Below are 57671 nucleotides of genomic sequence, written 5' to 3'. Positions count from 1 at the left end.
CGTGCCGCCGGCCGATACGCTGCGGCTGGATGGTGACGATCCCTATTTCGTCGTTGCCGCCGACAAGGGCACGGCGACCTTCTCCGACACCGCCAACGGCCTGGCGCAGGAAGCTGGCTTCTGGCTAGACGACGCCTTTGCCTCCGGCGGTTCGGCCGGCTACGACCACAAGAAGATGGGCATCACGGCGCGCGGCGCCTGGGAAACCGTCAAGCGGCATTTCCGCGAGATGGACATCGATATCCAGACGACGCCCTTCAGCGTCGCCGGTGTCGGCGACATGTCCGGCGACGTGTTTGGCAACGGCATGCTGCTATCGGAAAAAATCCGGCTGATCGCCGCCTTCGACCATCGCGACATAATCATCGATCCTGATCCGGATATCGAAAAATCCTTTGCCGAGCGCAAACGCATGTTCAACCTGCCGCGCTCCAGCTGGCAGGATTATGACCGCTCGACGCTTTCGGCCGGTGCCATGATCATTCCGCGCACGGAAAAATCGGTGACGCTGACACCGCAGGCGATGGCGGCGATCGGTTGGGAAAAAAGCCAGGCGACGCCATCGGAGATCATGACAGCGATCCTGAAAAGCCCGGTCGATCTGCTCTGGTTCGGCGGTATCGGCACCTATGTGCGCGGCCCGACCGAAACCGACGCTGATGTCGGCGACCGCGCCAACGACCCGATCCGCATCACTGCCGACGATGTCGGCGCCAAGGTGATCGGTGAAGGCGCCAATCTCGGCGTTACCCAGCGCGGCCGCATCGGCTTCGGCCTAAAGGGCGGGCGCTGCAATTCCGACGCCATCGACAACTCGGCCGGCGTCAACTCGTCCGACTTCGAGGTCAACATCAAGATCGCACTCGCTTCGGCGATGCGCGACCAGCGGCTGACGCGCGCCAAGCGCAACACGCTTTTGGCCTCGATGACCGACGAAGTGGCAGAACTGGTGCTGCGCAACAACTACGAACAGTCTCTGTCGATCTCACTGACGGAAATGCTGGGTGCCGGCAACCGGACGGCGCTTGCCCGGCTCATGACCCGGCTGGAAGCGGACGGCCATCTCAACCGCAAGGTCGAGGTGCTCCCGAACGATCTGGCGCTGAGCGAGCGCTACCAGAGTGGCAAGGCGCTCACACGGGCCGAGATCGGCGTGCTTCTGTCCTATGCCAAGATCGTGCTGTTCGACGAGATCGTTGCCAGCAAGCTGCCGGACGACGACTATCTGCTGACGACGCTGCGGGATTACTTCCCGGCGAAGATGCACAAGGCGCATGCGGGCGATATCAACGAACACCGGCTGCGCCGCGAGATCATTGCGACGGTTCTCGCCAACGACGTCATCAACCGTGGCGGGCCGGCCTTCGTCAGCACATTGATTGACCAGACGGGCTTCATGCCGGCTGACGTGGTCAAGGCTGCGGTACTGACACGCGACGGCTACGACCTGAACCGCATCTACGGCGAGATCGACGCACTCGACAACGTCATCAGCGGCGCGGTGCAGAACGAACTCTACCAGGAGGCGGCACGCATCTTTGCCATCGTCACCGAACGGACTCTCAGGACCAAGGCGATGCAAGCGCCGCTTGGCGAGGCCATCGAGCAGCTGCGCGAAGCGCTGCGGAAGCTGAAATCCGCTTTGCAAAGCGCGATTCCTGAGGACGCGACGGCAGACGTGCGGCAAAGGGCCGATTATTTCATCGAGCGTGGCGTGCCGTCAGCACTGGCCGAGGAAATCGCCGCTCTTGCCGTGTTGACCTTCGTGCCAGAAATCATCCAGATCGCCGCCGATACCGGCGTGACGCTGGCACGCACCGCACAGAGCTATTTCGGCGTGACACAGAGCCTGCGGATCGCCCGGCTGCTGGCGGCTGCCGAGCGTGTGTCGGCAACCGAGCAATACGAGGCGATGGCCCTTTCGCGCAGCATCAACGACATCGCGACCGCGCGCAAGGACATCACCATCGCGGCCCTCACCGACAAGAAGGACGAGCGCAATCCGGTCGCAGCCTGGCGCGACAGCGACCATAGCCGGATTTCGCGCGTCACCGACCAACTGACCCTGCTGACGGAGAAGGGCGAGACGACGCTTGCCAAGATCACCGTTGCAGCGGGCTTGTTGAGCGATCTTGCACAGAACAGGATGAGGTGACACTGTCCGCGCCAGATGGGGCGGACAGACGGTGGAGAATCACGTGAGCAGCATCTCGGCGGAGGCTGGCGACGAGCCAAAGGTATCGCGCGCCGGCCTCGGCGGCTGGATGCTGTTCGACTGGGCAGCACAGCCGTTCTTCACGGTGATCATCACCTTCATCTTCGGCCCTTATTTCGTATCCCGGCTCACCGACGACCCGGCTCACGGTCAGGCGATGTGGGGCTATACCCTGACCATCTCCGGCATCGTCATCGCGATTTTGTCGCCGGTGCTCGGCTCGATCGCCGACCAGACCGGCGCGCGAAAACCCTGGATCGCCTTCTTCGCCGTCATCAAGATCGTCTCCCTGGCGCTGCTGTGGTTTGCCGTGCCGGGATCATCGATAATCTATCCCTTCATCTTCATCATCCTGGCGTCTATCGCTGCGGAATTCTCGATCGTTTTCAACGATTCAATGATGCCACGGCTGGTCGGCGAAAAGGAGATCGGGCGGATTTCCAACATGGCCTGGGGGCTCGGCTATCTCGGCGGCATGATCGTGCTGATCGCCGTCGTGACGCTTCTGGCCGGAAATCCGGAATCCGGCAAAACACTTCTGGGAATGGATCCGCTGTTCGGACTTGATCCGGCGACCGGCGCCGACGCCCGTGTGACCGGGCCGATCTCGGCCATCTGGTATCTGGTCTTCATCCTGCCGATGTTCCTGTTTACCCCGGATGCCCACAAGGCAGCGATGCCGGCGGCGGCCGCTGTGCGCAGCGGCATTGCCGAGCTGCGCCACACGATCGGCGAACTGCGGCAGCGCTCCGGCATTCTGCGCTTTCTGATCGCCCGGATGATCTTTCAGGATGGGGTCAACGGCCTCCTGGCACTGGGCGGCACGTTCGCGGCCAGCATGTTTGCCTGGCAGACCGTCGAGCTTGGCGTCTACGGCATCATTCTCAATGTCGTGGCCATCGGCGGATGCCTTTATGCCAGCCGGCTGGATGCAAAACTCGGCTCAAAGGTGATCGTCACCGTCAGCCTGATCTGCCTGACCATCGCCACCCTTGGCATCGTCTCGACCGGCCCCGGCTATACGTTGTTCGGCCTGCTGCCGCTGCCGACCACCGATGCCGGTGGGCTTTTCGGCACGGCTGCGGAGAAAGCCTATATCGTCTTCGGCCTGCTGGTCGGGATCGCGTTCGGCCCCGTCCAGGCCTCTTCTCGCTCCTATATGGCCCGCAGCGTCAGTCCCGATGAGGCAGGTCGCTATTTCGGCATCTATGCCCTCTCCGGGCGCGCCACGACTTTTCTGGCACCCGCTGCCGTTGCCACCGTTACCCTGATGACGGGATCAGCCCGCATCGGCATGATGGCATTGGTGGTCTTCCTGGCGGTCGGACTGCTGATCCTCCTCCGCACTCCTTACCCGGCGAATAGACCCGCATAAAAAAACCCGCCGAAGTGGCGGGTTTCTGATTGCTCGTTGCGGTCTACGCATCAATGCCGGAAATGGCGCATACCGGTAAACACCATGGCAACACCTGCCGCGTCGGCGGCGGCGATGACTTCCGGATCGCGCATCGAGCCGCCCGGTTGGATGACGGCGGTGGCGCCGGCGGCGATCATCGACAGAAGGCCATCAGCGAACGGCAGGAAAGCTTCCGAGGCGACCGCTGAACCGTGGGTAAGCGGCGCAGGCAAACCCAGCGCCTTGGCAGCTTCTTCGGCTTTCAGCGCTGCGATACGCGCGGAATCGACCCGGCTCATCTGGCCCGCACCGATGCCGACGGTCTGACCGTCCTTGGCATAGACGACGGCGTTGGATTTCACATGTTTCGCCACCTTGAAGGCAAATTTCATGTCTTCCAGCTCCTGCGCCGTCGGTGCCCGCTTGGTCACGACCTTCAGCTCAAGATCCTCGACCATGCCATTGTCACGCGTCTGCACCAAAAGGCCGCCGGCAACCGTTTTTGCCGTCAGGCCAGGTATGCGCGGATCGGGCAGGGCGCCGGTGATCAAGAGGCGCAGGTTGGGCTTAGCGGCGATGACCACCTTGGCGATATCGCTGACTGACGGAGCGATGATGACCTCGGTGAAGAGCTTGACGATTTCTTCCGCCGTGGCGCCATCCAGTTCCTGGTTAAGCGCGATGATACCACCGAAAGCCGAGGTGGAATCGCAGGCGAGAGCCCGCTCATAGGCTTGAAGCAGTGTGGCGCCGGTGGCGACGCCGCATGGATTGGCATGCTTGACGATGGCGACGGCCGGGGATTTTGCAGCCGGGAACTCGGCAACGAGCTCAAAAGCCGCGTCGGTGTCGTTGATATTGTTGTACGACAGCTGCTTGCCCTGCAGCAGGGTCGCGGTCGCAACGCCCGGACGGTTCTCGCCGGTGATGTAGAATCCGGCTTTCTGATGCGGATTTTCGCCATAGCGCATCTCTTCCTTCAACACGCCACCGATGGTGCGGTGAAGCGGCATCGGTGTGTCGAGGACTTCTGCAAACCAGCCGGAAATGGCGGTATCGTAGGCAGCGGTGCGGGCATAGGCCTTGGCCGCCATCTTCTGGCGGAAGGCAAACGAGGTTGCGGCTCCCGTTCCCAGTTCGGTCAGCAGTGCGGTATAGTCCGACGCGCCGGTGATGACAGTGACATAGGCATGGTTCTTGGCCGAGGCGCGGATCATCGCCGGGCCGCCAATATCGATATTCTCGACTGTGGTCGGATAATCGCCGCCCTTGGCGCGGACATCCTCGAACGGATAGAGATTGATGACGGCGAGATCGATACCGGTAATGCCGTGCGTAACCATCGCCCGGACATGATCCTCATCGTCACGGATCGCCAGGAGGCCGCCATGCACACCTGGATGCAGCGTCTTCACCCGGCCATCCATCACTTCCGGGAAGCCGGTGAGCTCGGACACGTCGGTCACCGGCAGGCCGGCATCGGCAAGCGCCTTGTGGGTGCCGCCAGTCGAGACTAGGTGGACGCCCTTCTGATGCAGCGCACGCGCCAGATCGACGATACCGGTCTTGTCGGAGACAGAGAGCAGGGCGGTGCGGATAGTGACCTGATCCGGGGCGGGAATCTTCTTGGAGGCGACAGCCATCATCAAGCTCCTTGGTAGACGCCGGATATCGGGAGGGTCTTCCGGCAAATGTCGCCTGCCGTTACCACAGCTTTCAGCTTGAAGAAACCGCAGTCAGGGCGGCGAGCGGCCTAACGGGGCGATTGTCATGCTTCGCGCGAAAAAATCCACTGGATTTCCGGCTGCGAAGCCACTGCGAAAGTGACCGTCAACTGCGACGACTTGCGCACGCCGGATGGATCGGCAAAGAAAATGTCTTCCTCGACCACCACTTCAGCATCGCGACAGGTAAACAGCCAGACTTCGCCATCCGGAGCGCTCAGGTAGATTTCATGGGCGCTGTGCTGGCGGATATTGATCGATGGATGAATATGAAACCGCGCAACGGCGACGGCGCTATTGGTTTCCGCCGGTTCCGCGCCATCCAACTGAAACAGCCTGTCGCGGCCACGAACCGCATTTGCGTGACCGTTGATGCTGATATCGCGCTCGTGCAGCAGGCCAAAGGCCTGGGCGTAACCGTCGTGGCTAGCGATGACGGCATCCGGCTGGCCGGCACGTTCCTCACGGCGCACTGTGACCTTCGAGACGCCGCCAGTGACGATAGGCCCGAGAAAACCTGACTGTGACAAGCGCGACGACGAGCGATCATTAATCGTCACAGTCGAATGCGCCGCAGTCGAACGTGCCAGCTGGCGGAATCGTTCGCCGGCAAACTTTGGTGATCCCGAGTTGACGACGAACCGGTGGCGGCCGGACGACATTTCGAACGACAGGCAGCCGGCATGCGCCGTGCGCGACAATTCCGGCGATAGCGGTTTGCCGGTATCCATGATCACAACGACATTGTTATGCGCCAGCCGTTCATACTGAAGATGCGGCAAGGCCTTGAGGGCCGCCCCGGCGGTCTCATCGTACCGCAGGACGGCCATCAACTCATTGGCAAGCGTCGACGTCGCGCCATTGAACAGAGCCAGCTCACCACCCTCATGACGGAAGAACCGCAGGGCAGGATACATGCGATCGATGCACGGGATCAGCTTTGCCGGCACCTCATGACCGAGGTTGACATAGGTCTGGCGCAGCGGCAGCAGATCGATCAGCAATTCCAGACCCGTGCGCGGGTTGCGCGAGCTGTGGCCGCCATCGGGGAGAATTTGCCGGTCAAGCTCCACATCGAGATTGCGGGCGGCCTTGCGGATCGTCGCTTCGGATGCCGGCATCGCAACGGAAGCCATGGCAAGCGCGATTCGGGCGCGCAAGCGCGCCTCGCCGTCACAGGTCGTGTCGGTGATATGGCGCAGATAGCGCACCTGGAAGGCAAGGCTTTTCAGGAACCGCCGATAGAACGGATGCTCGGCATTGCGCAAAATGATCGGCGAATGCGATAGCCAGGCAATCAGGCGTTGAGAAATGATATCCGCTTCCCAGGCAATACCGCCGATATAACGCCCGTGCGTGACGATCCAATCATTGACGATATGGCGCAGATGCGCAAAAGCATCGTCCTCCTTGACCGTACGCATGTGCCGGACCCAACCGAAGGAATGCAACCTTACAGCGAATTCATGCGATGGAAGATCCATTTCGAATGGGGATTCGCCCTCCACGTCAAGGACGCGCCCGGCCAATGGGAAGCGGCCCTGCAGGATTTCCTGCGCAACGAAGGGATCGATGGCGCGCAAGTCCGTCGGCGCCACGATCAGACGGTCTGGCGTCGTTCCGGTAAAACGGAAGGCGGTGTTGCGGCCCAAGGCAAGGCGGCGCGAGAAGCGGCGCCAGCCCTCGCGCGCATACAGATAAAGAAGCCTTTGCCGGTCTGAAATCTGCATTTTCGACGCCTGCGCGTCTCCCTACTCCCGAACTTAAGTCATACGGCATTGAAAACCGGAATGACGCTGTCCGTACCAGATACTACAGGACGGTGATCGTGCCTGAAAAACCGTTAAACTTTTATGGATGGTACCCGTATTGTTTAGGCAAAGGCACAGGGAGCGTCAATTGACGCCCGCCATGTGCCTGTTGACAGAGATGTGGCTAAATCTTGCGACGCAGGACGACGGCATAGAAGCCGTCCAGGCCCCCGGCAAAACCATCCTGCGGATCGATCATCGCCGGTGTCGTGCGGAACTCCCCATGCGGCGTCACCGCATTTTCCAGACCGGGCCAGTCCGCCGGTTTAATCGGCACCCGTTCGCAATGGCCATCGGCCAGAACACGTTCCGTGACGGCTTCACCTTCCCGCGTATCGAGCGAGCAATTGGAAAAGACGACCAGACCGCCAGGCTTTACCAGCGTCAGCGCGTGGCGCAGCAGCTTTTCCTGAAGGACAGCGAGCTTTTCGATATCCTCTGGACCCTTGGTCCAAAGCACATCCGGGTGGCGGCGGATTGTACCGGTCGAGGAACAGGGGGCATCAAGCAGGGCGGCATCAAACAGCTCATCGGTGCGGAAATCGGCCATGTTGATTTCTTGGGTCACCGCTTCCAGCCCCAGACGGGCAAGATTGCCCTGGAGACGCTTGAGGCGCGTTGCCGATTGATCGAGCGCCGTGACCTCAGCGCCGGCAAGAATGAGCTGTGCCGTCTTGCCGCCAGGTGCAGCACAAAGGTCGACAACGCGTTTGCCAGCGAGGGGACCGAAAAGCTTGGCGGGCAGCGCGGCGGCGGCATCCTGCACCCACCATTCGCCATCATCGAAGCCGGCAAGCGAAGGTACCGCGCCGGAAAACCCGGCAAGACGCACCGAACCGGTCGGCAGAAGGCGGCCATTCAGTTTTTCAGCCCAGCCCTCCGGATCGGATTTGACCGTCAGGTCGATCGCTGCAGGGGTCAACAGCGCGTCAGCGATACGGGCCGCTTCGTCGGCGCCGTAATAGGTGACCAGCCTTTTGTGGAACCAGACAGGAATCGCCGGGATTTTCTCGCCGACATTCTCCAGCAAATCCTGCTTTTCGCGGGACATTCGGCGCAGCACGGCATTGATGAGGCTGGCAAAGCGCCTGTTGCGCGGATCGATCTGCGCCTGCTCGACCGCGAGATCGACGGCGGAATGATCGGGGATATCGAGATAGAGGATCTGGGCAGCGGCCACCGTCAAGACATGATCGAGCGCGCGGGCGCCTTCCGGCAGCGGGTTTTGCAACAGCGACCCAACCATCGCCTCGATGCGCGGCAATTGCCGCAGCGCCGAATTCAGGATTGCCCGAACCAAAGCACGATCGGCCTCGTTCAGTTCGCGATAGACCGGATTGCCATTGCCTGCATCCAGCATGCCGTCTAGCGAGGTCTTGCGATCAACGACGGCAGCGAGCATCTTGGCAGCCGCTTGCCTGGCCCGGATTCCGGGCTTGTCGCTGCGCTCAAAGGCCGCATTCTCGGCCGTTTGACCGCGCGAACGGGCGGGACGGTTATTTCGTTTCGAATGTGAATCGTTTTTATTATCGTCGGACGTCAAGACCAGGGACCTTTCGGTGGTTCGGAACCACCGCGACCCCAGCCTGTCGGCGGCACGGAGCGCGATTTGCGCACGGGATTATCAGCCCTGACCGGCGGCGTCGAGACCGGCTGCATCTCTTGTGCCATCTGCTGCAGCGCCGCGATGCGGTTTTCGGTCGCCGGATGGGTGGAGAACAGGTTGTCCATGCGCTCGCCCGACAGCGGATTGATAATGAACATATGCGCTGTGGCCGGATTGCGCTCGGCCTCTGTATTCGGCACCTGATGGGCGAAATTCGAGATTTTGGCGAGCGCTGAAGCCAGCGCCAGCGGCTTGCCGGAGATTTCCGCACCGCGCCGGTCGGCCGAATACTCACGCGTCCGGCTGATCGCCATCTGCACGATCGCAGCCGCCAAAGGCGCTACCATCATTGCCACCAGCGTCCCGATGAAGCCGAGCGGATTGTTGTTTTCACGATTGCCGCCAAAGAAGAAGGCGAAATTGCCGAGCATCGAAATTGCACCCGCAAGCGTCGCGGTCAGCGTCATCGTCAGCGTATCGCGGTTTTGCACGTGGGCGAGCTCATGCGCCATGACGCCAGCAACCTCATCGTAAGACAGCGCATTCAGGAGACCTGTGGAGGCGGCAACTGCGGCATTTTCAGGATTGCGTCCCGTCGCAAAGGCGTTTGGCTGCGGGTTGTCGATGACATAGACCTTGGGCATCGGCAGACCAGCATTGGCAGCCATGTCGCGAACGATGCCGTAATATTCCGGCGCCGTGCGCTCATCGACCTGCTGTGCGCGGTACATGCGCAACACCATGCTGTCAGAGTTCCAGTAGGAAAAGAAGTTCATGCCGGCGGCGATGACAAGAGCAATCATCATGCCACCCCTGCCGCCAATGAGGAAGCCGACCGCCATGAACAATGCGGTCATGAAGGCCAAAAGCATCGCGGTGCGCATCAGGTTCATCAGTCAGGTCTCCAAAGTTTGCCAATGTTTCACGTGAATCACGGGTTTCGCTTGAACAAAGGTTTCCTATATGATGGGGACATTAGGCGCATTCTTCAACTTTTTCGCGGAAATTCGCATGCAAAACGATAACGACAATTTACTGGTGGAACCCCGCAAACCCCTTTCGCCGGCGGCAAAACGCGCGCTGGCCGAAGCCGAGGAACGCCGCAAGGCGCAAAGGCCACTCCAACTCCCGGAAGAGCTGGGCGGACGCGGCGGAGCGGAGCCTTCGCGTTTTGGCGACTGGGAAATCAACGGTCGGGCAATCGATTTCTGAGGAAATAATTCCTGTTGAATTCGCTTCATGATCGGTATATTTTCCTATCCTTGATGCTTTGCTCGATCCCACTTCCTATCGCCGCTCTTACAGTGCTTGTCGCTGGCTGCTTCTTCGTATGCTTCCGAATCCGGCAAACGAATCGAAATCGCCGGACCGGTGACTGCAGAAATCATCCGCGTCATCGATGGCGACACGATCCTGGTCGCAGCGAAACCCTGGCCACAACAGACAATGGAAGTCTATGTGCGGATGCGCGGCATCGAAGCGCCAGAGTTAAAATCGGCCTGCTCACCACACGCGATGCCGGCCGGCAGGCACGGGCAGCGCTTGCCAGCCTGACCAGCGCTCAGGGTGAAATCCAACTGACGCATATTTCCGGAGACAAGTATTTTGGCAGGGTCGTTGCCGATATCAGCTTTTCCGATGGACGGAATCCGGCTCAGGAAATGCTGTCGGCGGGCTACGTCTCGCCTTATAACGGCGGGCGCAAATCGAAGAGCTGCTCTCCCCGGTAAGTGTGCCCGAGCCATCCGGACATCGAATGGCTCGGAATTTCTTTACTTCTTGTTCTGACGGTTGGCGATCAGGTCATCGACAACGGCGGGATCGGCGAGCGTCGAGGTATCGCCGAGCGAACCGAAATCGTCCTCGGCGATCTTGCGCAGGATGCGGCGCATGATCTTGCCGGAGCGGGTTTTCGGCAGGCCGGGCGCGAACTGGATCTTATCCGGCGACGCGATCGCGCCGATTTCCTTGCGGACATGGGTCACCAGCGCCTTGCGCAGATCGTCCGAACCGGACTGGCCGACCATCAGCGTCACGTAGCAATAGATGCCCTGTCCCTTGATATCGTGGGGATAGCCAACGACGGCGGCTTCCGACACCGAATCATGGCTGACCAGCGCCGATTCGACTTCGGCCGTACCCATGCGATGGCCGGAGACATTCAGGACGTCGTCGACGCGGCCGGTGATCCAGTAATAACCATCGTCATCGCGACGGCAGCCGTCGCCGGTGAAATATTTGCCCTTGTAGGTGGCGAAATACGTCTGGATGAAGCGTTCGTGATCGCCATAGACGGTGCGCATCTGGCCCGGCCAGCTGTCGGTGATGCAGAGATTGCCATCGGCCGCCCCCTCGATCACCTTGCCTTCGCCATCGACCAGCTGGGGCTGCACGCCAAAGAAGGGGCGAGTGGCCGAGCCCGGCTTTAACGCCGTGGCGCCGGGCAGAGGCGTGATCAGGATGCCGCCGGTCTCGGTCTGCCACCAGGTATCGACCACCGGGCAACGGCCGTCACCGACGACGTGATAGTACCATTCCCAGGCTTCCGGATTGATCGGCTCGCCGACGGAGCCGAGCGTGCGCAGCGATGTGCGCTTGGAACGGGTGACGAAAGCGTCGCCCTGACCCATCAGCGCCCGTATGGCGGTTGGCGCGGTGTAGAAGATATTGACCTGGTGCTTGTCGACCACGTCCCACAGACGCCCGGCATCCGGATAGGTCGGCACGCCTTCGAACATCAGCGTCGTGGCGCCATTGGCGAGCGGGCCGTAGACGATATAGGAATGACCCGTGACCCAGCCGACATCGGCGGTGCACCAGTAGATATCGCCCTCGTGATAATCGAAGACATATTGATGCGTCATCGAGGCGTAGACGAGATAGCCACCCGTCGTGTGCAGCACGCCTTTGGGCTTTCCGGTCGAACCGGACGTGTAGAGGATGAACAGCGGGTCTTCCGCATTCATCTGCGCCGGCGGACAATCGGCTTCGACGGCCGCCACAGCCTGATGATACCAGATGTCGCGTTCGGAGAACCAGGCGATCTTGCCGGCCGTGCGGCGAACGACAATCACCGACTTGACGTCGACGCCGCGACGCTTGGCGATCTCGATGGCCTGGTCGGTATTGGCCTTCAGCGGGATCGGCTTGCCGCCGCGCAGGCCTTCGTCGGCGGTGATGACGATGGTGGATTCGCAATCGACGATACGGCCGGCCAGTGCGTCGGGCGAAAAACCGCCGAAAACGATGGAATGCACCGCGCCGATACGGGTACAGGCGAGCATCGCATAGGCGGCTTCCGGGATCATCGGCATGTAGATGGTGACGCGATCGCCCTTTTGGACGCCGTTTGCCTTCAGCACATTGGCGAGGCGGCAGACGTGCTCATGCAATTCGCGATAGGTGATCTTCTTGTCATCATAGGGATTGTCGCCTTCCCAGATGATCGCAACCTGATCACCGCGCTTCTCCAGGTGCCGGTCGATGCAATTGTAGGAGACGTTGGTGACGCCATCCTCGAACCACTTGATCGAAACATCGCCCTCGAAGGAGGTGTTCTTGACCTTGGTATAGGGCGTGAACCAGTCGATACGCTTGCCATGCTCGCCCCAGAAAGCTTCAGGATCCGCCACACTTTGCTTGTACCACGCCTGATAGGTCGCATCGTCGATAAGCGCACGGTTCCGGGCAGATTCCAGGATCGGATAGGTTTTGGCAGACATGATGATTTCCTCCCTGCACAGGCAGTTTCAGGCGGCACATCTCCTCGCGCTCGCCCGCTTCGGGCGCCATACATATCAGGTCAAGGCACGGCGTCCATTAGACAAAAGGTCATTTCTTCAAGAAGAATTGCATTTCTGAGAGGACGAGGGTATAGAGGCGCTAATTTCCCGGAAATTAAGTGGTTACACTCCACGGCCCGCGACACCGGCGCGGACGGACAGAAGGACTATATCCATGGCTCAACAACTGCTTATGCCCAAAGCGACGGCCGTATGGCTTGTTGACAACACTGCCCTGTCGTTCGAACAGATCGCCACGTTCTGCAAGCTGCACCCGCTGGAAGTCAAGGCAATCGCCGACGGCGAATCCGCGCAGGGCATCAAGGGCCTCGACCCGATCGCCACTGGCCAGCTGTCGCGCGACGAGATCGCCCGCGCCGAAGGCAATCCGAACCACAAGCTGAAGATTTCCGAACCGAAGGTTCGCGTGCCGGACAACAAGCGCAAGGGCCCGCGCTATACCCCGGTTTCCAAGCGCCAGGACCGCCCGAACGCCATTCTGTGGCTGGTCCGCAATCATGCCGAACTCAAGGATGCCCAGATCTCGCGTCTCGTTGGCACCACCAAGTCGACGATCGAGCAGATCCGCGAGCGCACCCACTGGAATTCGACCAACCTGACGGCCATGGACCCAGTCACGCTCGGCCTGTGCACGCAGATCGACCTCGACCTTGAAGTCGAACGCGCCAATAAAGGCCGTCCACTGCCAACAGCAGCCGAGCTTGGCGCGACGCTGGAAGCCTCGAAGGAAACGGAAAAGCTGCCTTTCTCCTACGAGCGCGAAGAAGAAAAAGAAATCGACGCCGACGCCGTCTTCTCCAAGCTCAAGGCCCTCAAGTCCGACCGCAAGGACGAAGACGAAGACAACGCCTTCTGATTGGAACACATCGTTTCCGACGACAAAACCCGGATCGGCTGATCCGGGTCTTTTTGCCCGCCCTGCCAACCAGAGATCAGTAGGCCGATCCCTCGCTTCCATCCAGCCGGTGCCGCTCCGTGCCCTTGAGCGGCGGGTTGAAGATGCTGACGAGGATCATATCTTCATCTCGGCCGCCGCGCAGATAGTGTTTGTCGTTTTTATCGAGCACATAGATGTCGCCGGGCGCAATCGGAAAGACATTGCCGGCCATGTCCTCGACCTCTCCCGTGCCGGCGATGCAGTAACAAGCTTCAAGATGATTCCGGTATTCCAGCAGCGAGGTCGTGTTCGCACGCACAACGGTGTGGCAGACCGTGAACCCCATTCCGTCGCGCTCGGTCAGCAGGCGGTGGCTGGTACCACTTCCCCATTCGACGAAATGGCTGGTATCCTCGACTTGCTTCAGATTGCGGACGAACATCGGCAGCGCCCTTCTACAAGGTAAATTTGACCTTAAAATCGAACAACAGCTCGATTTCACTTCTGATCGCTTGTATTGCTTTCTTTTCTCTCCCTGCAAATGATGCTTTCTCACCGTTTTGATGAGGAAAACTTACATATGCTGCCATCACTCAGTGCATTGCGCGTGTTTGAAGCCGCCGCCCGCCTCAACAGCTTTTCACGCGCGGCCGACGAACTGCATGTCACGCATGCGGCGGTCAGCCATCAAATCCGGCTGCTGGAAAACTGGTTTGGGCGGCCGCTGTTTGTGCGGGAAAAGCGCAGCGTGCGCCTGGTGCCCGACGCGTCAGCGCTGGCACAGACGCTTTCAGTGTCGTTAATGCGCATCGAAGCCGAAGCCCGCGCCTTCCGCATGAAGGCGAACGGGGAGCTCACCGTTGCCTGCATCGCCTCGATCGCGACACGGTGGCTGATTCCAGCTCTCCCGGACTTTCTGAGCGCCAATCCGGACCTTAACGTCCGCGTCGTCTATGCCATCACGGAGCAACGTTTTCGTGACGCAGATTGCGACGTGCTGATCACGCTTGGTGAGGAAATGGGGGAGGGGAGGGAATGCACAAGGCTGTTTTCCCGTGCCAATCGCCCCGTTGCCAGCCCCCGCTATCTCGAGCGCAGAGGCAGACCGCAGGCGGCGCAGGAAATTGCCGGCGCCGATCTGCTGCATGACGAGACACCGGAGCGCTGGCTGAACTGGTGCAGGAAAGCAGGTCTGCGGCCAGCCGGTCCATTGCGTGGACCGATTTTCCAGGATTTCAACCTTCTGGCCACCGCGGTGATTGCCGGACATGGGATCGCGCTCTGTCCGACCGAGGTTTTTCGCCGCGAGATTGACAGCGGCGACTTGGTCATACTGTCCGATATCGAAACGCTCGTTGACGAAGGCTACTTCCTCGTCACGGCCAAACCGGCGAGTGCACCTGCACTCACATTCCGCGACTGGTTTTCAGCCATCACGCGTCGCTAGGATGACTCCGGCTAAACACTGGTTCTCGCTGCTATAGACCGATGCCTCTCGCATGCAGCGCCGCAGTAATTTCGTCAAGCACAGCCGGATCATCGATCGTTGCCGGCATCTTCCAGTCTTCACGATCAGCGATCTTCTGCATCGTTCCACGCAAAATCTTGCCTGATCGCGTCTTGGGCAACCGCTTGACGCAGATTGCCGTCTTGAATGCAGCGACCGGGCCGATGCGCTCACGAACCAGACCGACGACTTCTCTTTCGATTTCCGCTGTTTCACGGGAAACATTGGCATTGATGACGAGGAAGCCGGCGGGTATCTGCCCCTTGATTGGATCGGCGATACCTATAACCGCGCATTCCGCTACGTCGGCATGATTTCTTCCATGGCACCGGTCGACAGGCGGTGGCCGGCGACGTTGATTATGTCATCGGTGCGCGACATGATGAAAATGTAGCCGTCGTCATCGATATAACCGGCGTCCGCAGTGCGATAATAACCCGGAAACTCGTCAAGGCAGGTCTCGCGAAACCGCTGATCCGCATTCCAGAATGTGGGCAAGCAACCAGGCGGCATCGGAAGCTTGAGAACGACATTGCCGAGCGTTCCGGATGCGACGGGATGGCCGGCATCATCCAGCACCTGTACGTCATATCCCGGCAAGGGCACCGCCGCGGAGCCATATTTCACCGGCAGCAAGCCGAGGCCAATCGGATTTCCAGCCACCGGCCAACCCGTCTCCGTCTGCCACCAATTGTCGATAACAGGAACACCGAGTTTCGCTTCCGCCCAGGCGACTGTATCCGGATCGGCGCGCTCTCCTGCCAGGAACAAAGCCCTGAATTTCGACAGATCGTAGCGTCGAATCAGTTCGCCCTGCGGATCCTCCTTGCGGATGGCGCGAAAAGCTGTCGGCGCGGTGAACAGCGCGGTCACCCCATGCTGCTCGATCACACGCCAGTAGGCACCGGCATCCGGCGTGCCCACGGGTTTTCCCTCATAGAGGATTGCCGTCGAGCCATTCAGCAGAGGCCCATAGACGATGTAGCAGTGACCAACGACCCAACCGATATCCGACGCTGCCCAGAAGACTTCACCCGGCTTGATGCCGAAGAAATGCTGCATCGACCATTTGAGCGCAACCATATGGCCACCATTGTCGCGCACAACGCCTTTCGGCTGGCCGGTAGTTCCCGACGTATAGAGAATATAAAGCGGATCGGTGGCTAGGACCGGGGTGCAGGCAACCTCGACGCCTTTATGCTTGGCGGATGTAACGGCAAAGTCGAAATCCATGTCCCGATCGGCCTGCAGGTCTGCTTTGAGTGCATCCCGTTGAAAAACGAGGCAATGAGCCGGCTTGTGCTGACTGATCTCGATGGCCGTATCGAGCAACGGTTTGTAGGCAATGATTCGGCCGCCTTCTATACCGCAACTGGCCGAGACGACCAGTTTTGCCTCGCAGTCGGTGATACGTGTTGCCAGTTCGCTCGCCGCGAAACCACCGAAGACGACGGAGTGAACGGCGCCGATGCGGGCGGCGGCCAGCATGGCAAACACCGCATGCGGCATCATCGGCATATAGATGATGATCCGGTCGCCCTTGCCGATGCCCAGATCACGATAGACCGACGCCAGCGCCACGACCTCATCGAGGATGGCGTTGTAGGTCCAATGCTCGACAGTGCCGGTCACCGGGCTGTCGTAAATCAAGGCATTCTGCTCGCCGAGCCCCGCAGCAACCTGCCGATCCAGACAATTGAAACAGGTATTGGTTTCGCCGCCTGGAAACCAGCGCCCGTAAACGCCTTGGGCTGGATCGAAAACCTGATCAAACGGCCGGAACCAGTCAATCTCCCGAGCGGCTTTGGCCCAGAAGGCATCGGGATCCTGTTTCCACGCGCCGTAAACGTCGGAATAGCTGCTCGCCATTGCCGTCTCCTCTGCTGCCATACCGGACGAACCGGCCTCCAGAAGGGACCATAGGAGATTGGTCGAGCGGGGAGAAGCCAGACGAAAGCGTTAGAGCCTGTGGACGGCCCGGCAGTTAGCGCGTTCCGAAGATCGCGGAGCCGACACGCACGCTGGTGGCGCCGAACTGCACGGCAAGATCGAAATCGCCGGACATGCCCATGGAGAGCTTTTTCAGACCGCAGCGTTCGGCAAGCTTGGCAAGCAGCGCAAAATGCGGGCCGGGATTTTCGTCCGCCGGCGGGATGCACATCAGTCCCTCCACCGGAATGCCGATCATCTCACGGCACAGCGTGACGAAGGCCACGGTATCATTTGGGGCAATGCCCGCCTTTTGCGGCTCAAGCCCGGTATTGACCTGGACATAAAGCCGAACGGGCTTGCCCTGCCGGGTGATTTCCGCGGCAATGGCGCGGGCGATCTTTTCCCGATCGACGGTCTCAATGACATCGAACAAGGACACGGCATCCGCCGCCTTGTTGGATTGCAGCGGGCCGATCAGATGAAGCTCGATATCAGCGGTTTCTGCTTTCAGCTCCGGCCACTTGCCCTGCGCTTCCTGTACGCGGTTTTCGCCGAAAATCCGCTGCCCCGTCGCAATCGCAGGACGGATCGCATCGGCATCGAAGGTCTTGGAGACCGCGACAAGTGAGGCAGCGCCAGAGGGGCGATTGGCGGCATCTTCCGCATCGCGAATCCGGCTCAGGACATCGTCCAACTGTTCTTCCACGCTCATCGCCATCGTCTCCATCGCTTTCCGGCCTTAAGTGGCGCAATAGTCAAACCGAACGAGACTGCCAAGCCGTAATCGCCGGATACTGATCAAATGCCTCAAAGTTTCGCCTCAAAGCCTTCCAAAACTTGACGCTACGCTTGTTTCATGGTGAAGGTCACGCCAAATATCCAGGGGACTGATTTCCCCTCGCCCAATTTTCCGGAACATCGATCATATGGCTACCGAACGTTACAATCCGCGCGATTCTGAACCCCGCTGGCAACAGGAATGGGACCAGAAAAACGTCTTCACCACCGATAACGACGACCCGCGCGAAAAATATTACGTGCTGGAGATGTTCCCTTATCCGTCGGGCCGGATCCATATGGGCCATGTACGCAACTACGCCATGGGCGATGTTGTCGCGCGCTACAAGCGCGCACGCGGCTACAACGTGCTGCATCCGATGGGTTGGGATGCTTTCGGCATGCCGGCAGAAAATGCCGCCATGGAGCGCGGCGTGCACCCGGCCGCCTGGACCTACCAGAACATTGCCTCTATGAAGGCGCAGCTGAAAGTCATGGGCCTGTCGCTCGATTGGTCGCGCGAGTTCGCCACCTGCGATGTCGAATATTACCAGCATCAGCAGCACCTGTTCGTGGACTTCCTGGAAAAGGGTCTGGTCTACCGCAAGCAGTCGAAGGTGAACTGGGATCCTGTCGACAACACGGTTCTGGCCAATGAACAGGTGATCGACGGACGCGGCTGGCGGTCGGGCGCGCTGGTCGAACAGCGTGAGCTGACGCAGTGGTTCTTCCGCATCACCGATTTCAACCAGGAACTGCTCGATTCACTCGATACGCTGGATCAGTGGCCGGAAAAGGTCCGGCTGATGCAGAAAAACTGGATCGGCCGATCCGAAGGCCTGACGATCCGCTGGGAAATCGTCCCAGGCGCTGGAGCAACGGACGCGACCGAAGTCGCTGTCTATACGACCCGCCCGGATACGCTGTTTGGGGCCTCCTTCCTGGCGATTGCCGCCGATCACCCGTTGGCACGCCAAGCGGCTGCAGGTAATCCTGAAATTGAAACCTTCTGCGAGGAAACCCGCCGCGCCGGCACGTCGCTGGCCGCGCTGGAAACAGCCGAGAAGAAGGGCATAGACACCGGCATCCGCGTCAAGCACCCGCTTGATCCAAGCTGGGAACTGCCTGTCTACGTCGCCAATTTCGTTTTGATGGACTATGGCACCGGTGCGATCTTCGGCTGCCCTTCGGGCGACCAGCGCGACCTCGATTTCGCCCGCAAGTACGACCTGCCGGTCGTTGCCGTGGTGATGCCGAAAGACGGCGATGCGGAGAGCTTCACCATTGGCAATGAGGCCTATGTCGGCGACGGCGTAATGATCAATTCGCGCGACCTCGATGGCCTGACCATCGAAGAAGCCTTTGAAAAGGTGGCATCGACGCTGGAGCAGGCCTCGCTTGGCAATGCACCGCAGGCCGAGCGCAAGGTCAATTTCCGCCTGCGCGACTGGGGTATTTCCCGCCAGCGCTACTGGGGCTGCCCAATCCCGGTCATCCATTGCGACGATTGCGGCGTCATTCCCGTGCCGAAGGCCGATCTGCCGGTCAAGCTGCCCGATGACGTGACGTTCGACAAGCCGGGCAATCCGCTCGACCGCCATCCAACCTGGCGTCACGTATCCTGCCCGCAATGTGGCAAGGACGCGCGTCGTGAGACCGACACGATGGATACATTCGTCGACTCGTCCTGGTATTTCGCCCGTTTTACCGCCCCTTGGGAGAAGAAGCCGACCAACCCGACTGCTGTCGATCACTGGCTGCCCGTCGACCAGTATATTGGCGGCATCGAGCACGCGATCCTGCATCTGCTCTATTCGCGCTTCTTTACCCGGGCAATGAAGGCCACCGGTCATGCCGGCCTCGACGAGCCCTTCAAGGGCCTGTTCACGCAGGGTATGGTGGTGCACGAGACCTATAGCCGCGGGCAGGGTGCCCAGCGCGAATGGGTGACACCGGCCGAAATCATCATCGTCGAAAATGATGGTGTTCGGCAGGCAAGCCTCATCGAAACCGGCGAACCGATTACCATCGGCTCGATCGAGAAGATGTCGAAGTCGAAGAAGAACGTTGTCGATCCCGACGATATCATCGCCTCCTACGGCGCCGATACCGCGCGCTTCTTTGTTCTCTCCGACTCCCCGCCCGATCGCGATGTAATCTGGTCGGAAGCCGGCGTCGAAGGTGCCCATCGCTTCGTCCAGCGCCTGTGGCGGCTGATCTCCGAAGCATCCGACGCGCTGAAGGCTGTTGAAGCCCAGCCGGCCTCCTCGGGACTTGGTCTTGCGATCTCGCAACTGACCCACAAGACGCTGAAGGCTGTTCAGGCAGACTACGACAAGCTCGCCTTCAACAAGGCCGTGGCGCGGCTCTATGAGCTGGTCAATGCCCTTGCCAACCCAATGACGCAGGTTGCGGCACGAACGGCAGATCACGCGACGACCGCAGCCGTCAAGGATGCGGTCTCGATCCTGATCAGCCTTGTGGCACCGATGATGCCGCATCTGGCCGAGCAATGCTGGCAGGAAATCGGCGGAACAGGCCTGGTCGCCCAGACAGCTTGGCCAGCCTACAGCGAAGCGCTGGTGGCCGAAAACGAAGTGACAATGCCGGTCCAGATCAACGGCAAGAAGCGCGCTGATTTGACAATTGCGCGCGATGCGGATCAGACTGCAATCGAGAACGCCGTTCTGGCGCTCGAGCCGGTCAAGACTGCATTGAACGGACAAAGCCCGAAAAAAATCATCGTCGTGCCGCAGAGGATCGTGAATGTCGTTGTCTGAAAAAGCTCAAAGATACGCGCAGCTTCTGGCTTTCGGCACGCTCGCGGTTCTCGCCGGCTGCCAAGTCAAGCCACTCTATTCGGACGGGCCACAGGGCAAGCCTGCCAAGGCGCTTGCCTCGATCGAGATTTCCGAAGCCGATGACCGCGTTGAACAGGAAGTGCGCAATGCATTGATCTTCCTGACATCAGGTGGCGCCGGTGAGCCAGCCAACCCGCAATACAAGCTGGCTCTGAACGTCACCAGTGATATCCAGGGTGTCCTCTACAATCAGAATACCACGGACGATAATACCGACACCGCCAGTGCCGCCCGTGTCGTCGTCATGGCTGACTATAATCTGACGCGCACCGATACCGGCGAAACCGTTCGCTCCGGCAATCGCAGCGCCGTATCGCTGGTAGACTTTCCGGGTCAGGAGTTTTCCAAGGTTCGCGCCAGACGCGATGGCGAAAAGCGGGCAGCCAAGGAACTGGCCGAGATCATCCGCGCCGATCTTGCAGCAGCGCTCGGCCGCTGAAATCTTTCCGGCATGAGGTGGCGGTATGACCGAGATCAAATCGCACGAATTCGAGCAATTCCTGCAGCGCCCACTGCGGGACAATCGTATCTATCTAATCTACGGCCCTGACCGCGGACTGGTTTCCGAACGCGCCGGGCAGATTGCCGGCAAAAGCGGCGTCGCTCTCGATGATCCGTTTTCATTGATCCGGCTTGACGGCTCGGACCTTCAGCAGAGTCCCGGACGCCTGTTGGATGAAGTCAATACGATCGGCCTTTTTGGTGGCGAAAAACTCGTCTGGATTCGCGCATCTGGCACGGAGAAGACACTCGTCGATAGCCTCACCGTGCTATCAAAGCAGCCTCCGGATGGCAGCTATGTCATCATCGAGGCTGGCGATCTTAAAAAGGGAACAGGCATCCGCAAGATCGGTGAAACCAGCCGGTCGGTGATATCGATCGCCTGCTACAGCGATGACGCCCGGGCACTCAATGCACTCATCGACCAAGAGCTTTGTCTGGAAGGCCTGCGCATATCCCCGGCCGCGCGAGAGCGGCTCAATGAAGCTCTTGGCGGCGACCGGATCGCCTCGCGCAACGAGATCCGCAAACTGGCGCTCTATTGCCGTGGCACGGGCTCCATCGAAGAAGACCATGTGCTGGAAATCGTCGGCGACGCCAGCGCGGTGTCGGTCGACGACGCAATCGATGCCGTTCTCAAGGGTGATGCCGACGGCCTCCAGCACGCCATCCGCAAGATAGTCGCGTCAAAGACCGCTATCTTTCTGGTGCTTCAGGCTTGTCTGAAGCAGTTTCAGCTGCTCGATCTGATGCGGGCGGAGATGGATGACAAGCGGCAGCAACCCACCCAGGTCGTGGCCACACTCGGCCGCCATCTGCACTTCCGCCGCAAGCCTTTGATCGAGGCCGCCTTGAAGACTTGGACGCTTCCGGCAATCAGACGAGAACTCGGTCGTCTGCAGACCGCCATTCTGCAGAGCCGCACCAGGCAGAGCCTAGAAGACAGTATCGCCATGCAGACATTGCTGGCGATCACACTGCAATCAGCACGCAGATAGAGTTTATCTAACTGATATTATTATATATTCGTTATTTGTTTCGTTTCCGAATCGGAATTATCGCCGCTCGAGCAACCGGCAGATTTCTTCGAGCTGATCAAGCGTCTTGTAGGAAATCCGCAACTGTCCGCCGGAGGCCTTGTGATTGACCGTAACGTCCAATCCGAGGCTGTCGGACAGCGTGCGCTCGAGCGCCAGCGTATCGGCGTCCTTTTCCTCCTTGGGGGAGGGCTTGCCATAGGTCGGATCGTTCTGGGCACGAATATCGTTCTGGGCCAACCGCTCAGTATCGCGCACGGAAAGGCCCTTGGCAATGATTGAGCGGGCGAGCATCACCGGATCGGACGTCGGAATGAGCGCGCGGGCGTGACCGGCCGACAAGGTGCCTGACGATAACATGTCACGGACCGGTTCCGGCAGCTTCAGCAGTCGCAAGCTATTGGCCACATGGCTGCGGCTTTTACCGATAATCTCGCCGAGATCGTTCTGCGTATAACCGTGTTCAGCGATCAGCTGATCGTACCCCAGCGCTTCTTCAAGCGGATTAAGGTCGGATCGCTGAACGTTTTCAACGATCGCGATTTCCAAGGCCGTACGGTCGTCTACGTCGCGGACAATGACCGGAATATCGGTAAACCCGGCAAGTTGGGCCGCGCGCCAGCGGCGCTCACCGGCGATAATTTCATAACGCTCCTCAGCGATGGTGCGAACGACGACTGGCTGCACAATGCCGTGCTGACGGATGGAGCTTGCCAGGTCCTGCAACTCAGCTTCATCAAAGGTCCGCCGCGGATTGCGCGGATTGCGGGCGACAAATTCGATCGGAATGCGCCGATCAGCATTGACGGGCGCAACAGGATTACTCGCCTGCAAAGGCTGGTCCATCTCGCCGATCAACGCCGCAAGGCCACGGCCAAGTCTTCTTCTCGAATTGTCGTCATTCATCGTCAGTACTCACACTAATCGTTACGATGTCGAATCGATTGCTGCTCAGGCCGCCTTCCGCAGCCGTTCACGCTGGATCACTTCGGATGCCAGCTGAAGGTAGGCTTGGCTACCAGCGCATTTGAGATCATAGAGGATCGCCGGCTTTCCATAGGAGGGAGCCTCGGAAACCCGCACATTGCGGGGGATCAATGTATGATAGACCTTCTCACCAAGATGGGTACGGACGTCGTTGACGACCTGTTGTGCCAAGTTGTTGCGGGAATCAAACATGGTCAGCACGATACCCTGGATATCCAGTGTCGGATTGACCGTTCGGCGCACCTGATCGACGGTCTCCAGCAACTGGCTCAACCCTTCCAACGCAAAAAATTCGCATTGCAGAGGAACGAGAACCGAATGCGCGGCCGCCATAGCGTTCATCGTCAGGAGATTGAAGGACGGTGGGCAATCAACGAGCACGTAGGAATATGCGAGCGCCTCGGGTGAGGAGAGCGCCTTGCGCAGTCGGAATACCCGGTCGCTGGCCGTCGAAATCTCCATCTCAACACCAAGAAGATCCATGGTCGATGGCACAATGGAGAGATTGGGAACGACTGTGTTCTGAACAATATCAGCAATATTGTGCGAACCGATCATCAGTTCATACGAGGACAGTTTTCGGTCGCGCCGCTGAATACCGAGACCGGTGCTGGCATTACCCTGCGGGTCCAGATCGACAATCAGCACTTTTTCGCCGATGGCCGCCAAAGCGGTTGCAAGATTGATGGCCGTCGTGGTTTTCCCTACGCCGCCCTTCTGATTGGCAATGGTGATAATTCTGTTCTTCTCGCCTATCATGCCGCATTCCGCCGTTATTGAATTTTCCGCGAAAGATTTGCGATTTCGAGAACCACAGAGTCCGGCTCGACGACGCTTGCATGTTTTACCAGATCAAACTGAAAGCGACTAACGGCTTTGTCGACTTCCTGCTGATAATCCCGGCCTTTGTGGAAAAACGCCCGTGGTTTGTTGCCGGCAGTCATCCAAGGGCCACAGTAATCGAGAAGTTGGGTCAGGTCTGCGAGCGCTCGAGCCGAAATTACGTCGCATTGCGGGATGGCGGTGACCGCGTCTTCAATCCGAATCGGGTGCACAGAGCCGCGGGCGCCGGTTTCATTCAGCGCAACACGAAGGAATGCAGCCTTCTTATTGTTGCTTTCAACTAGGTGCACCCATCCATCTACCAGTTCTGCCAGAAATATGGCAGTGATGATGCCGGGGAAGCCGCCACCACTGCCGAGATCGACCCATCGTTTCGGTCCCGGTGACAGCTGAAAGATCTGCGCGCTGTCGGCGATGTGGCGCTGCCACAAATCGGACAGCGTCGAGGGTGCCACGAGGTTGATCGACTTCGCCCATTTTTGAAACAGGCTGGCAAAGTGTTCGAGCCTCTCCGACGTTTCACGTGAAACACGCAATCCGTTTAGCTCACGGGAAGGACTCGCAATCATTGAATCGCCTGTTTGAGATGCTCTGTTTGGGTGTAGTTCCCCTTGCGCATATGCGCCAGGATCAGTGATATCGCCGAAGGAGTTATCCCGTCAACCTTCATGGCTTGCGCCAGATTGCGTGGTTTCGCCGCTCGGAGCTTCTGCTTCAATTCGTTCGACAGGCCTGATAGCGACTGGAAATCGAAGTCATCCGGAATCACGCGGCTTTCCTCGCTGCGAACACTGGCAATGTCCGATGCCTGGCGATCCATATAGACTGCGTAGGTCGCATCTATTTCGAGGGCTTCTGCTAGCTTGCTACCGATCGCCGACAACTCTGGCCAGACCGCGCTCAGTGATTGAATAGAATGATCGGCATAGGAGAGGAGTTCGAACGCTGAACGGCGTTGGCCGTCCAGATTAAGCTTCAGCCCATGGCTGCGCCCCTCGTTCGGCGTAACAGTCAACGACTTCAATAACTGCCTGTTGCTTTCAATATCCTCGACCCATTTGTTAAACCTCACGGTACGATCAGCCGAGACGCAGCCCAACGACATCGCTTCTGGCGTAAGCCGGACATCGGCATTATCAGCCCGTAGGGACAAGCGGTATTCGGCACGCGATGTGAACATCCTGTATGGCTCGGCCACTCCGCGCGAGGTGAGGTCGTCGATCATAACACCGATATAGGAGTTGGTGCGACTAAACACATGCGGTGTGTTACCGGCACAGAGAAGGGCAGCATTCAAACCTGCTACCAAACCCTGCGCGCCAGCTTCCTCATAACCGGTCGTGCCATTGATCTGTCCAGCAAGGAACAACCCAGGAATCTTGCGGACTTCTAGGGATAGCGACAGTTCGCGCGGATCGACATGATCATACTCGATGGCGTAACCCGGTTGAATAATGGATACGTTCTCCAGCCCCGGAATTGTTCGGATGAACGCCTGCTGCACATCTTCCGGCAGCGATGTCGAAATCCCATTCGGATAGACGGTGTCGTCAACAAGTCCCTCTGGCTCCAGGAAAATCTGATGACCATCGCGTTCGCCGAATTTGACAATCTTGTCTTCGATAGACGGGCAGTATCTCGGACCAACGCCTTCGATCTGTCCGGAATACATCGCGGATTTCATCAGATTATCGGAAATGATTTTATGTGTCGCATCCGTGGTCCGTGTCACACCGCATTCTATCTGCCGGTTCACGATATTTTCAGTCATGAAGGAGAAAGGAACCGGTTCTTCGTCGGCTCCTTGACGGCCGACGGATTGCCAATCGACAGTCTTACCATCCAGACGAGCGGGCGTACCGGTCTTCAGTCGTCCCAGGCGCAAGCCAAACCGCTCGAGCGTGGCGGACAACCCGAGTGATGGATTTTCACCCACCCGACCGGCCGGGATTTTACGAGCGCCGATGTGGATGAGGCCACGCAGGAAGGTTCCTGTGGTCAGCACCGCAGCGCCACAAGAGATAGAACGTCCGTCTGCCAGGATAATCCCACCGACTTGCCCGTCATTCAACTGCAAATCAAATGCATCCCCTTCGATAACGTCGAGATTTTCGATTGCCTTGATTTCGGATTGCATTGCTTGACGATAGAGTTTTCGATCCGCCTGAGTGCGCGGTCCGCGCACAGCGGGACCTTTCCGGCGATTGAGCAGCCGAAACTGTATTCCAGCTGCGTCAGCAGTACGGCCCATGAGGCCATCCATCGCATCAATCTCGCGAACGAGATGGCCCTTTCCCAGACCACCAATAGCGGGATTGCAGGACATCACACCAATGGTGTCACGCTTATGCGTTACGAGGGCAGTTTTTGCACCCATTCGCGCCGAAGCGCTGGCCGCCTCGCAACCGGCATGGCCACCGCCAATGACAATGACATCATAATCGAACATGTTAAACCGTCTCCATCACGGTATTATAGAGACGAATCGTTTCACGTGAAACATCCGTCAAGACTCGCCAACGTTGTACGCGATTGCATCTCATTTGCCGATGCAGAATTCCGAAAAGATCACTCCAAGCAGGTCCTCAACGTCAACGCGCCCGGTAATTCGTCCAAGAGCGTCACCCGCCTGCCGCAAATATTCCGCCTGAATATCAAGTCCGCGATTTGATTGTACCAAACTCATCTCGATCGCGGAGAGGGTTTGTTTCAGGCAACTCACGTGCCGTTTCCGGGTTGGTAAAGACAGCGAGTTTTGGCCAGACAGGTCGGGTAAGTGATCTGTAAGAACCTCCAGAAGCCGGTCGATTCCTGCGCCCGTTTCCGTTGAGATCAACACGTCGGCACTGGCCTTATCCCATAAAACAGGGGCCCGATCAATCTTGGTGCCGATCCGGATAACCGGCTTTGTCCGTTGGCCCTTGTCCAAAGCCAAAAAGCCTTCAGGTGTATCTGCCAACAGCAGGACAACATCGGCCTGATCGATCGTCAGATAGGCACGACGAATGCCTTCCTGTTCAACCTTGTCATCGGTCTCCCGCAAGCCCGCTGTATCAAACAACTGAACACGGAATCCGGCTAAGGATAAATCAACCGATAGGATGTCTCGCGTGGTTCCGGCAATGTCGGTGACGATTGCAACATCACGGCGCGCCAGGTGGTTGAGCAGGCTGGACTTTCCGGCATTCGGTTCGCCGGCGATAACAATCTTCAAGCCATCCCGGACAATCTCTGCAATGCCGGCTCCGTCCAGATGCGATGAGATTTCGGACTTCAACTGCCGTATATCCGCCCAGATCTTGTCTGCGACGGAGCCTGGGACGTCATCTTCGTCGGCAAAGTCCAGTTCCGCTTCGATCATCGCCCTCGCATGGGTCAGCCTGCGAGCCCAACCCTCGTAGATTGCCGAGAGATTGCCGCTGGAATGTTCTTGCGCTAACCGCCGCTGCATTTCCGTTTCAGCAGCAATCAAATCGGCAAGCCCCTCGATTTCGACGAGGTCGAGTTTGCCATTATGAAAGGCGCGACGGGAGAACTCGCCTGCCTCGGCATGTCTCAGTCCCGGCAACACTTCAAGTTCCGCAAGAACGGCATTCACCACGGCCCGGCCGCCGTGCACCTGCAGTTCGGCGCAGTCTTCGCCCGTGAACGACGCAGGAGCTCCGAAATAGATAACAAGTCCCTGGTCGAGCACATCACCGTTTCGATTGCGAATCGATCGCAGGACCGCGTGGCGAGGTGACGGCAAGGAACCGCATAAGCTTGTCAAAACCTCCGTCGTGCGAGGGCCACTAACGCGAATAACCGCAACCCCCGCCGGCAAGGCGCCGGATGACAGGGCATAGATCGTATCAGACATGGCCTGGTGCGGCTGGTTCACGCGAGGGTCCTTGGTTGCCGATATCCGTCTATCAACTTGGAATCCGGGGAAGGAATCCGGCTATGCAATTTGCAGCAGAAACACAAAAGCCCAGGATAAACCTGGGCTTCGTGCAAAATATGACCGCAGATCAGGTGTTCATCGAATCGAAGAAATCGCCGTTGGTCTTGGTCTGCTTCAGCTTGTCGATCAGGAACTCGATTGCATCGGTCGTTCCCATTGGGGCGAGGATACGGCGCAGAACGAAGATTTTCTGCAGATCCTGACGCGGCACCAGCAGGTCTTCCTTACGGGTACCCGACTTGAGGATGTCCATCGACGGGAAGATGCGCTTGTCGGCGACCTTGCGGTCGAGCACGATTTCCGAGTTACCGGTACCCTTGAACTCTTCGAAGATGACTTCGTCCATGCGGCTGCCGGTATCGATCAAGGCCGTTGCAATGATTGTCAGCGAGCCACCTTCCTCGATGTTACGCGCGGCACCGAAGAAGCGCTTCGGGCGCTGCAGGGCGTTGGCGTCGACACCACCGGTCAAGACCTTGCCCGATGACGGAACAACCGTGTTGTAAGCGCGGCCGAGGCGAGTGATCGAATCGAGCAGAATGACGACATCACGGCCATGTTCGACCAGGCGCTTGGCCTTCTCAATGACCATCTCAGCAACCTGAACGTGGCGCGTTGCCGGCTCGTCGAAGGTCGATGAAACAACTTCGCCCTTCACCGAACGCTGCATGTCGGTGACTTCTTCCGGCCGCTCGTCGATCAGAAGAACGATCAGGTAGCATTCCGGGTGGTTGGCGGTAATCGAATGGGCGATGTTCTGCAGAAGTACAGTCTTACCGGTACGCGGCGGTGCAACGATCAGGCCACGCTGGCCCTTGCCGAGCGGCGCGATCAAGTCGATGACGCGAGCGGACAGGTCCTTGGAGGTCGGAACCTCGAGTTCCATCTTGAAGCGCTCGTTTGGATAAAGAGGCGTCAGATTGTCGAAATGGACCTTGTGACGGATCTTTTCGGGATCTTCGAAATTGATCGTGTTGACCTTGAGAAGCGCGAAATACCGCTCACCCTCCTTCGGACCACGGATGGGTCCTTCGACCGTATCGCCGGTCTTCAGCGAGAAACGGCGGATCTGCGAAGGCGAGATGTAGATATCGTCCGGGCCTGGCAGGTAGTTGGCATTCGCCGAACGCAGGAAGCCGAATCCGTCCTGCAGCACTTCGACGACGCCTTCGCCGATAATTTCGACGTCCTGGCTCGCCAGCATTTTCAGGATCGCAAACATCAGTTCCTGCTTGCGCATGACACTGGCGTTTTCGACCTCCACCGATTCGGCAAATGCCAGAAGATCGGTAGCGGATTTGTTTTTCAGTTCTTGTAGCTTCATTTCAGCCATGAAGGGGACCACACTTGGAAATCGGAAAGGAAAGTCGGCGTGCTTGATGTAAGGGGAGCTGCAGCGGAAGGGGCAGGCTCGTAACGTTTACACATGCCACGAAAGAGGAGATGGCGGGAAAATAGCGACTCACTCGTTGCACCGCAAGGGGGCAACGGAAATTACCGAAAGTTTCCTTCTTCAAAGCTCGATAGCTCAAAAAGGTTTCACCACCGCCACGATGACGATGAGGATCATCAAGAGCGTCGGGGCTTCGTTCATCAGCCGCCAATAACGGGCGCTGCGGGTGTTTTCATCCCGCGCAAAAGCTCTGACAGCACGGCTGAACATGATGTGGACGCCGGTCAGAAGAACGACAAGCAAGAGCTTGGCATGCAGCCAACCGCCCTGAAAACCGTAGACGCTCCAGGCGAGATAGAGGCCAAGCACCCAGGTGATCATCATCGCCGGGTTCATGATCACCTTCAAAAGCCGCTGCTCCATCATCTTGAAGGTTTCCGACTGCTCGGAGCCGGGTGCTGCGTCGGTGTGGTAGATGAACAATCGCGGCATGTAGAGCAGGGCGGCCATCCAGGACATCACCGCAATGATGTGTAGCGCCTTGATCCAAAGATAGAGATTGTCTGGCTGCCAGACGAACAGCCCGGCAAGCAGCGCGACGAACAGGCCGATCGCGATGAAGGCGCGGGTACGCGCTTTTTTCCCCGGCTGGATATCCGTCTGGCGCTCGGTCATTGGCGCGTCCCGCGAACACGGGCAACCAGTTGCGAAACATGGTCGGGATTGGCCTGTGGTGTAATGCCGTGGCCTAAGTTGAAGATCAGCGGGCCATTTCCGAGCTTCTGCAGGATTGCGTCGATGCCATCATCCAGCGACTTTCCGCCCGCCACGACGCGCATCGGATCGAGATTGCCCTGGACCGGACCATCCTTCTGGAGCTCAACGGCAAAGGACAAGGGCACCGACCAGTCAAGACCGATCGCATCGGCACCCGTTGCCCGGCGGTAATCCTTCAGGAGAATTCCGGCGCCCTTGGCAAAGGCGATGATTTTCGCGTCCGGCCGGCGGGCTCGAACGCTGTCGATGATCCGGCGCACCGGATTGACGGCGTAGCGGCGGAATTCCTCTTCGCCCAAAACACCCGCCCAGGAATCGAAGATCTGTACGGCGTCTGCACCGGCGTCGATCTGCTCGACCAGATAGTCCGCAGAGAGCTCAGCAAGCACCGCCAGCAGCCGATCGAACGCTTCTGGGTGCTGGTAGGCAAAAAGCCGTGCCGGCGCCTGGTCGGGCGTTCCGTGCCCGGCAATCATGTAGGTGGCGACCGTCCAGGGTGCACCGCAGAAACCAAGCAGCGTCGTTTCTTCCGGCAGTTCCCGGCGCAAACGTCGAACCGTTTCCATGACCGGCTGCAGATGGGCTGATACGGGACGAACGTCGAGCGTGGCTATCTCCGAAACGTCAATCGGATCCATCCTTGGTCCATGCCCTTCTTCAAAGCGGACATTGCGCTTCAGGGCATCAGGAATAACGAGGATATCGGAGAACAGGATGGCTGCATCAAACCCATATCGCCGGATTGGCTGTAGGGTCACTTCCACAGCCATGTCGGGCGAATAACAGAGATCGAGAAAGCTACCGGCCTTGGCTCGGGTCTTCCGGTATTCGGGAAGATAACGACCTGCCTGCCGCATCAGCCAGATTGGGGGAGGTGACAGCGTTTCACCCTTCAACACCTGTAGCACCTTACGGCTTTGCGCAGTCACCGGACACGTTCTCCCACTATAAAAGATATCTATATCTAAGGATTCTATTTCTTAGAGTCTGTGACTATCGAGGATTAAATGCCATCCGACTCTTTTCCACATGCTGGTCCGTTCAATAGAATCTCTTGGCCGATTTTGCCATGCGACAGATAGGAGCGGGGACGATTTCAAAAAACCATGAAGAGTCATCAGCTTCGCTCAATGCTCGAAGGGGTGCAGCCATGTGGACAGCTTGTGGATAAAGTTGACGCTTCGCAACTCGATGAGTCTTCTCCACATGCCAGCGGAATCCCATTCCCCGGAATCCAGATTGTGCATAACTCGCAGGTTTTCCCCTTGCCTTTGAAACTCGCCGGTCCTTAGCTGTTGCTGTCCCGGTTTATCAACAGCCCTCGGAGAATAGCGTGGAGAACCAGAAAAACTATTTCCACCTGCATCTGATCTCCGATTCGACCGGCGAAACGCTGATCGCTGCGGGCAGGGCTGCAGCGTCGCAATTCCAGTCGGCACATGCGCTTGAGCACGTCTATCCGCTGATCCGGAACCGCAAGCAGCTGATGCAAGTTATGGAAGCGGTCGATGGCGCGCCGGGGATCGTGCTCTACACGATCGTCGATCGCGAGCTTGCCGATATGATCAATGTAACTTGCAAAGATATGGGACTACCCTGCGTCTCCGTTCTGGAACCGATCATCGATCTCTTCCAGTCCTATCTCGGCGCTACATCGCGCCGGCGCTCGGGCGCGCAGCATGTGATGGACGCTGATTATTTCGCGCGCATCGACGCGCTGAATTTCACCATGGATCACGACGACGGCCAATTGCCGGCGGATTTCAACGATGCGGATGTCGTTCTGATCGGTATCAGCCGGACATCGAAAACCCCGACTAGCATCTATCTCGCCAATCGCGGCATCAAGACAGCCAATATCCCGATCGTGCCGGGCGTCTCCCTGCCGGACCGGTTGATGGAGGCGACAAAGCCGCTGGTGGTCGGTTTGATCGCCACGGCGGACCGGATTTCGCAGGTTCGCCAGAACCGCGTTTTGGGTACAGCGAACCATAGTTATCATGCCGAGGATTATGTCGACCGCGCCTCGATCGCCGAGGAGCTGAAATATGCGCGGTCGATTTGTGCGCGCAACAACTGGCCGATGATCGACGTGACGCGCCGCTCGATCGAGGAAACCGCAGCTGCCATCGTTGCCCTCCGGCCCCGGCTGCGTTAAGGCGAATCCGGTCAATCAGGATAAATGACAATGGCAGGTTCTCTTGTCCTCGCTTCGGCGAGCCCGTTCCGTCGCATGCTGCTGGAAAATGCCGGCATCGCCTTTCAGGCAAAAGCAGCCGATATTGACGAGCGGGCAATTGAAGGCGAGGTCGAACAGCAGGGTTCTTCACCGGAGGAGGTCGCGCTGATCCTGGCCGAAGCCAAGGCCAGGAATGTCGGGCAGGCTTTTCCGGATGATATCATCATCGGCTCGGACCAGACCATGTCGCTTGGTGCCCGGGTCTATCACAAGCCCCGCGACATGAATGAAGCGCGCGACCATCTGTTGTCGCTGTCCGGTCAGGTTCACCAGTTGAACAGCGGCATTGTGCTGACGCGCGGAAATGACATTCTCTGGAAGCATGTGTCTTCGGCGCAAATGTCTGTTAGGGCTCTGCGCCCGGAATTTATCGATGCACATCTCGCCCGCGTTGGAAAAAAGGCACTCTCCAGCGTCGGTGCCTATCAGCTGGAAGGCGAGGGCATCCAGCTTTTCGATAAAATCGATGGTGACTATTTCACCATTCTCGGGCTGCCCATGCTGCCGCTGCTCACAAAACTCAGGGATTTACGGGTGATCGATGCGTGATTCACGTGAAACATTTGTTAACCACGCCTTCGTCACGGGCTATCCGATCAAGCATTCGCGCTCTCCGCTGATCCATGGCTATTGGCTGAAAAAGCTGGGATTGCCGGGAAGCTATCGGGCTCATGCCGTATCTCCGGAAGAGTTTCCCGATTTCATCGCGTCGGTCAAAAGCGGGTTATCCGGTTTCACGGGCGGCAATGTCACTATCCCGCACAAGGAGCTGGCTTTCACGCTTTCCGACCGCCCGGATCCATTGAGCGCAGAACTTGGTGCGTCCAATACACTCTGGCTGGAGGATGGTCTGGTGCATGCAACCAACACTGACGGCTATGGCTTCACCGCCAATCTCGATGAACGAGCCGCCGGTTGGGACCGCTGTCGAACGGCTGTCGTCCTCGGCGCCGGCGGCGCCAGCCGGGCGGTGATCCAGGCTGTTCGCGATCGGGGCGTCAAGACAATCCATGTCGTCAATCGCACGGCTGCCCGCGCCCAGGAACTGGCCGACCGGTTCGGCCCGGCGGTTCATGCACAGCCGATGGCAGCCCTGTCCGAGGTGATGACCGGCGCAGGTCTCTTCATCAACACAACGTCGCTCGGAATGGATGGCTCGGAAGTACCGCAGATCGATTTCACCGTCATGGCAACCGGCAGCATTGTGACGGACATTGTTTATGTGCCCTTGAAAACGCCGATCCTCGCGCAGGCAGAGGCGCAGGGTTTTGCCACGGTCGATGGGCTCGGCATGCTCCTGCACCAGGCCGCACCCGGATTTAAGAAATGGTTCGGCAAGACGCCGACGGTCGATGCCGCCCTGCGTCAGATCATCATCGACGACATGGCGAGCCACGCATGATCATTCTCGGGCTCACCGGATCGATCGGCATGGGCAAGTCGACCACCGCCACGATGTTTTTGGATATTGGCGTGCCGGTCAACGATGCTGATGCCGTCGTACATGCGCTCTATCAACATGAAGCCGTGGCGCCGATTGAAGCGGCATTCCCCGGAACGGCGAAAGCGGGTAGCGTTGACCGGGCGGAACTTTCCCGGCAACTCGCCAACGATCCGTCCTTGTTCAAGACGCTGGAAGCGATCGTCCATCCGCTGGTGCGCGAAAAGGAGCGGGCGTTTCTCGACCATCATCGCGCCGCTGGCGCCCCCCTCGTCGTGCTCGATATCCCGCTTCTGTTTGAGACAAAGGGCGAAGGCCGCGTCGATGCCGTTGCAGTCGTCACCTGCGATCCGGAGATACAAAGGGAGCGGGTGCTGAAAAGAGCGGGGATGACGGAGGAAAAATTTGCTCTCATCCTGTCGCGCCAGATCCCCGACCAAGAAAAACGTGCGAAAGCGGATTACATCATCGATACGGGCCACGGACTTGATTCGGCCCGCGACCAGGTGGCGGAGATCGTCCAGGGGCTGACAAGCCAGAAGAGGCCATGATGCGCGAAATCATTTTCGATACGGAAACGACAGGTCTCGACAACAAGCTCGACCGCGTCATCGAAATCGGCGGCATCGAGCTCGACAATCATTTCCCGACCGGACGGACCTTCCATGTCTATATCAATCCGGGTGACCGCAAGGTGCATCCCGACGCGTTGGCGATCCATGGCATCTCGGACGAGTCGCTGAAGGACAAGCCGAACTTTGCCGGCATCGTCGATGAACTGCTGGCATTTTTCGCCGACGCGCGCTGGGTGGCGCATAATGCGACCTTCGACATGGGGTTCATGAACGCCGAATTTGCCCGGCTGGGTCTACCGGCGATCACCAATGATGTGGTCACCGATACGTTGGCGCTGGCCCGCCGAAAACATCCGATGGGTCCGAATTCGCTCGATGCGCTCTGCCGGCGCTACGGGGTGGACAATTCGCACCGCACGAAGCACGGCGCTCTGCTCGACTCCGAACTTCTGGCGGAAGTCTATATCGAGCTGATCGGCGGCCGCCAGACGGCGTTCGGTCTGCACTCCAGCGATAATCGCGGCCAGGCGTCGGATGTGGATGATGTCATTGTGATCGCTGGCCAAAGGCCGCATCCGCTCGGGTCTCGCCTGACTGGCGACGAAGCGGAAGCCCATGCAGCGCTTGTCGCCCAGATGGGCACAAAAGCCATCTGGGCCAAATACGAAGCCGCTAAATAAAAATGCCCGGTCAAGGACCGGGCATTGAGACATTCAAATTCAGGCCAAAGCCGGATCAGTTCGCGGTCGTCGAAACCTGCGAGCGAACCTTTTCCTCAGCCATGCGCTGGGTGAACATCTGGGCAAAATCGATCGGGTCGATCATCAGCGGCGGGAAGCCGCCGTTGCGCGTCGCGTCGGAAACGATCTGGCGAGCGAACGGGAAGAGCAGGCGCGGGCACTCGATGAAGAGAAGCGGCAGCATGTGTTCCTGCGGGAAACCGGTAACGCGGAAAACGCCGCCATAGGACAGTTCGACATTGAACAGCATCTTGTCGCCGTCCTTGGCTTCTGCGTTCAGCGTCAGGATGACGTCGAATTCCGCATCCGACAAAGGATTGGCATTGACGTTGACATTGATGTTGATCGCCGGAGCCTTTTCGCGCGCCTGAAGCGAACGCGGAGCGCCCGGGTTCTCAAACGAAAGGTCCTTGATGTACTGGGCCAGGATGTTCAGGGACGGGCTCTCGGTGGCGCCGTTTGTCGGGGATGCGGTATCGGTCATAAGGCCATTTCCTTCGGACATGAAATTTGGTGAGGCATCTAGCATTTCGCACCCGGGCTTACAACCCGGTGCCGCCGTCACTTGAGGCGGTCACGCTCGTTCGGATCGGTGCGGCCTCGGCCATCGCTGCGCGAAAATTCGTCGTCGTCGAGGTCGATCACGCGGGTATCTGCGCGGCGAGCGGCGTCACGGTCCGGTCCCTGACCGCGAGAAAAGCCACGCGAACCCGCCGCCATGCCGGTCGTGACAATCGTCAGGCGATTCTTGACGAAGGACCAGCCGAGATCCCGAACAGCCGGTATGAAGAGCAGCAGTCCGATGATGTCGCTGATAAAACCTGGAATGATCAACAGGAAGGCAGCGATCACAATCATAACGCCATGCACCAGTTGCCGGCCCGGGTCGGTGCCGGTTTGCGAAGCCTGCTGGATCTTTCTGAGAACACCAAACCCCTGAATGCGCAACAAAATCGCGCCGGCGATGGCGCTGGCCACAACGAGAAGAAGTGTCATACCGACGCCGACTTCGCGGCCGACGACGATGAAGGTTGCGATCTCCGCGATCGGCATCGAAAGGAAAAGGATCGGGATGATCAGGGAGCGCATTGATATCTACTCAGGTGATTGTGGTTAAGCCGAACCGCACCGGCAATTGCAAAGAAGTGATATAGCCATTTGAATGATCGTGCCATGCAGACTATATGGGATGATCGCACGGCATATTAACAGCGGTTCTGGGTGGAAATGGGCTCTTTCGACTTCATCACATTGTTTTTCTTGGTCGCCGCGGTGATCATATTCCTCCAACTGCGCAGCGTCCTGGGCAAGCGGACCGGCAACGAACGTCCGCCGGTCGATCCCTATTCGCCGCGCGAAGCAGCCGACGGGCCTGAGGCCTCCGGTAAAGTGGTGCAATTGCCCCGCCGCGACGGTGCCGGCGAAGAGATTTCACGCTACGCTGAAATCGACGCCTTCACCAAGGCAGGCACACCGCTGAACGACGCACTGCGCCGCATGTTCGATTCCGATCCGGCCTTCGATCCGAAGGAATTCGTCAATGGCGCCAAGATGGCCTATGAGATGATCGTCATGGCTTTCGCCGATGGCGACCGCAAGACGCTTAAGGGTCTTTTGTCCCGCGACGTCTATGACGGCTTCGACGCGGCGATTTCCGAACGCGAAAGCAAGGGCGAGGTCGTCAAGTCCACCTTCGTCGGCATTGAGAAGGCCGACATGGTGCATGCCGAGATCAAGGACAGCGAAGCCAACATCACGTTGCGCATCGTCAGCCAGTTGATTTCAGCGACCTACGACAAGGCCGGCGCGATCGTCGATGGCGATGCCGAAGCTGTTTCCGAGGTCAACGACCTCTGGACCTTCTCGCGCGATACCCGTTCCCGCGATCCGAACTGGAAGCTGATCGCGACGGAATCGGAAAACTGATCGGGACATAAGGCACGGGACTGGCGGCGATGGATTTCGATTTGCAGCGGGTCGATTTTTCCGACCTTCCCGGTTGGCAGACCGATAATCCATCCCCGCTTTTGCCGGCGCTTGAGCGGTGTCGTCAGCAAGTTACCTCAGTCAAACCACACAAGACGGCATCGCTCGGTATTTCCACCGCCGACCTGATGCCAGCCTATGAAGCCGCCAAAGAGGCCCGGCCGCAGGATGCGGGCGAAGCCCGCGCTTTCTTTGAAGACCGTTTCATTCCCTTCAAGATTGTCCGGAACGATGGCAAGCCCGGCTTTGTCACAGCCTTCTTCGAGCCCGAAGTTCTGGTCAGTGCGACACCGGACGAGACGTTTCGCTTCCCCTTCTATCGGCGCCCTGACGATCTCATCGATATCGATGACAGCAACCGTCCCGACGGCATGGACCAGTATTTTGCATTCGGGCAGCAGGCGGATGACGTGATCTCGGAATATCAGGACCGCAAGGCCATCGAGCAGGGATACCTAGCCGGCCGCGAACTGGAGATTGCCTACGCAAAATCGAAGACCGACGTGTTCTTTGCCCATGTGCAGGGCGCGGCGCGGCTGGTCTATCCAGACGGCTCGATCAAGCGGGTGACATATGCGGCCAAGACCGGCCATTATTTTTCGGCCACCGGCAAGCTTCTGATCGAACGCGGCAAGATCGAAGCGGCTGATGTTTCGATGCAGACGATCAAGCAATGGCTGGACGATCATCCGGACGAGGCGGACGAAGTGCTGTGGCACAATCGTTCCTTCATATTTTTCCGTGAGGCAGAGGTCGATGATACCGGGCTTGGACCAGTCGCAGCCGCAAAGGTGGCGCTCGAACCCGGCCGCTCGCTGGCCGTCGACCGGCTCATCCATACATTTGGCGTGCCATTTTTCATTTCGAGCGATAGCCTGACCTCCATTGAGAGCGGCCGTCCTTTCCGGCGGCTGATGCTGGCGCTCGATACGGGTTCGGCAATTGTCGGGCCCGCGCGTGGCGATATCTTTACCGGATCCGGTGACGAGGCCGGACGGCTGGCCGGTGCGGTGCGCAACGAGGCCGACTTTTTCATTTTCATCCCGAAGGCCGCGGCGGCAAGATACGGTCATGGCTAAGGCAAAGAAGCTTACCAGCGAAGACCGCATCCTCTGGGGCAAGGTCGCCCGCACCACCCGTCCGCTGCCGGGACGCATGGATGAGCTCGCGGAATTCGAGGAGCCCAAACCCGAGCCCCAGCCGGAAAAACTGCCGATGCCGGTGATCAAGGAAGGCAAGTCGCTCGCTGAGGCCTTCGGTGCCGCCCCGCCGGAACTCCCGAAACGTCCGACCCGTTTGCACCATCCGCTTGAAAAGCCGGTGAAGCGCAAGCTTGCCAAGGGCCACCTGGCGATCGAAGCGCGGATCGACCTGCATGGCATGATCCAGAGCGAGGCGCATGGGCTGCTGCTGCATTTCCTGATGCGGGCCTATGATCGTGGCTTGCGGCATGTGCTTGTCATTACCGGCAAGGGAACGTCGCTGGGCAGCGACGGTGCTCTCAAGCGGGCGGTGCCGATGTGGTTTTCGCTGCCGGAATTCCGCATGCTGATCTCGTCTTTTGAGCCTGCCGCGCGCAACCATGGTGGTGACGGCGCGCTTTATGTCCGTTTGTCCCGCCCTAGGGGCATGGCCCCATGACCCCGTTCGGCGACGCCGTGCGCCGGCTGCGACTCAAAAAGGGCGTGTCGCAGAAGCAGATGGCGGCGGCGATCGGCGTATCGCCCGCCTATCTCTCGGCCCTGGAGCATGGAAAACGCGGCGCTCCGAGCTTTGAATTCCTGCAGAGGGTCGCCGGATATTTCAATGTCATCTGGGACGACGCAGACGAACTGTTCGGAATTGCAGCCATTTCCGACCCGAAAGTGGTGCTCGATACATCCGGTTTGCCATCAACGCACACGGCCTTTGCCAACCGGCTTGCGGGCCGTATCCGCAGCTTATCCGGCGAAACTATCCGCATCCTGGAAGATGTTTTGGAAAAAGCCCGCTTTGCTGATAAGGAACTCTGATGATCCCCTGATTTCTGCCGCTTTCAGGCTGCACGGGATTTGGAACTATGGACAAAATCCCTATATTCGGGGAGCGCCATCGAGGGGTGATTCGCACGGAATCTCATCTCCGAAGACATGGCATCGAAACCTGGAAAGACTTATAGCCGAATGACCGATTTGCCTGAAACCGAAGCCGGCGCAAGCGCCGAATATGGTGCTGATTCCATCAAGGTCCTGAAGGGTCTCGATGCCGTCCGCAAGCGGCCGGGCATGTATATCGGTGATACCGACGACGGTTCCGGTCTGCACCACATGGTTTACGAAGTCGTGGACAATGCGATCGATGAGGCGCTGGCTGGCCATGCCGATATCGTCACCGTAACGCTGAATGCCGACGGCTCGGTGACGGTGACCGACAACGGCCGCGGCATCCCAACCGACATCCACACGGGCGAGGGCATTTCGGCGGCCGAAGTGATCATGACGCAGCTGCATGCCGGCGGTAAGTTCGACCAGAATTCCTACAAGGTTTCCGGCGGTCTGCACGGCGTCGGCGTCTCGGTCGTCAACGCGCTGTCGGTCAAGCTGCAGCTGAAGATCAAGCGCCAGGGCAAGATCCACGAAATCAACTTCACCCACGGCGTTGCTGACGCACCCCTAAAGGTGATCGGCGACAGCAATGGCGAGACCGGTACGGAAGTCACCTTCCTGCCGAGCACCGACACTTTTACGATGATCGAGTTCGACTATGGAACGTTGGAGCATCGCCTGCGCGAGCTCGCCTTCCTCAATTCGGGTGTTCGCATTCTCCTGACCGACAAGCGGCATTCCGATATCCGCGAGACCGAGATGATGTATGACGGCGGCCTCGAAGCCTTCGTTGCCTATCTCGACCGCGCGAAAAAGCCGCTGGTCTCAAGGCCCGTCGCCATTCGCGGCGAAAAGGACGGCATCACTGTCGAAGTAGCGATGTGGTGGAACGACAGCTATCACGAGAATGTTCTCTGCTTCACCAACAACATCCCGCAGCGCGATGGCGGCACCCATATGGCCGGCTTTCGTGGCGGTCTGACACGCCAGATTATTTCCTATGGCGATAGCTCCGGCATCATGAAGAAGGAAAAGGTCACGCTGACCGGCGAAGACTGCCGCGAAGGCTTGACCGCCGTTCTCTCCGTCAAGGTTCCGGATCCGAAATTCTCATCCCAGACCAAGGACAAACTTGTCTCCTCGGAGGTTCGCCCTGTTGTCGAAAGTCTCGTCAACGAAGCGCTCAGCACCTGGCTTGAGGAGCATCCGGGCGACGCGAAGATCCTCGTCGGCAAGGTGATCGAAGCGGCCGCTGCCCGCGAAGCAGCCAAGAAGGCCCGCGAACTGACCCGCCGCAAGGGCGCGCTGGATATCTCGTCGCTGCCCGGCAAGCTTGCCGACTGCTCCGAGCGTGATCCGGCCAAATCCGAACTCTTCCTCGTGGAAGGGGATTCCGCCGGCGGCTCCGCCAAGCAGGGCCGCTCGCGTGAAAACCAGGCGATCCTGCCGCTGCGCGGCAAGATCCTCAATGTCGAACGGGCCCGCTTCGACAAGATGCTGTCCAGCCAGGAAATCGGCACGCTGATCACGGCGCTTGGCACATCGATCGGCAAGGACGAATTCAACCCGGACAAGCTGCGCTATCACAAGATCATCATCATGACCGATGCTGACGTCGATGGCGCCCATATTCGCACGCTGCTTCTGACCTTCTTCTTCCGGCAGATGCCGGAACTGATCGAGCGCGGCCACCTCTATATCGCCCAGCCTCCGCTCTACAAGGTGGCGCGTGGCAAGTCGGCGCAGTATCTGAAGGATGAAAAGGCGCTGGAGGAATATCTGATCTCCACGGGTCTCGAGGATGCTGCCCTAGAGCTCGGTTCCGGCGAAGTCCGTGTCGGGCAGGACCTGCGCGAGGTCATCATCGATGCGCTGCGGTTGCGCACGCTGGTCGAATCCCTGCATTCGCGCTACAGCCGCTCCGTCGTCGAACAGGCGGCGATTGCCGGCGCTCTCAATCCGGAGCTGAACAACAACCAGGCACAGTCCGAAGCGACCGCTGCCGACGTGGCCAAGCGGCTGGACCTTATCGCCGAAGAAACCGAGCGCGGCTGGGGCGTGGCGGTTGCCAGCGATGGTGGCCTGAAGTTCGAGCGCATGGTGCGTGGCGTTAAGGAAGTGGCCTCGCTGGACATGGCGTTGATCGGATCACAGGACGCGCGTCATATCGATCTGATGACCCCGCGCCTCAAGGAAATCTATGCCATTCCGCCGCTGTTGAAGCGCAAGGACGGTGCAATCGAAATTAGCGGCCCGCGCGCACTTCTTGACGCCGTCTTCGCCAGCGGCCGCAAGGGTCTGTCGATGCAGCGCTACAAGGGTCTTGGCGAGATGAATGCCGAGCAGCTCTGGGAAACGACGCTCGATCCGAATGTCCGCTCGCTGCTTCAGGTCCGCGTGCCTGACGCCACCGATGCCGATGGTCTGTTCTCGCGTCTGATGGGTGACGAGGTCGAGCCGCGGCGCGAATTCATTCAGGAAAACGCGCTGAGCGTCGCCAACCTGGATATCTAAGGCAGGGCGCAGCCCCTTCATTGTCTCATTGAAAACCACGCCTCCCATCCGGAAGGCGTGGTTTTGCTATTTTAGCTTAGCCGGCGATGAAAGTGCCATTGAAGGCAACTTCGGCAAGCGGGCGGCGTGGGCTTGGTGTTTCGCGCGCCTGCAGGAAGTCCGGCAGCTGTGTCTTGTCGCCGAGGCGGCCGATAGCGGCGGCGGCTTCGACGCGATAACCTTCAGGAATACCGAGGATTTCGATCGCCTTGTCGAAATGTATGCCCGTCATGCCGTGTGCCTGGAAGCCGAGCAGCTGTGCCTGATGGGCGATCGAGCCCCAGGCGGCGCCGGTGTCGAAGCTGTGGCTGTAGGACAGCGCTTCTTCTGTTGCGCCCGGCGCGGCGAAGTGAGTTTTCGAAACCAGGATAACGAGTGCCGAAGCGGATTTTGCCCAGCCTTGGTTGAATTCGTTGAGGATCGGGAAGATCCTGTCCCACTGTTCAGTGCCGCGCAAAGCATAGACGAAGCGCCACGGCTGCGAATTATAGGCTGATGGAGCCCAGCGGCCGGCTTCCAGAATGGTCAGCAGTTCGGTTTCGGAAATGGTTTCGCCGGTAAAGGCGCGCGGCGACCAGCGATTGAGGAAGCTTGGTTCGATCGGATAGTCTGCCTGGCGGTAGTTGCTCGTGGTTGTCATGGCATGTTCCTGTCTTGGGAGGTCGGGGGCCTGAATTCGATAAGCGGACGTAGTCCGTATATAGCGATTGTATAGGCGAGGAATAGACTCCAGTTTGGATATGGACCGTTTCAAATTTGACGACAACGGCCAGGCGACTTGGTTCGGTGGCGGGTGGTGCGGCGAAACAGACCGCAGAAACGCTCTTCAGGGTTATTGTCGAACGCCAGAAAAAAGTTGTATAAGTTCTGTAGATTTTACGAAGCAAAGGATTTGCTGCTGATGACCGTGACCTTGAAAGACCCTTCGCTGTTTCGCCAGGCCGCACTCGTCGGCGAGAACTGGATCGAAGCCGATGCGAAAAATGCCATTGAGGTGAACAATCCGGCGACCGGCGAAATCATCGGCCGCGTGCCGAAGCTCGGTGCAGCCGAAACCAAGGCGGCCATCGAGGCCGCACGGATAGCCCAGAAGGGCTGGGCGGCAAGAACAGCCAAGGACCGCTGCGCCGTGCTGCGCAAATGGTATGACCTGATGATCGATAACAAGGACGATCTCGGCCGCATTCTGACGCTCGAACAGGGTAAGCCGCTGGCGGAAGCAACCGGTGAAATCGTCTATGGCGCCAGCTTCATCGAATGGTTTGCCGAAGAAGGCCGCCGCATCTACGGTGACATGATTCCGGGTCATCAGCCGGACAAGCGCATCATGGTGATGAAGCAGCCGATTGGCGTCGTCGCGGCAATCACCCCGTGGAATTTCCCCAATGCGATGATCACCCGCAAGGCCGGCCCTGCCTTTGCTGCCGGTTGCGCCATGGTTTTGAAGCCGGCCTCGCAGACGCCATTCTCGGCCATCGCCATCGCTGTTTTGGCCGAACGTGCTGGTCTGCCGAAGGGTCTGTTCAGCGTCATCACCGGTTCGGCCGCGGCCATCGGCGCCGAAATGACCTCTAATCCGACCGTACGCAAGCTGACCTTTACCGGCTCGACGGAAATCGGTACCGAACTCTACAAGCAGAGCGCGCCGACCATCAAGAAACTCGGCCTCGAACTTGGCGGTAACGCGCCGTTCATCGTTTTCGATGATGCCGACCTCGACGCTGCCGTCGAAGGTGCGCTGATCGCCAAGTACCGCAACAACGGCCAGACCTGCGTCTGCGCCAACCGCATCTATGTTCAGGACGGCGTCTACGATGCCTTTGCTGAAAAGCTGGCAACGGCTGTCGGTAAACTGAAGACCGGAAATGGTTTCGATGAAGGTGTGATTCTCGGACCGTTGATCGACAAGGCAGCCCTCAACAAAGTTGAGGAGCACATTGCCGACGCATTGAAAAAGGGCGCGCGCATCTTGGCGGGCGGCAAGCCGCATGCGCTCGGCGGCACGTTCTTCGAGGCAACCATCCTGGCCGATGTCACCAAGGACATGGCTGTTGCCCGCGAAGAAACCTTCGGTCCTCTTGCGCCGCTGTTCCGCTTCAAGTCTGAGGCGGATGTCATCGAGCAGGCCAACGACACCGAATTCGGCTTGGCGTCTTATTTCTATGCCAAGGATCTATCCCGTGTCTTCCGCGTTGCCGAAGCGCTCGAATATGGCATGGTCGGCGTCAATACCGGTTTGATCTCGACGGCTGAAGCGCCTTTTGGCGGCGTCAAGCTGTCCGGACTTGGGCGCGAAGGCTCGAAATACGGCATCGAGGAATTTACCGAGATCAAATATGTCTGCCTCGGCGGCATTGCCTGATTCGCAAGTCGAGGCCTGATCTGCCAGTCAGGTCTTGCAGGAAACCGGCCGGATAGCTCTGGCCGGTTTTTTTGTTTGGCGGTAGAAAGCATAAAGACAGCAGGAGACAGCCATGCCCGCCCCGAAAAATACCTTCAAAGCCGCGCTCCGCGAGAATCGTTTTCAGCTGGGCCTCTGGGTCGCGCTGGCCAGTCCCTATGCGGCGGAAATCGTCTCGGGCAGTGGCTATGACTGGCTTTTGATCGATGGTGAACACGGGCCGAACGATATTCCGCTTCTGTCGGCACAGATCCAGGCCGTCGCCCGCTCCGGCAGCCATCCGATGGTCCGGCTTCCCATTGGCGAAACATGGCTGATCAAGCAGACCCTCGATACCGGCGCCCAGACGCTGCTGATCCCGATGGTGGAAAGCGTCGAGCAGGCGCAGGCTCTGGTGCGTGCCGTGCGCTACCCGCCGCACGGCGTGCGCGGCGTTGGCGCAGCCCTTGGCCGGGCATCGCAGTTCAGCCGGATCGGCGATTATCTCGAAACGGCCAATGACGAAATCTGCCTGATCGTGCAGATCGAGAGTCGCGCCGGCCTTGCAGAGCTGGATGATATCGCTGCGCTCGACGGCGTTGACGGCCTGTTTATCGGCCCGTCCGATCTGGCAGCTGACATGGGGTATCTTGGCCAACCGGGGCATCCTGAGGTAACCGCGGCAATCAACGGCGCCTTTGATCGCATCGGCAAGGCCGGCAAGGCGCGTGGCATCATGACTTTGAGCCTCGATCAGGCCCATATGTACCGGCAGATGGGCGCGGACTTCATGGCGATCGGCACCGATGTGACACTGCTGGTCAGCGCCACGACCCGGCTGCGGGAGGATTTCCTGTCCGGTGGAAAGAGTGATGCCAAGCCGGTTGCCGGCTACTGATCATCAGCTTTTGATGATTGCTGTCAGCTTCGGCATCGCCACATCCGGGCTCCAGGCCTTGAAATCGGCGAGCCGCCGGGTGATTTTCTCGGCGTGATGGTTGGCGATGTCGCGGATGCGGTGGTCCAGAAACGGATTGTGAAACCGGTCGAGCGTCAAAGTCACGTAATCGGTTGCCTCGATGCCGAGGTTCTTCGCGGCAAAGCCGGGAATGACCTCGGTTTCATAGATATCCATCAGCATTGCGAGAACGTCCGGATCCTTCAGGATGGCTTTCACGGTCTCATCATGAGGACGGCCGGTTTTTAGCCAGAGATCGGCCAGCACAGTGTGGCCGAGGTTGAGGATGTGCAGCTTCAGTTTTTCGTAAGGAGAGAGGTCGTCGACCAGCAGAATGGACGGATGCCTGCAGGGGAGTTTTAACCTGGGCTGCGCCTCTATCGCCCACAGCGCATAGGGCTCTGCCACCGCTCCGGCAGGCTCCAATGGTTCGGAGACGATCCGGTCCACCAGCGTATTGCCCCAGATAACCTGGTTTGCCAGCCAGTCCTTGAAACCCGCATCAGCGATCCGGCTGGATTGAAGATCGAGCATTACCGTTTTCAGCGTGTCACCGTTGCGGGCGACGAGTTCACAGAGCAGAACCGTCAGCGCCTTGCCGCCTGCGCGATAGCGCTCGTGCAAAAGGATCAGCAGTTTGCCGGGAAACGAGGCCGGGATATCCGTCACAAGATCGTCAAAACCGATCGCATAGCCGGTATCGCCGGTATTGGAGATCAGCACTTCCGCTTCCGTGGCCACGATCCGCTTGATCTCGTCCCAGTCGGCCGAAGTGGACAGTGCCCGGGCGACGCTTTTGACCTGCTGGGTGCGATCGACTTTGGCGCCATCCACAAGCCCCCTGATGATGACTGGAAAACCGTCCGGCGCCGCCAAAGCCGTTAAGCGTGCGGCACGCTCCACTGATCCGGTGGTTTGCACGATCGTGATCTTGCCGATGGCTTCGCCCCTTTCCAGTGCCTCACTGACGAAAAGATCGCATGAGCCTGCAGGAATCGGCTGGTTCCAAACTGAACAATGGGTGTGATCATGATATCTTGAATCCGGCTATTGAATGGACTGGAGCAGGGTTTCTCGCGCAGACTTGAGGTGTCTGCGGCATGCAGCCTCCACTTTTACAGGGTCGCGGGAGCGAAGGGCGGCGATATAGTCGAGATGTTCCTCGAGCGCCCGGGCGTTTCGCTCGCGCGCATTCGTCTTGTTCCACTGGTAATGATAGTGAAAGACGATGGTGATGATGTCGTAGAAATCGACGATGAACCGGTTGCTCGATGACGTATGCACCAGAAGATGGAAGCGTTCGTCGAGCTCCGAGAATTCCTTGTAGCGATTGTCGATATCGGCGAGGATTTCATGGTGCAGGGCCTCGATTCGCTCGAGATCGGCCCATGCCGGGTGCTCTGGAGCAAGGGCGGCAAAGCTCGCGGCCGAGCGCAGTTCGAACATTTCGCGCACTTCCGTCAGTTCCAGCGCAAACTCGCGGGTAAAACCCTTGAGGATCCAGTGGCTGTTCGGACGCTTCTCGATCAGGCCGAAGCGGCTGAAGCGAATCAGGAATTCGCGCACGCTGGTGGTGCCGGTGCCGATATCTCGCGCCAGTTCCAGCTCGTTGATCTGCATGCCAGGCTCGGCACCGCCGGCCAGAATCCGGCGCATGAAACTGCGCTCGATGATGTCGGAGAGCGAATCGGTTTCTTCCGCCGGATAATAATCCTCCGGTCTCGGCTGGCGCAGGACCACCTTTGCCCGCTTGTCCCAGGCCAGCAGCTGTAGCTCTTCCATACGCGTCAGAATGGCGCGGATGGTCGTGCGGCTGACGCCGAGCATCGTGCCCAGTTCCGGCTCGGACGGCAGGCTGGATGTTTCCGCCAGGAGCTTGAGGCAACGGTTGAAGGCGTCCTTGAAGACGGTATTCTGTTTCGCCATGGCTGTATCGACCGGATATGAGTTCTGTAAGCCCAAAGCGTGGGCGGGGTTTTTTTAACGTGCTCTATCCGACCGGTTTGATGCTGTCTTCGATTTTGCTCTGCGGGTTCATCGTGTTTCGTCCCTGATTTTGTTTTTGATGCGGTGCTTGCGTCGCGCCCTTCAGCCGCACCCCATAATACCCATTGACGATAAACTGTCTATTGTGGATAAAAGACAAAACGAATGAGAGGCTCATTCGAATAAGAATTGCCAGGGAGATACCAAGGGTGACCGCACCTTCCTTCATCGTTTTGTCGCCGGACGACAATGTCGCCGTCGCATCGCTGGCCATCGAGGCGGGTGGTGAACTGCCGGGCGGCGTGCGCGCAAACGGCAAGATCGATCCCGGCCATAAGGTGGCGATCCATCCCGTCCATATCGGCGAACCGGTGGTGAAATACGGCCAGGCGATCGGCCGGGCGACCGTCGAGATCGCTGCGGGCGACCACGTTCATTCGCACAATCTCGCCTTCGATCAGGACCGCCTGTCGATCGGCGCTCCGGTCCCGCCGGAAGCGGCCAGCCTCGCCGACAAGGCGCGGACTTTCCTGGGCTACCGCCGCGCCGACGGGCGCGCCGCGACCCGCAATTTCATCGGCATCATCGCCAGCGTCAACTGTTCCACCACCGTCTGCCGTGCCATCGCGGAGGAAGCCAACAAGGTCATTCTGCCGCGTTATGACGGCATCGACGGTTTCGTGCCGATCGTCCACGATCAGGGCTGCGGTATGAGTTCGACCGGCGACGGCATGAAGAACCTGCACCGCACCCTTGCCGGCTATACGCGCCATGTGAATTTCGGCGGCGTGCTGATGGTCGGGCTTGGCTGCGAGGTCAACCAGCTGACGCTCTACGGCCAGTCGGGCGCCGGTGCCGGCAAAAGGCATTTCAACATTCAGGATGCCGGCGGCTCGCGCCGCGCCGTAGCCCGGGCTTTGGGCGTGCTTGAGGAGATCGCCGCGGAAATCGGCACTGCCAAGCGAATTCCGATCCCGGTCAGCGAAATCATCGTCGGGTTGCAATGCGGCGGTTCGGATGGGCTTTCGGGCATTACGGCCAATCCGGCTTTGGGGGCTGCTGTTGATATTCTGGCCGGTGCCGGCGGTACGGCCATCCTGTCGGAAACCTCGGAAATCTACGGTGCCGAGCATCTGCTGCGCAGCCGGGCCGTCAATGATGGCGTCGCGGAAAAACTCGACGGCCTGATTTCCTGGTGGGAAGACTATGTCGCCATGCATGGCGCTTCGCTCGACAACAATCCTTCGCCGGGCAACAAGCGCGGCGGCCTGACGACGATCCTGGAAAAATCGCTCGGTGCCGTCGCCAAGGGTGGCCGCTCGCCGCTGACGGCGGTCTATCATTATGCCGAGCGGGTGACGGAACACGGCCTCGTCTTCATGGATACGCCCGGCTACGACCCGGTCTCGGCGACAGGACAGGTCGCGGGCGGCGCCAATGTCATCACGTTTACGACCGGTCGAGGCAGCTGTTTTGGCTCGCGTCCATGTCCGTCGATCAAGCTGACCAGCAACACGGCACTGTATCGCGCCATGGAGGAAGACATGGATATCGATTGCGGCACCATTGCTACGGGTGACGCGACGATAGCCGGCATGGGCCGCGAGATCTTCGATCTGATCATCGATACGGCGTCCGGCAAGAAAACCAAGAGCGAGCTGTTCGGTTACGGCGACAATGAATTCGTGCCCTGGCACCTGGGCGCGACACTCTGACGGGCGGGCGTTGGAGCGGAGGATAGAATTGATGCAGACACGCAAAATCGGCCAGACGGACCTTTCCGTCACCGAATACAGCTTTGGCACGGCGCCGCTCGGCGGCATGTACCGGGCCTGTCCGCGCGAAGCGGCAATGGAAACGCTGGAAGCGGCCTGGACTGCCGGATTGCGGTTCATGGATACGGCGCCCTGGTACGGGTTTGGTCTTGCCGAGCGTCGCGTCGGCGATTTCCTGCGTGACAAGCCCAAAGGCAGTTATGTTCTGTCGACGAAGGTTGGCCGGCTGCAGCGGCCGGTCGCCGACGATGAGGTGCCAAGCTACGGTTTCGTCGATCCGCTGCCATTCGATACGGATTACGACTATTCCTATGACGGTATCATGCGCTCGGTCGAATTCAGCTATGCCCGCCTTGGGCTCAACCGCATCGATATTCTCTTCGTCCACGATATCGGTGTCTATACGCACGGTGCCGAGCGCAATGCTGTCTATCTTCGCCAGTTGCTGGATGGTGGTTTGAAGGCGTTGGACCAGCTGAAATCGAGCGGCGCCATCGCGGCTTACGGCCTGGGAGTCAATGAAGTGCCGGTTTGCCTCGATGTGATGGCTAAGGCGGATATCGACTGCATCCTTCTGGCCGGGCGCTATACGCTTCTTGATCGCACCGCCACCGCCGAATTGCTGCCGCTCTGCGAGAAAAAGAAAACCTCGCTGGTGGTTGGCGGCGTTTTCAATTCGGGTATTCTGGCCACCGGTCCGGTGGAGGGGGCGCATTTCGACTATATGCCGGCGACCCCGGACGTTCTCGACAAGGTGAGAGCGATGGAAACGATTGCGCGATCTCAAGGACTGCCGCTGGCAGCACCGGCGATCCAATTTCCGTTGCAAAGCCCGGCGGTTGCCTCGGTTCTTCTCGGAACAGCCAAACCGTCGAGCCTGACCCGCAATATGGAATTGACCGAGCGGCGTCTGCAGTCGGACGATTTTAAGGCTTACGAAGCGCATACGTTGGTAGCCCCGGAACTCGGCGCAGACGCTGTTCGGGTTTAGCCGGCTTTCAAGAGACAAAGGAAAAACGGAATGCTGAAGGGAATACATCCATTGCTCGGTCCGGAATTGCTGCATGCGATCCGCACCATGGGGCATGGGGACGAGATCGTGATTGCCGATGCCAACTTTCCGGCCAGCACGATGGGGCCGAAGGTGGTGCGGGCGGACGGGGTCGATGCGCTGAGCATTCTCGAGGCTATCCTCGCCCATATGCCGCTCGACACGTTCGTGGATGAATCCGCCTGGCGCATGGAAGTCGTCGGCGATCCGCAGGCGGTGCCGGATGTCTGCGTCAAGTTCCAGAGCCTGGTCAAAAAACTTGCCGGCGACTTCAAGGTGGTGCCGATCGAGCGCTTTGCCTTCTACGAGCGCTCGCGCAAGGCGGCCTATATCGTCGCAACGACGGAATTTCGGCTGTACGGAAATATCATCCTGAAGAAGGGCGTCGTGCATCCGCAGGAACTATACCGCGTATGACACGGTGCTAGCATCCGGCCCATGGAGGTGGGTCGGTTCATCTTCGTGATGAATAACAAAGACTTGGCGTTGGGAGGGAAGCAATGCTCAAGGAATTTCTGGACCGCTTGCAATTTCGAAATTGCTGAGATAGCTTGCCAAGGCAAAATGTTTTTTATGGATAAAAGATCGAGCTGGTTGCGTCTTATAGCTTGGTCTGAGGAGAATTGAACAAGACGTTGTTGGAGGAGAACAACACCATGACCCTTATGAAGAATATCCTGTCCCGCCGCGCCTTCACCAGCCTGGCCGGTGCCGCTGTTTTCGCAACGATGATGCCGATGGCCTCGTTCGCGCAGGACGTCACCATCCCGATCATCGTCAAGGATACGACGTCGTTCTACTGGCAGATCGTTCTGGCTGGCGCCCGCGCTGCCGGCAAGGATCTCGGCGTCAATGTGCCGGAACTCGGCGCCCAGTCGGAATCGGATATCAACGGCCAGATCACCATCCTGGAAAATGCCGTTGCTGGCGCTCCGTCTGCCATCGTTATTGCGCCCACGGAATTCAAGGCGCTTGGCAAGCCGATCGACGAAGCGGCGAAGTCCGTTCCGATCATCGGCATCGATTCCAGCGCCGATTCGAAGGCATTCACCTCGTTCTTGACGACGGATAATGTCCAGGGTGGACGTATCGCCGCTGACGGCTTAGCTGCCGCCATCAAGGAAGCAACCGGCAAGGAAGAGGGCGAAATCGCCATCATCACTCATCTACCGGGAGTCGGCTCGCTCGATCAGCGCCATAAAGGCTTCATGGAACAGATCGCTGCAAAATATCCAGGTCTGAAGGTGATCGCCGATAAATACGCTGACGGTCAGGCAACCACCGGCCTCAACATGATGACCGACTTGATTACGGCAAACCCGAACCTGATCGGCGTTTTCGCTTCAAACCTAATACAAGCACAGGGTGTCGGCCAGGCGATCGCTGAAAACAAGATCAGCGACAAGATAAAGATGATCGGCTTCGACAGCGATGAAAAGACGGTCGGCTTCCTGAAGGAAGGCGTTATCGCAGGCCTCGTGGTGCAGGATCCTTATCGCATGGGCTATGACGGCATCAAAACCGCTCTCGCTGCTTCGAAAAAGGAAAAGGTCGAGGCCAATGTCGATACCGGCGCAAACCTGGTGACGAAGGCCAACATGGCCGAGCCGAAGATCGACGCCCTTCTGAACCCGAAGGTCAACTGATCGAAACAACACGGCAGGCCGTTCCAATAGCGGTCTGCCGTCTGTCGCATAACGCGATCCAGATTTGTTTCAGCAAAGCTCCGCTGTGTTGAAACGGATTTCGGGTTGGGGAGGAGAGCCGCCATGACCGGACTTCACGATGTCAGCCACCGGCACGAGGGCGCGACGACGATTGCCAAGCACCCCGTTCCCAAGGGCGAGCCGATCCTGGAACTGCGGGGCCTGCAGAAGAAATATGGTGCCGTCGAGGCCTTGAAGCCGGCAAATATCACCTTTCTGTCCGGCGAAGTCCATGCAATCGTCGGCGAAAATGGCGCCGGTAAATCGACGCTGATAAAGCTTCTGACCGGGGTTATCCGGCGAACGTCTGGCGAGGTCTTCTGGTGCGGCGATGCGGTGCAGCTTGCCACTCCGAACGAGGCGATTTCGCGCGGCATCAACGCTGTGCATCAGGAGGTCGTGCTTTGCCGCCACCTGTCCGTCGCAGCCAATATGTTTCTCGGCGACGAGATCAACAAGAACGGCCTGATGCGCAAGCGCGCCATGACAGATGCGGCCCAGGCCGTGCTCAACGATCTCGGCTTCAATCTGCCGGCCGCCGCTTTGCTATCGAGCCTCACGATCGGCCAGCAGCAACTGGTGGCGACGGCGCGCGCGGCGATGCGCGGCACCCAGTTCCTGATTTTCGACGAGCCGACCGCCTACCTGACCCGCCAGGAATCGGCGCAGCTCTTCCGGCTCATTCGCCGGCTACAGGCCGAAGGCGTAACCATCGTCTATATCAGCCATCGCATGGAAGAGGTTTTCGAGCTGGCCGACCGCGTTTCGGTCCTGCGTGACGGCGCTCATATCGGCACGCGCAAGATCGCCGAGACCAATGATACCGAGCTGATCTCGATGATGATCAACCGCACCATCGAGCAGATTTATCACAAGGAAACGCTGCCGATCGGCGCGACCATCGTCGAAACGCGTGGTCTTTCCGGTCCAGGTTTCTCGGATGTCTCGCTATCCGTGCGAGCCGGGGAAATCGTCGGGCTTTACGGTCTGATCGGTGCCGGGCGCAGCGAATTCGCGCTGGGGCTTTATGGCCGCCAGCCCTTGAATGCCGGGGAAGTCTACTGGCAGGGCAGCAAGGTGAAGATCCGCAATGAACGCGACGCGATGGACCTCGGCATTGCGCTGGCACCGGAAAGCCGCCGCGACCAGGGGCTCTGCCTCAACCTGCCGATCGGGCTCAATATCAATCTTCCGGTGTTTGACCGGTTATCGCGCGGCCTGACGATCAACCGCGGGCGTGAGATCGAGAATGCCGACCGGCAGATCAAGGATCTGAAGATCAAGACGCCGACGCGGCGTGTGTTGGCGTCGGCCATGTCCGGCGGCAACCAGCAGAAGATCGTCATCGGCAAATGGCTGAGCCATGGCGCCAAGCTGTTCATCTTCGACGAGCCGACCGTGGGCGTCGATGTCGGCACCAAGGCGGAAATCTACCGGCTGTTTGCAAGGCTATTGGAGCAGGGGGCGGGCATCATCCTGATCTCATCTTATCTGCCGGAGGTTTACGAGCTGTCGGACCGGTTGCATGTATTCCGCCAGGGAAAGCTCGTCGCCAGCCACACCTATCGTAGTGCGTCTCATGAAGAAGTGCTGACCCAGGCGATCGGCGTCTAGCATGATGAAAAGACCGGATAAGAAAATGCGTGGAGGAAAATCATGAGCGTAGAGACCACAACGGAAATCGCACCGGTGCCGAAGAAGGGCATGAACATCCTGTTCGGCCTCACCTTGCTCGGGCTCTTGCTGTTCCTCTGGCTGCTTCTTGGCATCTCGACCACAAGTTTCTGGACCTCCAACAATATCAGCAACCTTCTGCGTCAGGGTTCGATGACGGCGATCCTTGCTGTCGGGCAGACCTTCGTCATCATCACCGCCGGCATCGATCTGTCCGTGGGTGCCGTGGTCGGTTTCTCCAGCGTCACCGTCGCCTGGCTCTTGCAGCATGGCGTGCCGCTCTGGCCGGCCATGGGCATCACCCTTCTGGTCGGCGTGGCGATCGGCGCCTTTCATGCCTTCGGCATCGTCCGCATGGGGCTTCCTGCCTTCATCATCACGCTGGCGACGTTGACCTCGCTGCGTGGTATTGGCCTGTTGGTGACCAATGGCTCGACGATCTCGATCAGCGACGAGTCCTTCACCAATTTTTCGCGCGCTGATTTCCTCGGCATTCCCAGCCTGTTTTGGATGGTCATAGTCGTTGCGATACCGGCTTACATCTTCCTCCACTTGAGCCGTTGGGGCCGTTATCTCTTTGCCGTCGGCTCCAACAGCGAAGCCGCACGTCTCTCCGGCGTCAATGTCAATCGCACGATCTATCTCGCCTATATCCTGTCTTCCACCTGCGCTGCCTTTGTCGGCCTGCTGCTTGCCTCGCGCATCGGCATCGGCAACGCCACCCAGGCCGAAGGCTGGGAATTGCAGGCGATCGCCTCCTCTGTCATCGGCGGCACCAGCCTGTTCGGCGCGGTTGGCTCGGTACATGGGCCGCTGCTCGGCGCCTTCATCCTGGCGACCATCAACAACGGCGCCAATCTGCTCAACGTCAATGCGTTCGTGCAGCGGATTATCACCGGCGTGCTGATCATCGTCATCGTCTATTTCGACCAGTTGCGCCGCCGCGGTTCGCGCTGATCCCTGCGGTATCCGGCCGGTTTGATCCCGGCCGGTTGCCGTTGCCATCCGCCCATCTGTGAAGTGAGACTGCAAGGAATGCCTGCCATGAAAGCGGCCATCTGCCCGGAGCCCGGGCGCCTGGAGATCATCGACAGACCTGCACCGGGTTCGCCGCCAAAAGGCTGGGCCCGGCTGGCGGTCAGCCATGTCGGCATCTGCGGCACGGATTATCATATTTTCGAGGGCAAACACCCCTATCTTGAATACCCAAGAGTCATGGGACACGAGATTTCGGCAACGGTGATCGAGCCCGGCGAAGGCGTATCCTTGGCGCCGGGCACGCCTGTCATCGTCAATCCGTATCTGTCCTGCGGAACCTGCATCGCCTGCCGCAAGGACAAGCCGAACTGCTGCACGGCCATCAAGGTTCTGGGCGTCCACACCGATGGCGCACTTTGCGAGGAAATCCTCGTGCCCGAGACAAATCTCTATCCGGCCGGGGATCTTTCGCTGGAGGCTGCGGCAACCGTCGAGTTCCTGGCCATTGGCGCCCATGCCGTACGCCGTTCTCGTGCGCCTGCCGGGTCGAGGGCTCTGGTTATTGGGGCCGGACCGATCGGTCTTGGAACGGCGCTCTTCTCCCGCATTGCTGGCCATCAGGTGACACTGCTCGATGCCAGCGCCGAGCGTTTGCAGATGGCCGCTGAACGGCTTGGTTTTGCGCAGGGAATATTGGCCGGGGATGGAGCATCGGAAGCCGTGCTATCGGCCACCGGTGGCGACGGTTTCGATGTGGTCTTCGATGCCACCGGCTTTGGCGGTTCGATGGAGAAATCCTTCTCCTTTGTCGCGCACGGCGGCTGCCTGGTCTTTGTCAGCGTCGTGAAGGACGATATTCGCTTCTCCGATCCCGAGTTTCACAAGCGGGAAATGACGCTGGTCGGCAGCCGCAACGCAACGCGACAGGATTTCGAGCATGTGGCGGCATCGATCCGTGCCGGGCATGTCCCGGTCTCTTCGCTGGTCACGCATCGCACGACGCTGGACGACGTCGTCAACGATTTGCCGCGCTGGGCACATGAGAAGACCGGGCTGATCAAGGCGGTGGTGAAAATATCATCGTGACCCGGATTGAAACCGTATGTCTCAAGCGTGGAAGGCAGCCTCAGGCAAGCACCTTTACCTAGTATGAAGCCTCTGTGACAAGCCTGTGGTGGCCTTGTCAAAGAGGGCTTGAGGCATATTTATTGCGTCGCACAAGAAAAATGCTAGTGTCGGCCCCACTTGCGGACACAAAGAACAACAATTGCAAGGTTGCGTCCGGTTGGGAGCGGCGTTGTCGTTTACGGTAACAAGGAGAACGCTTCCGATGTTCTACCAGCTTTACGAGCTCAATCATGCGATGATGGCCCCCTGGCGTGCGGCCGCCGATGCGATGCGGATCGCCTATGCCAATCCGCTCAATCCGATTGCGCATACCTATATGGGCAGGGCCGCCGCTGCCGGCCTCGAAGTTTTCGAACGCACGACGCGCCGTTACGGCAAACCGGCGTTCGGCCTGCCCGAAACCGTTGTCGATGGCGTGCCGGTTGCGGTCCAGGAGCGCATCGTCTGGCGCGAGCCGTTCTGCAATCTCATCCATTTCCGGCGCGCTGTACCGAAGGGCAGGGCATCCGATCCGAAGGTGCTGATTGTCGCGCCGATGTCCGGCCATTACGCAACGCTTTTGCGCGGCACCGTCGAAGCGCTGTTGCCGCAGTCGGATATCTACATCACCGATTGGATAGATGCCCGCACGGTTCCATTGACCGAAGGCATGTTCGACCTCGATGACTATATCGACTACGTCATCAATATGCTGCATTTTCTAGGCCCCGACACGCATGTGATCGCCGTCTGTCAGCCCGCCGTGCCGGTGCTTGCCGCCGTTGCCATCATGGAAGCCAATGACGATCCGTTGTCGCCGTCTTCTATGACGCTGATGGGTGGTCCGATCGACACGCGCATCAATCCAACGGCCGTGAACCAGCTCGCCAAGGAAAAGCCGCTCAGCTGGTTCCGCGACAACGTTGTGATGCCGGTTCCTTTTCCGCAGGTCGGCTTCCTGCGCCCGGTCTATCCGGGCTTCCTGCAGCTGTCCGGCTTCATGTCGATGAACCTTGACCGGCACCTGACGGCGACGAAGGATTTCTTCGAGCATCTGGTCAAGAACGATGGCGACGCCGCCGAAAAGCACCGCGATTTCTACGATGAGTACATGGCGGTGATGGATCTGACCGCCGAATTCTACCTGCAGACCGTCGATGTCGTCTTCATGAAGCATGCGCTTCCAAAGGGCGAAATGTTCCACCGCGGCCAGGAGGTGGACACGACTGCGATCCGCAAGGTGGCGCTTTTGACGGTGGAAGGTGAAAACGACGATATTTCCGGCGTTGGCCAGACACAGGCGGCCCAAACGATCTGCACAAACATCCCCGACAACATGCGCCTGCACTATATGCAGCCGGATGTCGGCCATTATGGTGTTTTCAACGGCTCACGTTTCCGCCGTGAAATCGCGCCGCGCATCGCTGCGTTCCACCGCGAACATGCCCGCAGCGCCAAGCCGGTGCGCCAAGTGATTAAGGGTGGTAAGACGGCCTGATCAGCAAAACATATCGATTTCATCGATCGATATCAGAGGCTTGCCGGATTTTGCGGACAATTGTCTTGCAGAGCGGTTAGCCTCTTCCCATCTCGTAATAAGCGGGCCCGAAGGAGAGGCCCACTTTTAGCGAGGACTTCTGAACATGAACCAATCTGCATTGATCCGTCCGGACTGGACGCCAGCGACCATTGCCATGATGGTGCTCGGTTTCGTGATTTTCTGGCCGCTTGGGCTCGCCATGCTTGCCTATATCCTGTTCGGCGAACGGCTGAAGAGCTTCAAGAAGGATGCCAACAACAGCGTTGATGGCTTTTGCTCGTCTTTCAGGCGCAAGAGCCAGCGTTATGGCCGTCCGAGCTTCGGCACCGGCAATGTTGCCTTCGACGACTGGCGCGATGCCGAGCTCGCCCGCCTCGACGAGGAGCGCCGCAAGCTCGACGAAATGCGCGAGCAATTCGACGAATATGCCCGCGAACTTCGCCGCGCCAAGGACCAGGAAGATTTCGACCGTTTCATGCGCGATCGCAATTCCGGCGGTGCCGGCTCGGTTCCGGGCTTCCCGGCCAACTGATCCAGCGATCAGCGAGACAAACAAAACCGGCATCCGCAATGGTGCCGGTTTTTCTTTTTGATGCGGTCCCGTTGGTTCGCGATCATGCGTCCTTCAAACGAATCGGTTATCAAGACACTCATGTTCTCCATGCTTCGAAAGACGCGTCAGCCCAAATCTCCGCCACCACCGGTGACGCGGACGATTGACGTTGCGGGAAAAGTCATGCCGCTGACCATTCGCCAGAATGCCCGGGCAACGCGGATGACTCTACGCATCGAGCCAGGTGGCCGCGCGCTGAAGATGACTATTCCGGCCGGATTGCCCGAACGCGAGATCAATGCCTTCCTCGATCGCCATCAGGGATGGCTGATGACCAAGCTCGCGCGGTTTTCCG

Annotated in this window: 52 protein-coding genes and 1 pseudogene (2 of these 53 only partly in view); 31 read left to right on the top strand and 22 right to left on the bottom strand. The window is 59.0% G+C overall.

The window, feature by feature from the left end; genetic code table 11:
- Nucleotides 1-2155 carry the final stretch of an NAD-glutamate dehydrogenase gene (locus tag ACP7E0_RS14495; RefSeq protein ID WP_426125735.1) on the top strand. Its footprint begins 2633 nt before the window's first position, so the window shows 2155 of its 4788 coding nt (coding positions 2634-4788); its start codon lies off the left edge, out of view; its stop codon occupies nt 2153-2155.
- A gap of 43 nt (nt 2156-2198) precedes the next feature.
- Complete coding sequence (locus ACP7E0_RS14490; protein ID WP_426125734.1) at nt 2199-3590, top strand: MFS transporter; 1392 nt, start codon at nt 2199-2201, stop codon at nt 3588-3590.
- 50 nt (nt 3591-3640) lie between these two features.
- Here ACP7E0_RS14490 and purH read toward each other — a convergent pair whose 3' ends face one another.
- The 4 genes from purH to htpX form a co-directional block, all read right to left on the bottom strand.
- Entirely contained in the window at nt 3641-5254 is a 1614-nt protein-coding gene (gene purH / locus ACP7E0_RS14485; RefSeq protein WP_426125861.1) for a bifunctional phosphoribosylaminoimidazolecarboxamide formyltransferase/IMP cyclohydrolase, read from the bottom strand.
- Between the two features lie 125 nt (nt 5255-5379).
- Entirely contained in the window at nt 5380-7065 is a 1686-nt protein-coding gene (locus ACP7E0_RS14480; protein ID WP_426125733.1) for a heparinase II/III family protein, read from the bottom strand.
- A 205-nt stretch (nt 7066-7270) separates the two neighbouring features.
- Nucleotides 7271-8689, bottom strand: a complete 1419-nt coding sequence (locus tag ACP7E0_RS14475; RefSeq protein WP_426125732.1) for an RsmB/NOP family class I SAM-dependent RNA methyltransferase — start codon at nt 8687-8689, stop codon at nt 7271-7273.
- Nucleotides 8686-9645, bottom strand: coding sequence for a zinc metalloprotease HtpX (htpX, locus tag ACP7E0_RS14470; RefSeq protein WP_426125731.1), 960 nt, complete (start codon nt 9643-9645; stop codon nt 8686-8688). Before htpX ends, ACP7E0_RS14475 begins: the two co-directional genes overlap by 4 nt.
- 70 nt (nt 9646-9715) lie before the next feature.
- On the opposite strand from htpX, the gene ACP7E0_RS14465 reads away from it, so the two are divergent.
- Both ACP7E0_RS14465 and ACP7E0_RS14460 read left to right on the top strand, forming a co-directional pair.
- Nucleotides 9716-9964, top strand: coding sequence for a DUF1674 domain-containing protein (locus tag ACP7E0_RS14465; RefSeq protein ID WP_426125730.1), 249 nt, complete (start codon nt 9716-9718; stop codon nt 9962-9964).
- A gap of 14 nt (nt 9965-9978) precedes the next feature.
- Entirely contained in the window at nt 9979-10482 is a 504-nt protein-coding gene (locus tag ACP7E0_RS14460; RefSeq protein WP_426125729.1) for a hypothetical protein, read from the top strand.
- 42 nt (nt 10483-10524) lie between these two features.
- Here the strand turns inward: ACP7E0_RS14460 and acs are convergent, their stop codons facing one another.
- Complete coding sequence (gene acs / locus ACP7E0_RS14455) at nt 10525-12474, bottom strand: acetate--CoA ligase (protein ID WP_426125728.1); 1950 nt, start codon at nt 12472-12474, stop codon at nt 10525-10527.
- Between the two features lie 235 nt (nt 12475-12709).
- On the opposite strand from acs, the gene ACP7E0_RS14450 reads away from it, so the two are divergent.
- The gene (locus ACP7E0_RS14450; RefSeq protein ID WP_426125727.1) at nt 12710-13411 is read left to right on the top strand and encodes a DUF1013 domain-containing protein; all 702 of its coding nucleotides are present in this window, start codon (nt 12710-12712) and stop codon (nt 13409-13411) included.
- Between the two features lie 76 nt (nt 13412-13487).
- Here ACP7E0_RS14450 and ACP7E0_RS14445 read toward each other — a convergent pair whose 3' ends face one another.
- On the bottom strand, nt 13488-13874 hold the full coding sequence (locus tag ACP7E0_RS14445) for an ectoine synthase (RefSeq protein ID WP_426125725.1): 387 nt from the start codon (nt 13872-13874) through the stop codon (nt 13488-13490).
- A 138-nt stretch (nt 13875-14012) separates the two neighbouring features.
- Between ACP7E0_RS14445 and ACP7E0_RS14440 the strand changes: the two genes are divergently transcribed.
- Nucleotides 14013-14879, top strand: coding sequence for a LysR substrate-binding domain-containing protein (locus ACP7E0_RS14440; protein WP_426125724.1), 867 nt, complete (start codon nt 14013-14015; stop codon nt 14877-14879).
- 31 nt (nt 14880-14910) lie between these two features.
- Here ACP7E0_RS14440 and ACP7E0_RS14435 read toward each other — a convergent pair.
- Nucleotides 14911-16808 (bottom strand): annotated as a pseudogene (locus ACP7E0_RS14435) (propionyl-CoA synthetase).
- Between the two features lie 115 nt (nt 16809-16923).
- A complete protein-coding gene (locus ACP7E0_RS14430) occupies nt 16924-17583 on the bottom strand; it encodes a YggS family pyridoxal phosphate-dependent enzyme (RefSeq protein WP_426125723.1) in 660 nt (219 codons plus the stop codon).
- 214 nt (nt 17584-17797) lie between these two features.
- On the opposite strand from ACP7E0_RS14430, the gene leuS reads away from it, so the two are divergent.
- Genes leuS through holA form a run of 3 tightly spaced genes read left to right on the top strand, consistent with a single transcriptional unit; the run spans nt 17798 to nt 22008 of the window.
- Complete coding sequence (gene leuS, locus ACP7E0_RS14425) at nt 17798-20428, top strand: leucine--tRNA ligase (protein ID WP_426125722.1); 2631 nt, start codon at nt 17798-17800, stop codon at nt 20426-20428.
- Nucleotides 20415-20948 (top strand): LPS assembly lipoprotein LptE, encoded by a 534-nt coding sequence (lptE, locus tag ACP7E0_RS14420; protein ID WP_426125721.1) that lies wholly within the window; start codon nt 20415-20417, stop codon nt 20946-20948. Before leuS ends, lptE begins: the two co-directional genes overlap by 14 nt.
- A 25-nt stretch (nt 20949-20973) precedes the next feature.
- Entirely contained in the window at nt 20974-22008 is a 1035-nt protein-coding gene (gene holA / locus ACP7E0_RS14415; RefSeq protein ID WP_426125720.1) for a DNA polymerase III subunit delta, read from the top strand.
- A gap of 57 nt (nt 22009-22065) precedes the next feature.
- Here the strand turns inward: holA and ACP7E0_RS14410 are convergent, their stop codons facing one another.
- The 8 genes from ACP7E0_RS14410 to hemE form a co-directional block, all read right to left on the bottom strand.
- On the bottom strand, nt 22066-22953 hold the full coding sequence (locus tag ACP7E0_RS14410) for a ParB/RepB/Spo0J family partition protein (protein ID WP_426125719.1): 888 nt from the start codon (nt 22951-22953) through the stop codon (nt 22066-22068).
- A 45-nt stretch (nt 22954-22998) separates the two neighbouring features.
- Nucleotides 22999-23793, bottom strand: a complete 795-nt coding sequence (locus tag ACP7E0_RS14405; RefSeq protein ID WP_426125718.1) for a ParA family protein — start codon at nt 23791-23793, stop codon at nt 22999-23001.
- A 14-nt stretch (nt 23794-23807) separates the two neighbouring features.
- Nucleotides 23808-24446 (bottom strand): 16S rRNA (guanine(527)-N(7))-methyltransferase RsmG, encoded by a 639-nt coding sequence (rsmG, locus tag ACP7E0_RS14400; protein ID WP_426125717.1) that lies wholly within the window; start codon nt 24444-24446, stop codon nt 23808-23810.
- Nucleotides 24443-26326 (bottom strand): tRNA uridine-5-carboxymethylaminomethyl(34) synthesis enzyme MnmG, encoded by a 1884-nt coding sequence (mnmG, locus tag ACP7E0_RS14395; RefSeq protein ID WP_426125716.1) that lies wholly within the window; start codon nt 26324-26326, stop codon nt 24443-24445. The genes rsmG and mnmG overlap by 4 nt, the downstream gene beginning before the upstream one ends.
- A gap of 90 nt (nt 26327-26416) precedes the next feature.
- Nucleotides 26417-27736 (bottom strand): tRNA uridine-5-carboxymethylaminomethyl(34) synthesis GTPase MnmE, encoded by a 1320-nt coding sequence (mnmE, locus tag ACP7E0_RS14390; protein ID WP_426125860.1) that lies wholly within the window; start codon nt 27734-27736, stop codon nt 26417-26419.
- Between the two features lie 151 nt (nt 27737-27887).
- The gene (rho, locus tag ACP7E0_RS14385) at nt 27888-29153 is read right to left on the bottom strand and encodes a transcription termination factor Rho (RefSeq protein WP_112408863.1); all 1266 of its coding nucleotides are present in this window, start codon (nt 29151-29153) and stop codon (nt 27888-27890) included.
- Nucleotides 29154-29348: 195 nt separating this feature from the next.
- Nucleotides 29349-29888 (bottom strand): protoporphyrinogen oxidase HemJ, encoded by a 540-nt coding sequence (gene hemJ / locus ACP7E0_RS14380; RefSeq protein ID WP_426125715.1) that lies wholly within the window; start codon nt 29886-29888, stop codon nt 29349-29351.
- Nucleotides 29885-30919 carry a uroporphyrinogen decarboxylase gene (hemE, locus tag ACP7E0_RS14375; protein ID WP_426125714.1) on the bottom strand — a complete coding sequence of 345 codons (1035 nt, stop codon included), beginning with the start codon at nt 30917-30919 and terminating at the stop codon, nt 29885-29887. The genes hemJ and hemE overlap by 4 nt, the downstream gene beginning before the upstream one ends.
- A 404-nt stretch (nt 30920-31323) precedes the next feature.
- Here hemE and ACP7E0_RS14370 point away from each other — a divergent pair, with 404 nt between their 5' ends.
- From ACP7E0_RS14370 to dnaQ, 5 genes are read left to right on the top strand one after another with little or no spacing between them, the layout of a single operon-like run.
- Nucleotides 31324-32148, top strand: coding sequence for a pyruvate, water dikinase regulatory protein (locus ACP7E0_RS14370; protein WP_426125713.1), 825 nt, complete (start codon nt 31324-31326; stop codon nt 32146-32148).
- A gap of 30 nt (nt 32149-32178) precedes the next feature.
- On the top strand, nt 32179-32778 hold the full coding sequence (locus tag ACP7E0_RS14365) for a Maf-like protein (protein WP_426125712.1): 600 nt from the start codon (nt 32179-32181) through the stop codon (nt 32776-32778).
- A complete protein-coding gene (locus ACP7E0_RS14360; protein WP_426125711.1) occupies nt 32771-33631 on the top strand; it encodes a shikimate dehydrogenase in 861 nt (286 codons plus the stop codon). Before ACP7E0_RS14365 ends, ACP7E0_RS14360 begins: the two co-directional genes overlap by 8 nt.
- On the top strand, nt 33628-34221 hold the full coding sequence (coaE, locus tag ACP7E0_RS14355; protein WP_426125710.1) for a dephospho-CoA kinase: 594 nt from the start codon (nt 33628-33630) through the stop codon (nt 34219-34221). Before ACP7E0_RS14360 ends, coaE begins: the two co-directional genes overlap by 4 nt.
- Nucleotides 34221-34925 carry a DNA polymerase III subunit epsilon gene (dnaQ, locus tag ACP7E0_RS14350; protein ID WP_426125859.1) on the top strand — a complete coding sequence of 235 codons (705 nt, stop codon included), beginning with the start codon at nt 34221-34223 and terminating at the stop codon, nt 34923-34925. The genes coaE and dnaQ overlap by 1 nt, the downstream gene beginning before the upstream one ends.
- A gap of 55 nt (nt 34926-34980) precedes the next feature.
- On the opposite strand, the gene secB is transcribed toward dnaQ, so the two are convergent.
- Nucleotides 34981-35469, bottom strand: a complete 489-nt coding sequence (gene secB, locus ACP7E0_RS14345; protein WP_426125709.1) for a protein-export chaperone SecB — start codon at nt 35467-35469, stop codon at nt 34981-34983.
- Nucleotides 35470-35546: 77 nt separating this feature from the next.
- Nucleotides 35547-36074, bottom strand: coding sequence for an FxsA family protein (locus ACP7E0_RS14340; protein ID WP_426125708.1), 528 nt, complete (start codon nt 36072-36074; stop codon nt 35547-35549).
- 138 nt (nt 36075-36212) lie between these two features.
- Between ACP7E0_RS14340 and ACP7E0_RS14335 the strand changes: the two genes are divergently transcribed.
- The 5 genes from ACP7E0_RS14335 to gyrB all read left to right on the top strand — a co-directional run bounded on the left by ACP7E0_RS14335 (nt 36213) and on the right by gyrB (nt 41569).
- Nucleotides 36213-36911, top strand: coding sequence for a Tim44/TimA family putative adaptor protein (locus ACP7E0_RS14335; RefSeq protein WP_426125707.1), 699 nt, complete (start codon nt 36213-36215; stop codon nt 36909-36911).
- A 29-nt stretch (nt 36912-36940) separates the two neighbouring features.
- Nucleotides 36941-38050: a murein transglycosylase A gene (gene mltA / locus ACP7E0_RS14330; protein ID WP_426125706.1), complete on the top strand. Its 1110-nt coding sequence runs from the start codon at nt 36941-36943 to the stop codon at nt 38048-38050.
- Nucleotides 38043-38612, top strand: a complete 570-nt coding sequence (locus tag ACP7E0_RS14325) for a Smr/MutS family protein (protein WP_426125705.1) — start codon at nt 38043-38045, stop codon at nt 38610-38612. Before mltA ends, ACP7E0_RS14325 begins: the two co-directional genes overlap by 8 nt.
- Nucleotides 38609-38983 carry a helix-turn-helix domain-containing protein gene (locus ACP7E0_RS14320; protein ID WP_426125704.1) on the top strand — a complete coding sequence of 125 codons (375 nt, stop codon included), beginning with the start codon at nt 38609-38611 and terminating at the stop codon, nt 38981-38983. Before ACP7E0_RS14325 ends, ACP7E0_RS14320 begins: the two co-directional genes overlap by 4 nt.
- A gap of 150 nt (nt 38984-39133) precedes the next feature.
- The gene (gyrB, locus tag ACP7E0_RS14315) at nt 39134-41569 is read left to right on the top strand and encodes a DNA topoisomerase (ATP-hydrolyzing) subunit B (RefSeq protein ID WP_426125703.1); all 2436 of its coding nucleotides are present in this window, start codon (nt 39134-39136) and stop codon (nt 41567-41569) included.
- Nucleotides 41570-41645: 76 nt separating this feature from the next.
- Here the strand turns inward: gyrB and ACP7E0_RS14310 are convergent, their stop codons facing one another.
- Nucleotides 41646-42248 (bottom strand): nitroreductase family protein, encoded by a 603-nt coding sequence (locus tag ACP7E0_RS14310; RefSeq protein ID WP_426125702.1) that lies wholly within the window; start codon nt 42246-42248, stop codon nt 41646-41648.
- A 267-nt stretch (nt 42249-42515) separates the two neighbouring features.
- Here ACP7E0_RS14310 and gabD point away from each other — a divergent pair, with 267 nt between their 5' ends.
- Both gabD and ACP7E0_RS14300 read left to right on the top strand, forming a co-directional pair.
- Nucleotides 42516-43970: an NADP-dependent succinate-semialdehyde dehydrogenase gene (gabD, locus tag ACP7E0_RS14305; protein ID WP_426125858.1), complete on the top strand. Its 1455-nt coding sequence runs from the start codon at nt 42516-42518 to the stop codon at nt 43968-43970.
- A 112-nt stretch (nt 43971-44082) separates the two neighbouring features.
- Nucleotides 44083-44886, top strand: a complete 804-nt coding sequence (locus tag ACP7E0_RS14300) for an aldolase/citrate lyase family protein (protein ID WP_426125701.1) — start codon at nt 44083-44085, stop codon at nt 44884-44886.
- A gap of 3 nt (nt 44887-44889) precedes the next feature.
- On the opposite strand, the gene ACP7E0_RS14295 is transcribed toward ACP7E0_RS14300, so the two are convergent.
- The 3 genes from ACP7E0_RS14295 to ACP7E0_RS14285 form a co-directional block, all read right to left on the bottom strand.
- Entirely contained in the window at nt 44890-45867 is a 978-nt protein-coding gene (locus ACP7E0_RS14295) for a mannitol dehydrogenase family protein (protein ID WP_426125700.1), read from the bottom strand.
- 126 nt (nt 45868-45993) lie between these two features.
- A complete protein-coding gene (locus tag ACP7E0_RS14290; protein WP_426125699.1) occupies nt 45994-46872 on the bottom strand; it encodes an FCD domain-containing protein in 879 nt (292 codons plus the stop codon).
- Nucleotides 46873-46936: 64 nt separating this feature from the next.
- The gene (locus tag ACP7E0_RS14285; RefSeq protein WP_426125698.1) at nt 46937-47161 is read right to left on the bottom strand and encodes a hypothetical protein; all 225 of its coding nucleotides are present in this window, start codon (nt 47159-47161) and stop codon (nt 46937-46939) included.
- Here ACP7E0_RS14285 and ACP7E0_RS14280 point away from each other — a divergent pair.
- The 10 genes from ACP7E0_RS14280 to ACP7E0_RS14235 all read left to right on the top strand — a co-directional run.
- Nucleotides 47142-48647: a UxaA family hydrolase gene (locus ACP7E0_RS14280; RefSeq protein WP_426125697.1), complete on the top strand. Its 1506-nt coding sequence runs from the start codon at nt 47142-47144 to the stop codon at nt 48645-48647. The two genes, ACP7E0_RS14285 and ACP7E0_RS14280, sit on opposite strands and share 20 nt — an antisense overlap.
- A 31-nt stretch (nt 48648-48678) precedes the next feature.
- On the top strand, nt 48679-49698 hold the full coding sequence (locus ACP7E0_RS14275) for an aldo/keto reductase (protein ID WP_426125696.1): 1020 nt from the start codon (nt 48679-48681) through the stop codon (nt 49696-49698).
- Between the two features lie 30 nt (nt 49699-49728).
- On the top strand, nt 49729-50175 hold the full coding sequence (locus ACP7E0_RS14270) for an RbsD/FucU family protein (RefSeq protein ID WP_426125695.1): 447 nt from the start codon (nt 49729-49731) through the stop codon (nt 50173-50175).
- Nucleotides 50176-50414: 239 nt separating this feature from the next.
- Nucleotides 50415-51404: an ABC transporter substrate-binding protein gene (locus ACP7E0_RS14265; RefSeq protein WP_426125694.1), complete on the top strand. Its 990-nt coding sequence runs from the start codon at nt 50415-50417 to the stop codon at nt 51402-51404.
- A gap of 123 nt (nt 51405-51527) precedes the next feature.
- Complete coding sequence (locus ACP7E0_RS14260) at nt 51528-53078, top strand: sugar ABC transporter ATP-binding protein (RefSeq protein ID WP_426125693.1); 1551 nt, start codon at nt 51528-51530, stop codon at nt 53076-53078.
- A gap of 42 nt (nt 53079-53120) precedes the next feature.
- Nucleotides 53121-54095 (top strand): ABC transporter permease, encoded by a 975-nt coding sequence (locus ACP7E0_RS14255; RefSeq protein ID WP_426125692.1) that lies wholly within the window; start codon nt 53121-53123, stop codon nt 54093-54095.
- 87 nt (nt 54096-54182) lie between these two features.
- Complete coding sequence (locus tag ACP7E0_RS14250) at nt 54183-55202, top strand: zinc-binding alcohol dehydrogenase family protein (RefSeq protein ID WP_426125691.1); 1020 nt, start codon at nt 54183-54185, stop codon at nt 55200-55202.
- A 244-nt stretch (nt 55203-55446) separates the two neighbouring features.
- Nucleotides 55447-56721, top strand: a complete 1275-nt coding sequence (gene phaZ / locus ACP7E0_RS14245) for a polyhydroxyalkanoate depolymerase (RefSeq protein WP_426125690.1) — start codon at nt 55447-55449, stop codon at nt 56719-56721.
- A gap of 145 nt (nt 56722-56866) precedes the next feature.
- A complete protein-coding gene (locus ACP7E0_RS14240) occupies nt 56867-57295 on the top strand; it encodes a DUF2852 domain-containing protein (protein ID WP_426125689.1) in 429 nt (142 codons plus the stop codon).
- Nucleotides 57296-57415: 120 nt separating this feature from the next.
- Nucleotides 57416-57671, top strand: partial view of a M48 family metallopeptidase gene (locus ACP7E0_RS14235; RefSeq protein WP_426125857.1) — the 5' end (the start) only. It continues 503 nt past the right edge of the window; only the first 256 of its 759 coding nucleotides appear in the window; it begins with the start codon at nt 57416-57418; the stop codon falls past the right edge of the window.

This window comes from Pararhizobium sp. PWRC1-1, from assembly GCF_049897905.1.
Taxonomy (GTDB): Bacteria; Pseudomonadota; Alphaproteobacteria; order Rhizobiales; family Rhizobiaceae; genus Pararhizobium.
The sequence above is the reverse complement of the archived record's forward strand: the minus strand, read 5'-3'. Positions and strand labels throughout refer to the sequence as shown.

What these genes read in the sequence shown, in the direction of transcription:
- phaZ (WP_426125690.1), top strand. Translation starts at nt 55,447, where the DNA reads ATGTTCTACCAGCTTTACGAGCTCAATCATGCGATGATGGCCCCCTGG.
- ACP7E0_RS14325 (WP_426125705.1), top strand. Translation starts at nt 38,043, where the DNA reads ATGGCTAAGGCAAAGAAGCTTACCAGCGAAGACCGCATCCTCTGGGGC.
- htpX (WP_426125731.1), bottom strand. Translation starts at nt 9,645, where the DNA reads ATGAACCTGATGCGCACCGCGATGCTTTTGGCCTTCATGACCGCATTG.
- mltA (WP_426125706.1), top strand. Translation starts at nt 36,941, where the DNA reads ATGGATTTCGATTTGCAGCGGGTCGATTTTTCCGACCTTCCCGGTTGG.
- ACP7E0_RS14440 (WP_426125724.1), top strand. Translation starts at nt 14,013, where the DNA reads ATGCTGCCATCACTCAGTGCATTGCGCGTGTTTGAAGCCGCCGCCCGC.
- ACP7E0_RS14270 (WP_426125695.1), top strand. Translation starts at nt 49,729, where the DNA reads ATGCTGAAGGGAATACATCCATTGCTCGGTCCGGAATTGCTGCATGCG.
- ACP7E0_RS14450 (WP_426125727.1), top strand. Translation starts at nt 12,710, where the DNA reads ATGGCTCAACAACTGCTTATGCCCAAAGCGACGGCCGTATGGCTTGTT.
- ACP7E0_RS14285 (WP_426125698.1), bottom strand. Translation starts at nt 47,161, where the DNA reads ATGAAGGAAGGTGCGGTCACCCTTGGTATCTCCCTGGCAATTCTTATT.
- ACP7E0_RS14265 (WP_426125694.1), top strand. Translation starts at nt 50,415, where the DNA reads ATGACCCTTATGAAGAATATCCTGTCCCGCCGCGCCTTCACCAGCCTG.
- ACP7E0_RS14465 (WP_426125730.1), top strand. Translation starts at nt 9,716, where the DNA reads ATGATGGGGACATTAGGCGCATTCTTCAACTTTTTCGCGGAAATTCGC.
- purH (WP_426125861.1), bottom strand. Translation starts at nt 5,254, where the DNA reads ATGGCTGTCGCCTCCAAGAAGATTCCCGCCCCGGATCAGGTCACTATC.
- ACP7E0_RS14255 (WP_426125692.1), top strand. Translation starts at nt 53,121, where the DNA reads ATGAGCGTAGAGACCACAACGGAAATCGCACCGGTGCCGAAGAAGGGC.
- ACP7E0_RS14480 (WP_426125733.1), bottom strand. Translation starts at nt 7,065, where the DNA reads ATGCAGATTTCAGACCGGCAAAGGCTTCTTTATCTGTATGCGCGCGAG.
- dnaQ (WP_426125859.1), top strand. Translation starts at nt 34,221, where the DNA reads ATGCGCGAAATCATTTTCGATACGGAAACGACAGGTCTCGACAACAAG.
- ACP7E0_RS14260 (WP_426125693.1), top strand. Translation starts at nt 51,528, where the DNA reads ATGACCGGACTTCACGATGTCAGCCACCGGCACGAGGGCGCGACGACG.
- ACP7E0_RS14310 (WP_426125702.1), bottom strand. Translation starts at nt 42,248, where the DNA reads ATGACAACCACGAGCAACTACCGCCAGGCAGACTATCCGATCGAACCA.
- ACP7E0_RS14430 (WP_426125723.1), bottom strand. Translation starts at nt 17,583, where the DNA reads ATGAGCGTGGAAGAACAGTTGGACGATGTCCTGAGCCGGATTCGCGAT.
- ACP7E0_RS14410 (WP_426125719.1), bottom strand. Translation starts at nt 22,953, where the DNA reads ATGAATGACGACAATTCGAGAAGAAGACTTGGCCGTGGCCTTGCGGCG.
- ACP7E0_RS14300 (WP_426125701.1), top strand. Translation starts at nt 44,083, where the DNA reads ATGCCCGCCCCGAAAAATACCTTCAAAGCCGCGCTCCGCGAGAATCGT.
- secB (WP_426125709.1), bottom strand. Translation starts at nt 35,469, where the DNA reads ATGACCGATACCGCATCCCCGACAAACGGCGCCACCGAGAGCCCGTCC.
- mnmE (WP_426125860.1), bottom strand. Translation starts at nt 27,736, where the DNA reads ATGTCTGATACGATCTATGCCCTGTCATCCGGCGCCTTGCCGGCGGGG.
- ACP7E0_RS14275 (WP_426125696.1), top strand. Translation starts at nt 48,679, where the DNA reads ATGCAGACACGCAAAATCGGCCAGACGGACCTTTCCGTCACCGAATAC.
- leuS (WP_426125722.1), top strand. Translation starts at nt 17,798, where the DNA reads ATGGCTACCGAACGTTACAATCCGCGCGATTCTGAACCCCGCTGGCAA.
- ACP7E0_RS14320 (WP_426125704.1), top strand. Translation starts at nt 38,609, where the DNA reads ATGACCCCGTTCGGCGACGCCGTGCGCCGGCTGCGACTCAAAAAGGGC.
- ACP7E0_RS14360 (WP_426125711.1), top strand. Translation starts at nt 32,771, where the DNA reads ATGCGTGATTCACGTGAAACATTTGTTAACCACGCCTTCGTCACGGGC.
- mnmG (WP_426125716.1), bottom strand. Translation starts at nt 26,326, where the DNA reads ATGTTCGATTATGATGTCATTGTCATTGGCGGTGGCCATGCCGGTTGC.
- ACP7E0_RS14335 (WP_426125707.1), top strand. Translation starts at nt 36,213, where the DNA reads ATGGGCTCTTTCGACTTCATCACATTGTTTTTCTTGGTCGCCGCGGTG.
- holA (WP_426125720.1), top strand. Translation starts at nt 20,974, where the DNA reads ATGACCGAGATCAAATCGCACGAATTCGAGCAATTCCTGCAGCGCCCA.
- acs (WP_426125728.1), bottom strand. Translation starts at nt 12,474, where the DNA reads ATGTCTGCCAAAACCTATCCGATCCTGGAATCTGCCCGGAACCGTGCG.
- ACP7E0_RS14340 (WP_426125708.1), bottom strand. Translation starts at nt 36,074, where the DNA reads ATGCGCTCCCTGATCATCCCGATCCTTTTCCTTTCGATGCCGATCGCG.
- gyrB (WP_426125703.1), top strand. Translation starts at nt 39,134, where the DNA reads ATGACCGATTTGCCTGAAACCGAAGCCGGCGCAAGCGCCGAATATGGT.
- rsmG (WP_426125717.1), bottom strand. Translation starts at nt 24,446, where the DNA reads ATGATTGCGAGTCCTTCCCGTGAGCTAAACGGATTGCGTGTTTCACGT.
- coaE (WP_426125710.1), top strand. Translation starts at nt 33,628, where the DNA reads ATGATCATTCTCGGGCTCACCGGATCGATCGGCATGGGCAAGTCGACC.
- ACP7E0_RS14290 (WP_426125699.1), bottom strand. Translation starts at nt 46,872, where the DNA reads ATGGCGAAACAGAATACCGTCTTCAAGGACGCCTTCAACCGTTGCCTC.
- ACP7E0_RS14365 (WP_426125712.1), top strand. Translation starts at nt 32,179, where the DNA reads ATGGCAGGTTCTCTTGTCCTCGCTTCGGCGAGCCCGTTCCGTCGCATG.
- rho (WP_112408863.1), bottom strand. Translation starts at nt 29,153, where the DNA reads ATGGCTGAAATGAAGCTACAAGAACTGAAAAACAAATCCGCTACCGAT.
- ACP7E0_RS14240 (WP_426125689.1), top strand. Translation starts at nt 56,867, where the DNA reads ATGAACCAATCTGCATTGATCCGTCCGGACTGGACGCCAGCGACCATT.
- ACP7E0_RS14405 (WP_426125718.1), bottom strand. Translation starts at nt 23,793, where the DNA reads ATGATAGGCGAGAAGAACAGAATTATCACCATTGCCAATCAGAAGGGC.
- hemJ (WP_426125715.1), bottom strand. Translation starts at nt 29,888, where the DNA reads ATGACCGAGCGCCAGACGGATATCCAGCCGGGGAAAAAAGCGCGTACC.
- ACP7E0_RS14445 (WP_426125725.1), bottom strand. Translation starts at nt 13,874, where the DNA reads ATGTTCGTCCGCAATCTGAAGCAAGTCGAGGATACCAGCCATTTCGTC.
- ACP7E0_RS14250 (WP_426125691.1), top strand. Translation starts at nt 54,183, where the DNA reads ATGAAAGCGGCCATCTGCCCGGAGCCCGGGCGCCTGGAGATCATCGAC.
- lptE (WP_426125721.1), top strand. Translation starts at nt 20,415, where the DNA reads ATGTCGTTGTCTGAAAAAGCTCAAAGATACGCGCAGCTTCTGGCTTTC.